The organism is Corynebacterium sp. CCUG 71335 (assembly GCF_024454075.1).
In the GTDB taxonomy this organism is placed as follows: Bacteria; Actinomycetota; Actinomycetes; order Mycobacteriales; family Mycobacteriaceae; genus Corynebacterium; species Corynebacterium genitalium.
This window is the reverse complement of record NZ_JAGPYY010000017.1, coordinates 1-50,279: the sequence shown is the minus strand read 5'-3', so window position 1 is coordinate 50,279 and position 50,279 is coordinate 1. Positions and strand designations below refer to the sequence as shown.

The following is a 50,279-nucleotide window of genomic DNA, read 5'->3' as shown; positions in this document are numbered from 1 at the left end:
GAACTCGTCACTGAACTTCCTAGGCATGATCCAATCCTCCTCTAGAAACGATCGGAACTAAACCCAGGACACTTCAGTGGTGGTGGATGTTCGGCCTTGTCATACAGGAGAAGGAAGGCTGTACCGGCGGAACAGGGAGCTGTTACGACTACGGGTACTACTGGTTGTTTTTCACTTCTATCGCTGCGTCGATTGTTCTGTATCTGATCAACAACGACCGCGATGCCCACGAGTCTGCGAACGCCCAGTGGCGCCAGGCACAACGACACGAAACGATGGCGCGGTTCAACATCTACTTGCGGTAAGGGGCGGCCCGCTTAGCATTCGAGCCCGAGCGAATCTGTTCCGCCGTAGCGATGGATTGTCGTGCCGCTGCGGTGGGAACTTTGCCCCGCTTTCGTCACATTGAACTAACAGTGTTCGTGCGGGAAACCGGGAAAAGGGGCGGTAGCTCATGCAGAAGAGACCAACGTACGGCGGCGGTACCGATCACCACCCGGAGTACCGTGTTACCCCGAACGGGTTGGAACCCCCCGGAAAGCTGCGGCCGTGGACGCGGATGTACATGGGCAACATGGTTCGCACGCCGCTGTTTGGACTGGCCATGACGTTCATGATCGCCTTCATGCTGCCATACATCGACAACTACGGTTGGCTGGGAAGCTCCTATGCAAGCTCGAAAGACATGGGATCCCCTCCTGCGAATGTCTTCGAGGCTGTGTCTGTAGTACTCGGATTCGTCGCCATGATGGTGGTGGCAATCGTGTCTATGTACCTGGCGCTCTACGCGCTCATCGTCCTGGCAGCAGTCCTGTGCTTCGCATCCGTTGCCTTGTGGTGTTGTGGGGCAGTGTTTCGTGCAGTTGAAACGGTTGCCGGCTCCGCCTCTGTCGGTACCCATGAGTTCCACGTTGCTTACTACCTTCTCCCACTTATCACGCTGGCGATGGCTGTGATGCTGAGAGGCGTGTGGAAGGGACACGAATGGGCGACTCGTGCGAACGGCAACGAGTTCTACGAGCTCGTACGGCGGCTATGGATCCGAAACTACAATGGAATGCTTTCCGTCCCGCCGCCGTACGAACGTGTCTCGCGCCGGGACGTCGGGTGGAAGAGGTGGCTGATGCTGGGGTGTACTGGTGCATTCGTGGTCTTCATGTTTACACCTGCGTTGGACCAGATGAGCGGCTGGAAGTTTCTGAGCATCTTGATCACCACCGGGCAGTTCCTTGGTTTTGACACAGAGTGGGTGTTCCTCGTGCTCGCCACGCTCGGAGTCGTCGTGCTTGGCGCGTGGATTGTCATGAGCAACCGCGCCGGAAACGCGGTGTACTGGGCCTGGTTACTTGCCTGCCTGGGCCAATGGTTCTGGGTTCTGGGGACTTTCGTGCGGGCAGCTGACGGCTGCGCTTCCGGGGCCGAGAACTGTTACAGCTCCGGCTATTACGCTTTGTTCCTTACCTCCGTAGCTGCATCGATCGTGCTGTACCTGATTAACAACGATCGTGATGCCCACGAGTCTGCTCACGCCGAATGGCGCCAGGCGCTGCGCGAACAAGGTGGTGGAGATGGCAACGCCTAACGGAAAGAGTGCTCCTCCCGGCGGCTACCTGTGCTGCGTCTTCACAGGCAGTCGGAACTCGTCGGGTGAGGCGTGGCGCCAGGCTTCGGACCATTGGTCGGGGGCGTCGTCAAGCAATTGCCCGGGCTCGAGCCAATCGAACAGTGCCTCGTATGAAAGCGTGACACCTGGCTCGACGACTTTGCGCAGCATCGCTGGGGTGAGGTCGTCCGGGTGGGATGCGCCGCACGCCGCCATCATGGTGGTGGCTTGGCGCACGGTAGCCTGCTGGAAACGCTGCACGCGTTGGGCTTTGAGGTCGACGTCGATGGCGCGCTGGCGCCAGTTGCTCTGGGTGGCCACGCCGGAGGGGCACTTGCCGGTCTGGCACTTCTGGGCTTGGATGCAGCCGACGGCCATCATCATTGCGCGGGCGGAGTTGGTGTAGTCAGCGCCCTGGATGAGGCGCTTCACAATGTCATTCGACGCCGCCACCTTGCCGGATGCCCCGAGCTTGACCTTGTCGCGCAGGTTCGTGCCGACGAGCGCATTGTGCATCATCTGCAAGCCCTCGGTCAGCGGGAGCCCCATGTGGTCCTCAAACTCGAGCGGGGCGGCGGCGGTACCGCCTTCCGCGCCATCGATAGTGATGAAGTCTGGCGCGGTCCCCACCTGCTCAATTGCTTTGCAGATTGACAGCACGTCGATCATGGAGCCGACGCACATCTTGAAGCCGATCGGCTTGCCGCCGGAGACCTCCCGGATGTGGGCGATGAACTCGATCAGCTCGACCGGGGTAGAAAAGACACGGTGGCGGCTGGGGGAGAGGCAGTCCTCGCCGACGGGGATGTCGCGCACGCGGGCGATCTCCTCGGTCACTTTCGGGCCGGGCAGCATGCCGCCGAGGCCGGGTTTGGCACCCTGCGACAGCTTCAGCTCGATCATCTTCACCTGGTCGATCTGCGCGATGTCCTTGAACTTCGCCTCGTCGAAGCCGCCGTCTTCGGTGCGGCAGCCGAAGTAGCCGGTGCCCAGCTGCCACACGATGTCACCGTTGTTCTCCAGGTGGTATTCGCTCAGGCCACCTTCGCCGGTGTTATGGGCGAATCCGCCGAGCTCAGCACCCTTGTTCAGCGCGCGGATGGCATTGGCGGACAGTGCGCCGAAGGACATGCCAGAGATGTTCATCAGCGCCATGTCGTATGGTTGCGAGCACTCCGCACCACCGATGTTCACCCGCGGCGGGTCCTCCGGCACCTCCGCCGGGACCACCGAGTGCACAAGGTACTCATAACCCGCCTGCGACACTTCCCTCTCGGTGCCGAAGGACCGTTCCCCATCGGTGCCGTCGGCGCGCTGGTTGATCACTTCACGGGTTTGCGCGTCGAACGGTTTGCCGTCGGCTTCGCCCTCGATGAAGTACTGATGGATCTCCGGGCGGATCTCCTTTGCCAGGTAGCGCGCGTGCCCCAGCACAGGGTAATTGCGCAGAATGTTGTTTTTCGGCTGGATCAAATCGTTCGCAGCAAGGCCCGCGGCCGCGGCCGCCACAGCGCCAGCCACTGTTTTGCCCGGGTTGCTGCCTACAAGTTTGCTTATCGACGAAAATCGCTTACCCACTAGCCATCACCTTCAATGATCACGGGATTGTTCCGCTCACCAACGTACCTATTCGCCGCTGCGCTGTCTGAGGAGCAATTCCCTCGCCTAGGAAAGAGGTCTGCGGAAAAGTTGACAGACCCGATCCGCGCTTTGAAAGTTCGTGCAGGTCAGAGGGCTGAGGGTGGGTAAACAAGAATCCAGTTTGTCAACTTTTCCGCACGTGCTTCTGCCACGCGGTCGCATACGAGATGATTTCGGGCGACAACGGCCGGAGAAGCCGTGCAGCAGGTTCGCTCTCGGCGGGGTAGGAGGCATACGCTGTCTCGACCTTCGGCCATTCAGTCTTCGCGGCGGCGAGGAGATTTTCAAGCATCCGCTTTGCGGCGCCCTGGCCCCGATACTCGGGAAGCACGTAGATGAGCCCGAGCTCCATGAGTCGGTCGTCGTCGACATCGTAGTGGACGGCTTCTGCCATCCCGATCACTTTGCCATCAGGGGCGTGGGCGACCGCGGTGAGTTGGGTCCCGCCCCGGTCCATCAAGCGGGCGCTCGCGTCACGGAGACGCTGCTCAGTCCAATTGATCGAGTCGAGGATGAGGTCACCGCGCGGATAATCCCGCGAAGAACCGGACAACAATGCCCGCAGCGATGGTAGGTCATCAGGGTTGAAGCCCATGTTGCGGACAACGGAGATGCCCGGGCCTGCTGCCTCCGCCGCAACCGCGCCCAGCGAGAACGTCGCCTGCGCCTCGTGGTACGCAGCTGAATATCCGTGACTGGTGAGACTCAGTTCGGGTTCAACTAGAGGCTCGCCCGAGTGCGTGACCCACACTTGCCGGATGGGGCGGTCGAAGGAGGCGGAAAGGGCGTCGATAAGCGAAAGGGCGGCGACCCACGGCTCACGCGGAACGGGCTCTCCGGACCCGGGGACGGGCGCGACGGCGGCGTCGAGAGTGACGGTCGCTTCGATCACGCGTGTGTCCTCGAGTAGGGGCAGGGAGATGAAGACCCACGCGGCGATGTCGGCGAGATCGTCGACATGCACCTCCGGATATCCGAGCGGGCCGAGCGGACGCGGTGCCTGCAGGTCAGTTAGCGCGAACAAAAAAGCCTCGGACTCCGCGGAGCCCTCGAGGCGCTTCGCCATGTGGGCAGCGCTCACGCCGGAGTAGGGGCTGCCGGTGATGTCCTGGATGGCGAGGGTCGCTGAGAACACATACGCGCCCACGACGTCGCCGGAGTCGCGGCCGCCGTGGGCGTAGATGAGGGGAGTGAGCAAGCTAGTCGTTCAACGCCTTCGCGGCGACATCAGCGAACTCCTGCCACTGCTCCGCCTGCGCGCGCAGCTCCGCGGCCTGCTTTGCATTGCCCTTGGCTTCGGCGGCGTCGGCCTTGGCGCGGAAATCGTCCGCCTTGACCTGGAACTGGTTGGCCTTGTCCTGCTGGACCGGGTTGGACTTGCGCCACTGGGCTTCCTCGGCGTCGGACACGCGCTGCTCGATGTCGCCGATCTTGTTCTCGTACTCGCGCATCTTATTGCGCGGGACGTAACCGATCGCGTCCCATTTCTCCTGCAGCTCACGGAGTTTAGACTTGGCGGCGCCGAGGCCCTTCTCCGGGTCAATCAGTGAGTCGTACTCAGCGATGAGTGCATCCTTGGCCTGCGCGTTGGCTTCGTACTCGCGGTCGCGCTCGTCATTGACAGCGTTGCGGGCAGCGAAGAAGTGGTCCTGAGCGGCGCGGAAGCGGTTCCACAGCTTGTCGTCGACGTCGCGCGGGGCGCGGCCGGCGGCTTTCCATTCCGTCATTAAGTCGCGGTAGGCGCGGGCGGTGTCGTTCCAGTCGGTGGAGTCCTTGAGCTTCTCGGCGCGCGCGATGAGCTCCTCCTTCTTCGCCTTCGCGGCGGCGCGGCCGCGGTCAAGTTCGGCGAAGTGGGCCCCGCGGCGGCGGTTGAAGGAATCGCGGGCCTTGGAGTAGCGCTTCCACAGCCCGTCATCGGTTTTGCGGTCGATGCCGCGGACGGTCTTCCATTCCTCGAGGATGTCGCGGATACGGTCGCCGGCTGCCTTCCACTCAGTGGAGTTCTCGGCCAAGTCTTCGGCCTCCGCGGCGAGGGCTTCCTTGCGCTGAATAGCCTCGGCGCGGCGAGCCTCTTTGGCTTCTTTCGCCTTCTCGCCGGCGGTGTCGGCCTCCTCCAGGAGGGTTTTCAAACGTGTTTCAATCGCGTCCAAGTCACCGACGACAGCCTGCTCATCGAGGGAGCCGATGAGCTGCTGCGCCTGGGTGCGCACCGAGTTCGCGTCTTCCGGGCGGGTGCGCAGGCGGTTTTCCAGCACGCCGACCTCCGTGGACAGATCAGCGAAGCGCTGGGCAAAGTGCTTTAGGCCCTCCTCGGGGCTGCCAGCCTGCCAAGAACCGACGGCGCGTTCAGCACCGCCGCGGATGACGTAGACAGTGCCGTCTTCATCCACGCGACCGAACTCAGCGGCCTTCGCGGTGTCAGCGGCAGAAGCGGGCACAGGGCTCGGCGTGGACGGGGCACCAGCGGGAGCAGCGGGACGTGCACCAGGGCGCGGGCCGGGCTTCGGTGCCCGAGAAGGCATTGCGCCGGGGGAGGGAACCGGCGAGGGCCGGTTGTTCTCAGGGGTGGGGGGCTGCGTCATAGTGGGCCGTCCTTTCATCCTGTGCCGCGCGTCGCGGCTGCCGTTATGCCCCAAAACAATACCGCGACGGGGAGCGCAATGTAACGGTTCGGCTCACACGGACTCTTCTATAGGGTGAGGTTCATGCGCGGTTTCAATCTGCTTGTCGTTCCGGGGTCCCCAGCGGTAGTCGCTGAGCTGTCTCCGCAGGATGCGGCGGGGCGCGCGATCGTAGCCAAAGCTCGCGAGCTGACCGAGGGAGATACCCGCCCGGTCGAGATCGTCGGTTCGCGCGATCCGCGGTGGCGCACCGAGCACACTGGCAGCTTCCGCGCATGGGGTGCTGATGTGCACGTCGGAGGCGGCAACTACCTGCCGGAACTCATCGCACGCTACATCCTGCCGGGCCGCACCATTGGGGATTCCCGCGAGCACATCCAGCCGCTCAACCCCGACGCGCTCACCGTGGTGGTCGTCGATGGCTCCGCCGGACTCACTCCCCGCGCACCCCTTGCGCTTATCGACGGCGCCACCGACACCCACGACGCCATGACCGCCTTCCTTGACGGCACCGGTGAACTCCCCGCCGATCTGCCCGGGGTGATAGAGCAGGGGTTGTGGGAGGAGCTGGGGGCGTTGAAAGCGTCGAGAAGCGTGCTTCTAAGCGATGACACACTCGGCGTCGGGCGCTTCCTTGCGGCGTGGGAGGTTCACGCATGATCAGGCCTATCGCTGTCGTCGGCCCCACCGCGTCCGGGAAATCTGATCTCGGGCTGGCTCTCGCGCATGAGCTCGGTGGGGAAGTGGTCAACGTTGATTCCATGCAGCTCTACCGTGGCATGGACATCGGCACGGCGAAGCTGCCACTGGCTGAACGTGAAGGGATCCCGCACCACTTGCTGGACATCTGGGATGTCACGCAGACCGCCTCCGTTGCCGAGTATCAGGCACGCGCGATTGAGGTTGTCGACGCCATCGCTGCGCGGGGCAGGGTCCCCATCCTCGTCGGCGGTTCGATGATGTACGTCCAATCGCTGATCGACGACTGGCAGTTCCCGCCGACCGATCCCGCCGTCCGCAATAAATACGAGCAACGGCTGGAAGACGTTGGTGTGCACGCGCTCCACGCAGAATTGGCTGAAGTTGATCCAGAGGCCGCGGCCATCATTGAGGACAACGATCCGCGCCGAACGGTGCGTGCGCTGGAGGTCATTGAACTGACGGGCAAACCGTTCCAAGCCTCGCAGCCGCCAAAGGATGCGGCGCCACGGTGGGCCACGCGGATTCTGGGGTTGCGGACGGACGCGGAGTGGCTCAACCCGCGCATCGATAAGCGCACCGAGTTGATGTTCGCTGCCGGGTTCGTCGACGAGGTGCGAGGGTTGATCGCCGAGGGACTGGTCGCGGAGTCCACCGCCGGCCGCGCGATTGGCTACTCGCAGGTTCTCGGCTACCTTGCCGGCGCGATCACCCTCGAGGAAGCTCAGGAGCGGACCGTCACGGGGACCCGCCGCTACGTGCGCCGGCAGCGCTCCTGGTTCAACCGAGACAAGCGCATCACCTGGCTCGACGCGTCCGCGGCGGATGACGGCCGCGAGGCGATCCTCACCGCCGCGCTAGACTCGCTGGCGTGAACGAGAACACCCCGCAGACGACCCAGGCACCGGAGAACCTGTCCACCCTGCCGTTCATCAAGGCGCACGGAACAGAGAACGACTTCGTGGTGCTTATCGACGTCGACGACCAACTAGAACAACTCGGCATCCTCGATGATGACCTTGTCGCCTCGCTGTGCGACCGGCGTGCCGGCGTAGGAGGCGACGGATTCCTGCGCATAGTGAGCTCGGACGCTCACGATGCGCAGGGTGCGAACGGCAACCGCTGGTTCATGGATTACCGTAACGCCGACGGCTCCATCGCGGAAATGTGCGGAAACGGCATCCGCGTGTTCGCCCACGTCCTCGTCGCCCAGGGCTTGGAGCAGGCTCGCCAGTTCGACGTGGACACCCGCGCCGGGGTCAAGCACATCACCATCCACTCCCTAACGGGGGAGGACCCGAACGGCTCGACGCACGCAGTCGTGGAAGTGGGCATGGGCCCCGTCGGCGTGACCGGGGTATCCACAGGCCGCATGGGGGACTTCGAATTCGCTGGACTAGGCGTGGATGTGGGCAACCCGCACCTCGCTGCCGTCATCCCAGGTTTGACACCTGTGCAGCTGGCGGAGCTGGCCTTTGAGCAGCCGGCCTTCGACCACGAGTTCTTCCCCGAGGGCGTGAACGTGGAGATCGTCACCGACCCTGAAACCGCCGGCGGTGAAATGCGCGTCGGGATGCGTGTGTGGGAGCGCGGCGTCGGCGAGACCCGGTCGTGCGGCACGGGCACGGTCGCTGCGGCACGGGCAGCGCTTGCCGATGCCGGCGTGGAGAACGGCACCATTACCGTTGACGTTCCGGGCGGCACACTCACCATCGCGATCAATGACGGCGAGGCGACGATGACGGGGCCGTCTGTCATTGTCGCGCGCGGCGAGGTCTCGCTGAAATCGCTGCGCAAGGACTTCACGTAATTAGCGCATTGCGCGCTGGAAGAACGCGACAGCGTCCGTCTTCTCCTGCGTGATGTCGGTTAAGTCGGCTTCGAGCAGAGCGATGTCCTCCAGCGTGGGCGCGCCTGGCGGACTGTCGACGTCGGTGCGCACCGGCAGGTAGTTCAGCTCCGCGGCCGTGGTCTGCCCTTGGCGGGAGACAAGATAAGACACGAGCCGCTGGGCAGCCTCGCGTGACGGCGATGCCGCAAAGACCGCCGCGGGCTGGGTGATGTACGGGGCGCCGTCGGCGGGATAAACGGCCTTGATGGGGGAGCCCTCGTCGGCCAAGTCGCGCACACGGTAATCAGTGACGATGCCGATAGGGTGGCCGCCAGCAGCGACCTCTTCTGCGACAGGGCCAGCGGACTGCGCAATCATCGGGCGGTTTTCGCCCAGCTTGTTCACCCAGTCTTCGCCGAGCTCGGGAGTCTGCAGCCACACCGCTGCATTGAACGCGGTGGCGCCGGACACTGCTGGGTCGCCGAGCACGATCTCGCCCTTGTACTTCGGGTCGGTCAGGTCGCCCCAGGATGTGGGAGCCTCGTTCTCCGGGATCCGGTTGGAGTTGTAGGCGATGATGGTGGGCATCATGCGGGTTCCTACGTAATAACCGTCGTCGTCGATCGCCTCCGGCAGGATCGCGGTGAGGTCGATATTGGTCAACTCCGCCAGGTCGCCCTCCTGCTTGTACACCTCGAAGGTGGGGGCGTCGGCGCACCACAGCACGTCGCCCTCGATCCCGCCGGTGGCTTTCTCGGAGGCGACGCGGGCGACAAGCTCGCCGGTTCCTGCGCGGTACATCTTCACCTTGATGTCGGGGTTGAGTTCCTCGAACTCGCGGATGGCGATGTCCGCCTTCGCTTCCGGCTCGGAGGTGTACAGGGTGATGGTGGTGACGCCGTTGCGCATGTTTGGCGAGCGTTCGCCCTCCGCGGGCGGTTCGGCGCAGGAGGACAGGAACGCCAGTGACGTTGCGAGAACGGCTGACACGAGCGAGGTGCGGCTGCGGGCGAGGTTTGCAGAAAAGGTCACGGTGCGGTCCTCTCGTCGGCGGCGGTCCTGTCATCCACCGGGTAGGCGAGTACACGTTCTGTGCGCACACCGACGGTCTCGCCAATGCGCGGGCGTCGGCCGCGGACCTTGGCACGGAAGGTTGTGCCGTCGACATCGAGGGTGACGGAGTGCCCGTCGAGCTCGAACAGAGCGGATTCGATCGTGCCGCGCGCGGCATACGGGTCGGAGGAGTCGACGACGCGCACGGCAGCTGGCAGGACCGCGATGTCGATGACCTCGCCGAGATCCTCCATTCGGCCGCCGACGGTTACCAGATTGGATTTATGGAAGCTCATAGCCGGGTCCTGGCTGACGTATTCGAATCCGTTGCGGCGGGCGCGCAGCACGGTCGCGTCGGAGAAGAACTGTGCGACCCAGGCCGTGGCGGGTGCGGAGTAGAGCTCATCGGGGGTGGCGACCTGTTGAAGTTGCGCATCGGCAAGCACTGCGATGCGATCGGCCATGGCCAGGGCTTCGCCGCGGTCGTGCGTGACATGCAGCGTGGTCAGTCCGTGGGTGCGAGTCAGAGCCACAAGTTCACGCCGCAGCACGTCGCGTAAGGGTTCGTCGAGGGCGGAGAGGGCTTCGTCGAGAAGCAAAACGCGCGGATCGCCCACAATGGCGCGCGCGAGCGAGACGCGCTGACGCTGGCCGCCGGACAGGGCGTCCGGTTTGCGTTCCTGGAGGCCGTCGAGTCCCACCAGTTCAAGTGCGTCGGTGACGCGGCTTGCGCGCTCACGCTTATCGACGCCCGCCCGCACCAGCGGGTACTCCACATTCTGGGCGACAGTCATATGGGGCCACACCGCGTGCTGCTGGAAGACCATGCCCATGTGGCGGTCCTCCGGCGGAATGCCGGTCATGTCCTTGCCGCCCACGTAGATGGAACCGGAGCTCGGCTCGACGAACCCTGCGAGGGCCCGCAACAGCGTCGTCTTGCCCGAGCCGGACGGGCCGACGAGCGCGAGGAATTCGCCGGCTTCGATGTCGAGGGTCACATCGCGCAGGCCCTGCGTGCCACCCGGGAACGTGACGCTGACGGTGTCGAAACGGATGTCTTCCACGGTCTACCTCCTAGCGGATGCCGAGCCACGGGAAATGCCCGCGCTGGCGAGGACGAGAACGATAAGCCCACCGAGCGTGAACATGAACGCCAGCGCGGAGGCTTGGTTATAATTTCCGGCTTGCTGCAGGTTGAACAGTTGCACACCGAGCGTGGTGGTGCCGGGAGCGATGAGCAGGACCGAGACCGTCAACTCGCGGATCGCGGTAACGGCGACAAGGACGGCACCCGAGACCGCGGCGGGGATCGCCATGGCACCCGAGGTGTTGAAGATGGCGCGCAGCGGCCCCGCCCCGGAGATACGCGCGGCCTCTTCCATGGCGAGTGGAGTGCTTTTCAACGGCGCGCGGACTGCCTGCAGCACCGTGGCGGTGTAGGCGCACAGGTAGGCGGCGAGAATGATCCACGGGGTGTTGTAGGTGCCGGTGTAGCGGCTGATGATAAGCCAGCCGACACCGATGATGAGCCCCGGAAGGGCGGTGGGTAACAGCGTCACCAGGGTCAACAGGGTGTTGTCGCGGCTAATGGTACGGGTGACGAGGATGCCGATGAGCTAGCCGAGTACGCCGCACAGCACCGCCGCGGTGAGCGACATCCACAGGGAGTTAGTGAACCCGTCGATGACGCGCGGGTTCTGTAGGGTGCGTTCGAAGTTGCGCCATGTCAGCGTCTCCCACGTTAGCGGCACACCCGGAGCGGGCAGGAGAGCGCGGTAGATCAACCCGCCGACGGGTAGCAGGGTCACGGCGAGGCCAGTGGCCCAGGTGGCCGCAGTCACCGGCCACGTGGCGGCGCCGAGATCGAAACGCAGCGGCGCCCCCGCGTTCGTGCCGGAGCTGGCGGCGCGCTCGGCGACGATGTAGTCCGCGATGACTGCCAAAATGCCCATCACCAGCAGCACGACGCCGATGGTGGAGACCACCTGTAACGGGTTAGGCACCGTTCCGGATTCGACGAAGCGGTACACCATCGTGGCCAACGTTTCGAAGCGGGCAGGTGATCCGACCAGGGCCGGAATGCCGAAGTCCCCCAGGTTGGACACGAACGTCAAGGTGAACGCGCTGAGCAAGGCTGGGCGGACCAGCGGCAAGGTGATGGTGCGCAGGGTGGTCCAGGTATCAGAACCTGACAGGCGCGCAGCGAGCTCTAGATCGCGCGGGATTTTGCGCAGCGCAGCGGCCATGATGACGTAGACGATCGGGTAGGCGTGCAGCGTGAGCAGAAAAATGACGCCGTCAGCACCGTAGATGTTCCAGATCGGTCGATCGAAGATGGCGTTGAAGCCCTGGTTGCGGCCGAAGAGCTGCAGCCACGCGATCGCGCCGACAAACGGCGGCACAAGCAGCGGGGACAGCAGCAGCAACCGCGCCACGTGGGCACCGGCGATGGTGGTGCGCTCCACGATGACGGCGGCAAGCGTTCCCACGACCACCGCGAACAAAGACGACAACAGCGTCGAGTAGAAGGAGTTCCAGGCCGCCCGGCCAAGACCTGATTCAATCAGGACGGGGATCTGGTTTCCGCCCAGAGCAAGGCCCACCACGAGGTACAGCGGCGCGATGAAGAATCCGGCGGCAATGAGCCACATTCCGGCCCGGAATAGCTTGGGCATTGCTCAAAGATACAACATGCCCGCCTGCCACAGCAGCGCTGTGCAGGAGTTCTATGCAGGCCCGTAGTCGCGCGCGGCTCGGCGGGCATCCGTCCACGACTCAGCAAGGTCCGCTGCCCGCTGGTCAGCGATGGAGAGCATGCGTTCGAGGGAGGTGCGGTCGAGATCGTCGCTCAGCAAATGCGTGTCAACGCGCGCGAGGAAACGCTTCGCAGAGCTGCGCCGCAAGTGGAAATCTTGCACCTCCGCGAGCCGCGAATGCGGGTTGGCCAGCTCGGGGTAGTGCAGGGTGCGGTCGGCGAGAGCGTCTGTGGAGGGGCCTTGGAGCAGGTCGTCGTACTCGCCCAGGACCTGCTCGATGTCGTCGCGCGCGACCCGCAGCGATGCCCGGAGGGATTCAATCTCCGGGTCGGTGGTGCTGTTGCAGAAACCGATGAACGCGACGGCCGCGACGACACCACCGAGGATCAGCCCTATCCAGCCGAAGCGTGCTCCGAGCAGGATCGCCACAACCAGCGCGAGGGTGAGCCATATAGCTGCCTCGACGCTGCGTCGCGGTTTGTGGTTCTGCGCCATCACAATGTCACTGGCCGGGTTCTTTTTTAGGGGGACTAGTGCCCGCCGCAGCCTCCAGAGCCGCATGCGCAAGCGCCGCCACCGCAGCCGCCACCGGTGGCCATCATAACGGAGCCGGATAGGACACCGGTGCCAGCGATGACGGTGTTGCGCTCGGGCAGCGTGTCCGCGTTGGGGAGGACCACATCGAAGGGGAACGCGCCGTCGACAGAGACGTGGATGAACTGCTCACCGGTGAGCATGTTGGTGCGGTACTCGGATTCCAGCACGCGGGCAGAGAACTGGGCACCTGCATCCGGGCTGGCCGGGGCTCCCGTGGAGACGATCTCCGCACCCTTCGAGGTGATGGTTCCCATCACCCCGCCGGTCTCGGACAGGTAGTGATCAACACTGTCGTACCGTGCCACGTCCATCCCGAGGATGGTGAAGCCCATTTCCTGCCAGGTGAGGGTGGATTCGTCGACAAGCAGCGGGCCCTGGGCGATGTTGGCCGTGACGGAGGTGAGCACCGTGCCGGTGGGATCGATGATCTCGCAGAACCCGACGACATCCGTGACCATGGTGACGTTCGCGTACGTGCGGGTGGTGGAGTCGAAGCCGGCGAATGTTGCGAACGGCTCGACTGCCAGGATGTTCAGCTGCGCTCCGGAGATGTCGGCGAACTGGATGAGCTGGCCCCCGCGGACCTCGCCGGTAACGGCAAGCTGATTCGAGGCGATCGCCGCCTCCACCGCGTCCTGCCATCGCGCATAGTTCATGCCGATGCTGGAAAGATCCGTGCTGATCGCTTGAGTCATGTCTCCAGATCCTACAACTGCCGTCAAAGAATCCCGCATACGGAGGGAACAAGCTGGATGGCTGGGTTGTTGAGGTAGAAAACTACTGTGCAACAATAAGGACTCAATGACCACTTCTTCGCACGCAAGTTCTCAACCCAGCCATGACGAGCTGCTCGCCCAGGCTTTCCGCCACAATGCGCCGCAACCGACCGATCGGGGCCGCGACGAGGCCCATGAGCCGTCTGTCGGCACGCTGGACTTGGCCGAACGCAATGCTTTTCGGCGTGTCACCCGCGAGACCGAAATCCGCTCCGAAGAGCACAAGGATGTCTACGAGGTTGAGTACCGAAAGCTCCAGCTGGAGCAGGTCATCCTCGTCGGCGTGTGGACGGAAGGGACGACGGCCGAAGTCGAGGCAAGCATGACCGAGCTCGCGGCTCTGGCTGAAACCGCCGGCGCTGAAGTGGTAGAGATGATCTACCAAAAGCGCGACAAGCCGGACCCGGGCACCTACGTCGGTTCCGGAAAGGTGAGCGAACTACGTGACATTGTGCACGCCACCGGCGCCGACACCGTCGTGTGCGATGGTGGTCTCTCGCCGGGCCAGTTGGTGGCGCTTGAGGAAGCCCTGAAGATCAAAGTCATCGACCGCACCATGCTCATTCTGGATATCTTCGCCCAGCACGCGAAGTCCAAAGAGGGTAAAGCGCAAGTGTCCTTGGCGCAGATGGAATACCTCTACACCCGTACCCGTGGTTGGGGTGGCAACCTGTCGCGTCAGGCTGGCGGCCGGGCAGGCTCCAACGGTGGTGTGGGTCTGCGTGGTCCTGGTGAGACGCGTATTGAGGCCGACCGTCGCCGTCTGCGCACTGACATGGCTAAGCTACGCCGCGACCTTTCCGGGATGAAGACCGCCCGCGACATCAAGCGCGCTCAGCGCCAGCGCTCGACGCTGCCGAAGATCGCCATCGCCGGGTATACGAACGCCGGCAAGTCCTCGCTAATCAACGCGATGACCGACGCTGGGGTGCTCGTCGAAGACGCACTGTTTGCCACCCTGGATCCCTCCACGCGACGCGCCGAGCTTGCTGACGGCCGCACCGTCGTCCTGACCGACACTGTCGGCTTCGTCCGCCACCTGCCCACGCAGCTTGTCGAGGCGTTCAAGTCCACCCTGGAAGAGGTGGTCGGCGCTGACCTCATGCTCCACGTTGTCGATGGCTCCGACCCGTTCCCGTTGAAGCAGATCAAGGCCGTCAACGATGTCCTGGCGGAGATCACCCGGGACACGGGCGAGGAGATTCCGCCGGAGATCATCGTGGTGAACAAGATCGACGAAGCGGACCCCGTCGTGCTAGCCGAGCTACGCCACGCGTTCGCGGATTCGAAGCACAATGTCGTCTTCGTCTCCGCCGTGACCGGCGAGGGGATTGACGAGCTTGAGGGCCGGATCGAGATGTTCTTGAACACTCTCGATGCCCACGTGAAGCTGCTCGTCCCGTTCACCCGCGGCGATGTTGTCTCACGCGTCCATGAGGAGGGCACTGTGCGCAGCGAGGAGTACAACGAAGAGGGCACGCTTATCGACGTCCGCCTGCCCCGCGTCCTCGCCGAGCAGTACGCAGAATTCGTCGTAGCGTAGAACCGAGTTAGTGGTCTGGGTCGGTTCGGACTACGTCGATGCCGTGTTCAGACAGCTTCTGCACCACCTCATCCGAAGCGTCCGCGTCAGTGATGAGCACGTCGATGCTGTCGAGCGGGGCGTAACTGACTACCGCTTCCTGGCCGAACCGTGCGGAGTTGCAAAGAACCACGACCTTCTCAGCGTTGATCACCATTGCCGACTTCACTGCGGCTTGTTGGGCATCATCCGTAGACAGGCCGTGGTTGACGGTGAGAGCGTCGGCATCGATCACGGCGACCTTTGCCCGCATCAACGCGAGCGTACGCAAGGTCGTGTCACCAGCGGTGGACTGTGCCGCGTAGTTCACGGAGCCGCCCAGGAGCTGAACATGTGTACCGGCTGTGCTGGATAACTCCAGGGCGACAGGAATGGAGTGCGTGACAAAGGACAACGCCGCTGCGTTGCCGGTGCCGCTTGATGTCACCGCCTCTGCGAACGATTGGGCCACATGCACGGCCATTGCACCGGAATCAACGAACACGACGCCATCGTCTGGCAGGTGCGCCAAAGCTGCTCGAGCGATAGAGGAGCTCGCCCGAGAGGCCGATTGCGAGCGCGGGTCAGCAGACTCCACATGCCCGTGGGAGGCGGTGAGCTGGCATCGCTCTTCGGCGTTCATGGGTCTTCCTTACCTGCTCAAAGGGGACATGGTCTAGAGCTTACGGAACACGGAGACAACGAGCCCCATGATTTCAGCATCATCCCCCTTGATCGGGGCGAAGGCTTCGTTGTGGGGGAGAAGCCACACACCGGAGGAATCCCTGTGGAACTCCTTCACCGTTGCTTCCCCCTCAATAAGCGCCGCGACGAACTGACCTTCCTCCGCTACCGGCTGGGTACGCACGGCAACCCAATCGCCGTCGAGGATGCCCGCGTCGCGCATGGACTCACCCACGACTTGGAGCAGGTAGAGATCACCGTCGCCGACGAGTTCTTCCGGCAGAGGGAAGTAGCCGTCGACGTTCTCTTCAGCGAGAATCGGGTTGCCCGCAGCAATCTGCCCGACGACGGGGATGTAGCGCGGCGGTGCCGCATCGTCCGGTTTCGGATCAGCCTTGCGCTTCTTCCGGCCATTCTCCGGCAGGTGACGCAGATCAACGGCGCGGGGCTTGTTCGGGTCGCGGCGAAGAAAGCCCTTCTTCTCCAATTCCTTGAGCTGGTAGGCCACAGACGACGTTGACTGAAGGCCGGCGGCATCGCCGATCTCCCGAATGCTCGGCGGGTAGCCGCGGAGCACCACCGCATCCTGAATGACTTCGAGAATGCGGCGCTGCCTCTCTGTCAGGGTCTTAATGTCCGGTTTCTTGTCTGCGCTCTGGGGCATGTTCCTGTTCTCCTCTGATCGGTTGACCTCGGTGCCTTGTTCCTATCGGTGTGGCGAGAAACCCGAAGCTGAAATTCCTCACCAATGTTCGACGACACGCGGCACCGTTCGGTTCCCTTATGTCCACTTTTACCATGCGTAGGCAAATTTGTTCGATATTTCTTGACCACGTCTAGACAAACTCTACGGCCCTTGCTATAAATCGAACATAGGAACTATCGAACATTCTAGCGATCATTGCAATCGAACATGTCCGGTGCGGTTCGTAGAATCAAATCCGAACCAAGAAAGGAAGAATGATGACTATCTCTCTCGCCCGCCCTAACAGTGCTAATACTACCGATAACCTCCGTTCTGCTGAGGTTGAGCCAGCGGATGTTTGGGACCTTGACCGTGCACCGGTGATTCGTGCCTCGCACCGTCATGTTCGAACGCTCGATGGGCATAATCGAATGAATGAATCACCCCTGCGAGCGCGCGCAGAGGATCCGGACAGCCCGAACACGGCTCTCGAAACTCGCCGCGAGAAGCGCGCGGCCACGCTTATGGGCGCACTGCTCGGCCTCGGTCTCGTTGCGGGTTCTATCTTCGGCGGCGCGTTCTCTTTCGAGGACGACGGTTTCAGCCCGGAGCAGGTGAACGAGTCTGCGAATCTCCAGAACGCCGTTGCAACAGTGAACAACCGCTAAAGATTTTTCTGGGGGGGAGTAGAGTTTGAGGGGTGCACTGCCCCTTTTGCCAGAACGATAGCTCTCGGGTTTCTGACTCGCGCCTAGTCGACGCAGGATCGGCCATTCGGCGCCGACGTGAATGCACCGTGTGCGGTGGTCGTTTCACTACGGTCGAGAAAGCTGTCCTGACCGTGGTCAAGCGCAACGGAGTCAGCGAACCCTTCGACCGTGACAAGCTCATTGTCGGCGTACGCCGCGCGTGCCAGGGACGCGATGTCTCCGATGACGCTTTGAAGCGCCTCGCCCAAGAGGTGGAAGAGATTGTCCGCGCGCAGGGAAGCTCGCAGATTCCGTCGAACGAAATCGGCCTTGCCATCCTCGAGCCGCTGCGCGCACTCGACGAGGTCGCCTACCTGCGCTTCGCGTCCGTGTACAAGTCCTTCGAAAGCGCCGACGACTTCGAATCCGAGATCAGGCTCATGCGCCGCAAAGACCGCGGCATGGAAGGCATTTAGAGCTTATCCACCATCTTCTCGATCCGCCTCGGGCTTACCGGTTTCGCCGTACCGAGCCGTTGAGCGAATAAGCTCACACGCAGCTCTTGGATCCGCCACAGAATGTCCTTGACTGCCCGGGATTTACGGGCCGCCTGCGGTAGCCGGGCCAGTTTGGCATCGAGGTACTTCTTCACGTCGTCGACTACCGATTGGCGGTCTGCATCGCGGTCGGGGTCGCGGTTCATCTCCTCGAGCCGAATCTGGATCGCCGACATGTACCGCGGAAGGTGTTGAAGATTCTCCATCCCGTGCACTGTGATGGCGTTCTTCGGTAGAAGGAAGTTCATCTGCTGGCGGATGTCATCGATAGCTGGGCCGTCCCAGTTCTGAAGTTCCGCCGCAGTGTTGATGTATTCGACCACACCACCGGCGACGCCGACGACCGTGCGCCGAACCATGCCGGCCACCTCGGGCTTGACCTTGTTCAGTAGCGCATCGAATTCTGCAGGTGTACGCACGGGTCCACCGTGGGCGAACATGAGATCGCGGATCGCGGCGACGCGCGCATCTTCGACCAGCCCAGCGGCACCACCGTGCGGATACTTATCGACGGCCACACGCTGCCGCAACGGCAGGCCTTTCACCATCTGGGAGACCGAGACGTCGATTTGGCGCATGAGCATTGCCAACGTCGCCGTCACCATGGATTGATCAGCAGCGGCCTTTGTCGGGAACACCTTCACACGTACGCCGTCATTGGTCGCCTCCAAGGCGGGGAAAGCATCGACGTTGTTGCCTTCGATCTTTGTTGTCACAGTTTCCGGCACATCACCAAGGGTGTCTTCCGTCCACTTCGTAACTGAGTCGGATTCAGCCTTCTTGGTCGCCTTTGCTACAGACGAGGTGATTTGGCCGGCGCGGCGCTTCTTCAGCGCGGCCAGCGACGTGTCGTGGTCGGTGATCTTCCCTTTACGGTCGATGGAGGCAAAGGTGATCTTCAGGTGAGGCGGCAACGCTTCGGGCCGGAAATCGGATGCGTTAATGCCGTGCCCTCCGAGGGAGCGCAACACCTCGGCGAGCTGCTCGTTCAACGGAGATTCGTAAGGAACGAGCTTGTCTAGGGCGCGCGCGGCAAACTCTGGTGCAGGAACGACTGTCTTGCGCAACGCCTTTGGTAGGGAGCGGATGAGCTCTGTGACTAGTTCTTCGCGCAAACCGGGCACGAGCCAGTCGAATTCGCGCTCCTCCAGACCCGCTAACAGGGGAACAGGGACAAGGACGGTGACGCCGTCAAAGGGGTCGCCCGGTTCGAACTTGTATTGCAGGTCGTAGTCAATGCTTCCCTGGCGGATCTTGTCGGGGAAGGAGTCTTCGCTGGTGTCAGCGTCGGAATCGTCGATAAGTGCGCTCGGGTCGAAGTCGAGGAATGCGGCGTCCTCATGCTTTTTCTTCTTCCACCATGCGTCGAAGTGGCGGCCGGTCCCAATGTTGTCCGGCAGGCGTTCGTCGTAAAAGTCGAACAACGCCTCCTCGTCGACAACGAGACCGCGGCGGCGCACCTTCTCCTCGACTTTGGCGGCCTCTTCGAGGAGCTTGGCGTTGTGTTTGAGAAAGGCGTGGTGGGCGTTCCATTCGCCGTCGATAAGCGCGTGCCTGATGAACATGGTGCGCGCAGCATCCATGTCCACGCGGTGGTACGGCACCAGGCGATCAGCGACAACCGTGACTCCGTAGAGCATGGACTTTTGATGCACCATGGGCGCGGCGCGCTTGATGGACCAGATCGGCTCGGAATAGTTGTGCTTGAGCAGGCCGCCGGCGACTTTCTCCACCCAGGCGGGATCGATAGCGGCGACGTCACGCGCCCACAGACGAGACGTTTCGACGAGTTCGGCAGCCATCACGAACTCCGGCGGCTTCTTCGCCAGCACCGAACCGGGGAAGATCATGAAGCGTGTGCCGCGTGCTCCCTTGAACTCCTTCGAAGTGCCGTCGCGGGCACCGATATTGGACAACAGGCCGGTGAGCAAGGCCTGGTGGATGGACTTGGGGTCGCGGTCCCGCGAGTCATCGTGATCGTCCGTTGCGGTGGCGGTGCGGGCCCAGCCGAGCTGCCTCTCCGCCTCACGGAGCTGGCGCACAAGGTCGAACCACTCGCGGATGCGCATGTAGTGGAGGTACTCCTTCTTCATGCGCTTGCGGAAGGCGTTGCCGGACAGTTCATTCCGGGAGTCTTTGAGGTAATCCCACAAATTCAGCGCAGCGAGAAAGTCGGAGGTCTTGTCCTTGAAACGCGCGTGGGCCTGGTCGGCTTGCGCCTGGAACTCCAACGGACGTTCGCGGACATCCTGGATGGTCATGCTGGCGACAATGACAGTGACATCGTCCAGTACACCGAGGCGGTGTGCCTCCACCAGCATGCGGGCCATCCGCGGGTCGACAGGAATGCGCGCGATGTCGCGGCCGATGCCTGTGAGCACCGGCATGTCTTGGTCTTCCTTATCGGTGATGGCGCCGAGCTCGTGCAAGAGCATGAGGCCGTCGCGCACAGCCTTCTTGTCCGGTGGCTGGACGAACGGGAACTCCGCGATGTCGCCCAAGCGCAGGTTCGTCATCTGGAGGATGACGCTGGCCAGGTTGGTGCGCAGAATCTCGGGGTCGGTGAATTCGGGGCGGGCGTGGAAATTGTCCTCTGAATAAAGGCGGATCGCGATACCGTCCGCGATGCGGCCGGAGCGGCCCGAGCGCTGGTTGGCGCTGGCTTGCGAGATCTCTTCGATGGGGAGGCGCTGCACCTTGGTGCGCGTGGAATAGCGGGAGATGCGCGCCAGGCCGGTGTCCACCACGTAGTGGATGCCGGGGACAGTCAGTGACGTCTCCGCGATGTTGGTGGCTAGCACGATGCGGCGCCCGGAGTGCGGGGAGAATACCCGGTGCTGTTCGGCGTTGGAGAGTCGGCCGAACAGGGGAGTGACCTCGACACCGCGCCAGCGCTGCTTTTCAATGAGCTCCATTGCGTCACGGATGTCACGCTCGGAGGCGAAGAAGCACAGGATGTCGCCGTCACCTTCCGCCATGAGCTCCTTCAAGGCTTCAATCAGCCCGTCGAGCATGTCTGTGTCGACGACCTTCGTGCCGCCGTCTTTCGTGGGCACCTCCGTCTCAAGCGGACGGTAGCGGATCTCCACTGGGTAGGTGCGCCCCGAGACTTCAATGATGGGCGCCGGGTTACCGTCACTGTCGGCGAAGTGCTCCGCGAACGACTCTGGGTCGATCGTGGCGGAGGTAATGATGATTTTCAGGTCCGGCCGGTACGGCAAAAGCCGCTTGAGGTAGCCCAACAAGAAATCGATGTTGAGGGAGCGCTCGTGGGCCTCATCGATGATGATCGTGTCGTAGGCGTTCAGGTAGCGGTCCCGCTGCATCTCGGCGAGCAGGATGCCGTCCGTCATGAGCTTGACCGCGGTCGTGGCAGACACACGGTCATCGAAGCGGATGGCGTAGCCGACGGAGCGCCCAATGTCCTGGCCGAGCTCGTCGGCGATGCGCTCAGCGACAGTGCGCGCAGCGATTCGCCGCGGTTGGGTGTGGCCGATCAGCCCACGCCGGCCACGGCCCAGTTCAAGCAGCATCTTCGGGATCTGGGTAGTTTTACCAGATCCCGTTTCACCTGCAATGACGACGACTTGGTTGTCCCTGATGAGGTTCTTGATGTCCTCGCGTCGGGCGGAGACAGGAAGCTGCTCCGGGTAGGTGATCTGCGGGACCAGAGCGTCAATCGCGGCGACCTTCGCAACTTCTTCTTCTAAGTCGGTGTGGATCGCGGCTAAAGCGTTCGGAGCCTTCGCCTTCTTCAGGCGCCTGTCAAAGCGGCGGACTTGGGCAATCGGCAGCTCGTCGAGACGCGCTTTGAGGGCGTCGCGGGTGATGGGCGGGGAAGACTCGGGGGTGCTCATAATCAACGGCTGATCTTACCCGCGCAGCAGGTAAAGGTAGAAGCTACTGAGAGTGAACAACCTGAGCGAACGGGACTAGACAGTGAGACCCAGCGGTTCGCCTTCGGCGACAGTGTTCTCGTAGGCCTTTGTAATCGCAGCGCCCAGCGCGGTGAACTCTGCGGCGCGGGTGGAGGAGGAACGGTAGACCAACCCCACGTTACGTTCTGCCGCCACGGCGGTATCGAACTCAGCCACTGTCACGCCGGGGCGGGAGCATTCGGCGGAGACTGCTGACACCGGCAGCAGTGTGGAACCGAAGCCGGCTGCGACGAGCTGAATGATCGTGGTTAGTGACGATGCCCGGGTGACGGACTCGGTGACCTCGGTCAGGCTGATCTTGGCCAGTCGGCAGAGGTCCATGATTTGGTCACGGAGACAGTGGCCGTCGTCAAGCAGCAGCAGATCAAGGTCGTCGAGCACGCTGAGCTCGAGGTCGTGCTTGCCCGCCAACGGGTGGTCGTCTTTGACCGCTACCGCGAAGTTCTCGGTGTACAAAGGGATTTCGCTCAATCCGGCCACGTTGGAGGGGAACGCGATAAGAGCGACGTCGAGGCGCCCGTCGCGCAGCTGGTCCAGCAGCGTAGGGGTCGTTTCCTCCACGATCTTCGGGTTCAGTGCCGGGAAGCGTTCGTGAATAATGCGCAGCAGCTCCGGCAGAATGTACGGCGCGATGGTGGGAATGATGCCGATTGCTAGCGACCCCGTCAGCATGCCCTGTGCACCGCGTGCCCGATGCACAAACGCATCGGCAGCCTCCAAGGTGGCTTTGGCGTAGGGGAGCAGCTCTTCGCCGCTGGGGGTGACAATGACTTTACGTGTGGAGCGCTCAATCAACTGGATCTCCAATCCCGACTCCAGCGCGACGAGCGCCTGGGACAGTGAGGGCTGGGAGATATTCAGCTTGGCCGCGGCAGAGCCAAAGTGGCGGTTCTCCGCGATCGTGACAAACGTGCGCAGCTGCGCAAGCGTCGGACGATACTCCTTATTGTTCATACCTATTAGGCTACAACCGGCAATAGGTAGAAATGGCCTATTTGGGATTCTTGTTTTCCAGCCCTAAGGATGAAGGTCTCCGTAGACGGTTTATACCTGCTTCATCTCCAGCGAACTCAAACGCACTTCACCGGCGGCGTCTGATGCGTCGAGGTCCACCGTGCCATGCAGCTGGAAGGCATTGTCGCCTTCTGGGTCTTTGAGAATCTGCACGACTTCCCACATTCGGGTGTCGTCGCCGGAGACGCTGAAGTAGGACGGGCCGCGGGCGTCGTTGTCCAACTCCACGTCCTCGTAGTCGTCGAAGTAATCGTCCATGAGTGCCGGCCAGTCAGGCTGGTCCGCAAAGTCCATATAATCGAGCATCTCCTCGAGCTGTTTCTCCTTCTCGTAGGCGAAGAGCTCAACCAAGCGGAAGAAATAATTGCGCACCATGATGGTGAACGCGCGGCGGTTCGCCGTCAGCGCTGTCGGGTCCTCCACGCCGAAGGCCAGCTCTCGTTCCAGGTCGGATTGAGAGATCGGGGTGGTCTCGTCGGTCATGTGGGCCCATTCGTCGATCAGCGAGGAGTCGACCTGGCGGATAAGCTCACCGAGCCACACGATGATGTCGTCCAGCCGCTGTGTCATGTACGCCTCTGGAATGGAGTGTGACAGCGTGCGCCACGCGTCGGTGAGGTAGCGCAGCACCACGCCTTCGCTGCGGGCGAGACCGTAAGTCGCGATGACATCGGAGAAGGTCATCGCATGCTCAATCATGTCGCGCACGACCGACTTGGGGCGCAGCTCGAACTCTTTGGCCCACGGGTTTCCCTGAACGAAGGTCTCGTAGGCGTCTTCCAGCTCCTCGCGCAGTGGCTGCGGGTAGGTGACGTCTTCGATGAGCACCATGCGTTCTGTGTAGTCCACACCGTCAGCCTTGAGCGCCGCGATCTCTTCACCGCGAGCCGCCGACTGCTGGGCTTGGAGCAACTGGCGCGGATCATCCAGGATCGCCTCGAACGCGGAGATGACATCCAGGTCGTACGTCTCGCTCTCCGGGTCAAGCAGGGTGAGAAAAGCCAGAGCGAAGGGGGACAGCGGCTGGTTGAGCGCGAAATCGCGGTCAAGCTCCGCCGTCAACGTGTACGGCCGGAACGCGGGCGAGTCCGGGGTTCGTTCCACCACACCGGCGTTGATCAGGCCGCGGAACAGGTCGAGGGCGGTGAGAATATCGCGGTTCTGCTTCGCCCGGGTGTCGTGGTTGGTGCGCAGCAGATGCTTCATGTGCTCATACCCGTCACCTGGGCGGGCGACCACGTTGAGCAACATCGAGTTGGACACCGTGAACTGGCTCTGCAGCTCTTCCGGCTCTGCCTCGGTCAGCCGCAGATACGTTTTTTCTGACCACGACACTTCACCGTCGCGCGCGGACTTTTTGCGGATCTTCTTCAGCTTCTTCGGATCGTCGCCGGCCTTGCGCCGCAGCTTGACGTTCTCGATCTCGTGCTCGGGCGCTTCGACGATCATCGTTCCTTCTGTGTCGTAGCCAGCGCGTCCCGCACGTCCTGCAATCTGGTGGAATTCGCGGGATTTCACGATGCGCTGCCGGGTTCCGTCATACTTCGCCAGCCCCGTCATGAGCACCGTGCGGATCGGGACGTTGATGCCCACCCCGAGCGTGTCCGTGCCGCAGATGACCTTCAGCAGACCAGTCTGCGACAGTCGCTCGACCAGACGCCGGTACTTCGGCAGCATCCCAGCGTGGTGGATGCCGATGCCGCGGCGCAGCAGCTTTGACAGCGTCTTGCCGAAGGTCGTCGTGAAGCGGAAGTCTCCGATCGCTTCAGCGATCGCGTCCTTCTCGTCGCGCGTGAGCATGTCGCTTATCGACGTCAGAGCCTGCGCCCGTTCTGTCGCCTCCCGCTGCGAGAAATGCACCACGTAGATCGGCGCTTTCCCGTCTTCGAGCAACTCCTCAATCGTCTCGTGAACGGGGGTGAACACGTAGTGGAAATCCAGCGGGACCGGGCGCTGCGAACCACCAACGAAGGTCGTCTCACGGCCGGTGCGGCGAGTGAGGTCCTCCTCCAGCCAGGCCGTGTCGCCGAGGGTGGCGGACATGAGCAGAAATTGTGCTTTCGGAAGCTCCAACAGCGGCACCTGCCACGCCCAGCCGCGCTCTGGGTCCGAGTAGTAGTGGAACTCGTCCATAACCACCTGGCGGATGTCGGAGTTCTTTCCCTCGCGCAAGGCGATGTTGGCGACGATTTCCGCAGTGGCCGCAATGATGGGTGCATTGCCGTTCACGGTGGCATCGCCTGTCATCATGCCGACGTTCTCCGGGCCGAAGATCTCGCACAGCGCGAAGAACTTCTCACTCACCAGCGCTTTGATCGGAGCGGTGTAGAAGCTACGCTGGCCGCGGGCCATGGCGATGAAATGGGCGGCGTTGGCCACCATGGATTTTCCTGACCCGGTGGGGGTAGCCAGAATGACATTGTCTCCGGCCAGAATGGCCACAGAGGCCTCCTCCTGCGCCGGATAAAGGGAGATGCCACGGTCGGTGGTCCAGCGGATGAAGGTGTCCCAGACGGCGTCGTCGAAAAGCGACTGCGGGACGTCACTCAGATCCGCAAGGCTGTCACCGAGCGTGGCGTCACTCATCGTCGTCGGTGAGATCGATCTGGTCGTTGTCCTGCCACATGCTGGACTCACCCGACTGGCCGGTCTGGTCTGACTGGCCAGAGCCAATGCCCTTGTTCAGGCCGCGATCCCTGTCGTCGATAGCGGCGAGGAAGTTCTCAAACGCCTCACCGATCTCGTCGCCGGACGGCATCTGAGCTTCACCCGGCATCATCTTCTGCGGGTTCTTGTCGCGGTAGGAAGCCATCTCAGAGTCGTAGTGCTGCTCGAGCTGGGAGACCACTTGCGCGATTTCCTCCGACTCGTTCGTCTGCTCCGCCAGCTGCTGCTGGACGCGCGCGATGTCCTGCTCGATGGAGCGCAGCGGGAACTGCAGCTTGGACGTGTCAGACACCGACTGCAGGAGCTGGTAGACAGCCTGTGGATACGGGGAGGCTGCGACGTAGTGCGGCACATGCGCGGTGTAGCCGGCGACCCGGCGACCGCGGTTGTGCAGCTCACGCTCGATCATCACAGCGGCAGCACCCGGCATGGAGACCATCCCGTCGTAGGTGAACATCGGGCCGACCAAATCGCGGTCATTGCCGTGCGCCGAGACCACCAGGGGACGCGTGTGCGGCGCACCCATCGGAGCGGCGTACAGGCAGATTGTCTTGTCCACGTTGAACCGGTCTGCGAGATCTGCAACCGCCTTGGAGAATGCCTCCCACCGCAGGTCCGGCTCCGGACCCGACAACAGCAGGAAGGATTCTCCCTTAGCATCGCGCATGACGCGGATGTCCAAGTCGATCTCTTCGATGTCGGTGATTTCGTGCTCGCTCATCGTGATCATGGGGCGACGGGAGCGGTAATCGATGAGCTCGTCGTTATTGAATGTCGCCACCGTGCGGGAATCCAGTGCCGCCTTGAGGTGCCCGGCGGCACCTTCGACTGCGTGCCCCGCGTCAGCGTAACCCTGCATGGCCACAATGAGAGTCGGGCCAGAGGAGGTGCCGTCGACAGCTGGAGCGGGGTACTCCAATTCGTACATTTTCCTCTCGTTCGAGGTCATGTCGCATCCTCCTTTACCTATGCGCACTTTCGTGTGAGCTTGTTAGCGTTCGACAATAATCACAACAATGTCGGTTCAGTTAAATTCCCACTCTAGATCCGATTGCCTCTCGGGTGTGGACTGCGTCGGCGATTGTCAGTGAATTGCAGAAACTGTCAGGCCGCAGCCAGCCTCACACGGTTGCGCACTGCAGTGCGCGACGGGCAGGGAACCGTATTGGGGGTTTGGGAAGACTAACAAGGGCATGACGCATTCTTCAGATCACCACCATCAAGCGACAGTAGACAACCCTTCAACCATCATTGCGACGGTGCCCGGCACCCTGGGCTACTACCCGCACGAATCAGTCGTCGTCATCGGGCTCATCGCCAGCGAGGACACCGACAGTGTGTATCTCGGCCCCGTTCTGCGCGCAGACCTTGGCCGCGTGCGCGAACTGACTGCCTATCTGGGCAGCGCGCCCGTGGACACGTGCATTGCGTTCCTGGGCATTTTGGTCACGCGCGTGCCGGGGTCCGGTGTGGCGCTTAACGCCGTCGAAGAATTGGAGAAGTTGGAGCGCACCAACGGCGAGCCGCTTATCGACGTGTTGTGGCACGTCTCCGAAATCGCCCACGGCACCCCGTACTCTATGGTTTTCGGGCCCGAGCCTGCCGAGTTGGGCATGTTCTGGTCCGAGCTGGCCTGGGAGCATGGGGTCGTGGGCTCTGTCATGGCATCGCCTGCGATGGAAGCAATGCGTGCCAACGGCACACTGCCCGCCTTAGATCGCAACGACACTTTTTCCTACTTCGAGCCTGTCGTCCTGTCCGGCGCGGAAGAGCACCGCATCACCTCGCTGACCCAGCAGGCGCTTGCGCGTTCTGCTCAACTCCAGGTGGAACTTGCCCGGGGCAGCAGCTCCCGCCCAGCGAGTGTTGTGCATCAGGCGTGCACGGCTTTGATCAATGCCCCAGCGCAGCCCATCATCGGGGCCGACGAGCCGCTCAGCGTCGCCGAAGCTGTTCCGGATCAGAACAGTCTTCTTGCACTCGCTACCGTTCTCGCGCGCCCCACGCTGCGCGATTGCGTCATCGGGGAGGCGGTCCGCCACCCACAGGAATCCGCCAGTGCGCTCCTCGCCGTCGCGCGGTCCTTCCGGGGCGTCATCCGAGCAAATGCATTGAGCATCTGGGCGCTCGTGGCCATCTCCCGCGGTGTGTCGTCGTGGGCATCAGCGGCACTGCATTGCGCTCAAGAGGAAATGCCCGAGCACTCCATGTCCGCGATTTGCCTGGAAGTGTTGGCGCTGGGGGAGCAGAAGAAGCTGGTCACTACCATCCTCGAAGGGTGCGAGCTCGCCTGCGAGAAGCTGCTCGGCCCAGCGGATCCGCCAATGAGGAAAAGCGCTTAACCCCTTGCCTGGGTGAATTCCCACGCGTCGGTGACAATGCGGTCCAGTTGTGTGCGGGTGGGGTTCCAACCGAGTTCGTCTTTCGCGCGCTGCGAGGAGGCGATCAGGGTGGCTGGGTCGCCTGCGCGACGCGGAGCTACTTCGGCGGGGATGTCGTGCCCGGTCACGCTGCGGCAAGTCTCAATGACCTCTTTCACGGAGTAGCCGTCGCCAGAACCGAGGTTGAAGATCTTGTGGGTGCCCGGTGTGTTCGCCTCCAAGGCGAGCATGTGCGCGTCCGCCAAATCGCGGATGTGGATGTAGTCGCGCACGCACGTGCCGTCCGCAGTAGGCCAATCGTCACCGAAAATGAGAATCTTCTCGCGCTTTCCTTGAGCCACCTGCAGCACCAACGGAATCAAGTGAGTCTCCGTGGCGTGGCGTTCACCGTAGCCCGCGTAGGCTCCAGCGACATTGAAGTAGCGCAGGCTGGTCGCACCGAGCCCGAACGCCGCAGCGTAGGAACTCATTGCGTAGTCGATGGCTAGCTTCGACGCGCCGTACGGGTTTGTCGGTGCCGTGGGCATGTCCTCGGTGATCGGCACGTGCTCCGGTTCGCCGTAGGTCGCGGCGGTGGAGGAGAATACCAGCGAGTTCACATTGTGGTCGCGCATCGCGTTGAGCAGCGCCAGAGAGGTGACAAAATTGTCGCGCCAGTACTCATCCGGCTTTTCCACAGATTCACCCACCAGGGACCGTGCCGCGAAGTGGAGCACACCATCGACGGGGCCGCCGCTGCGGTCGCCCAGCACATCGTCGATCACATCGGTGATGGTGCCTTCCACCAAGGTGGCCTCCGGGACGACTGCGTCGCGGTTACCCGTGGAGAAATCGTCGATAATGGTCACATCATGGCCAGCTTCTACAAGCACCTTCGAACAGACGCTGCCGACGTATCCAGCGCCGCCGGTGACTACGAGACGAGCCATTGATTAACCTTCCAGCGGCTTCACGCGCAGCGCGTGAGCCAAGTCGGGGGCGAGATCCACGTGGCCATCGTTACTGGTGATCACCGTGATGATGCCGTTGCTCTTTTTCTCCAGAGTGACCACTGACCCGCGATCGACACCATAGCGGCAGATCGAAGAGTACTGCTCCGAGTCGAGCTGCAGAATCTCATTGATCTGCACGACTTCAGCCGTGACCGGTTCACTGAGATCCAGTTCGGTGGCACGGGTGCCCAGAGTCTCTCCGACAGCGTCGGAGTATCCCAATTCGTCCAACGCCGGAATCGGGTTTCCGAAGGGGGAGCGGGTTGGATCGTCGAGCACGTGGATGAGGCGGCGTTCCACCTCTTCACTCATCACGTGCTCCCAACGGCAGGCTTCAGCATGGACTTGGCTGATATCCAAGTCGAGCACGTCCGTCAGCAGACGCTCCGCCAAGCGGTGCTTGCGCATGACCGAGGTGGCCAACTCGCGGCCGCGCTTGGTCAGGCTGAGAGAACGATCGTGCTCGACGACAATGAGGCCGTCGCGCTCCATACGGGCGACGGTTTGGGACACGGTCGGGCCGGACTGGTCGAGGCGTTCCGCAATGCGCGCACGCAGCGGAGTAATGCCTTCTTCCTCCAGCTCATACACCGTGCGCAGGTACATCTCGGTGGTGTCGACGAGGTCTCTCAAAACTGCATTCCTTACCTACTTGACCAACTCAGTCGGCCCAGCCTGCGTGGCCCGATACATGCCCAAAACTCGGGACCATGGTAGCGCACTCACGCGCCCATGGCCGGGACTCGAACTACTGGGCGTAATCGCGGAGGCGATCTGCGCGCTCGCCGACGCGCAGCTTGCTCATTACTTCGCGCTCAATCTGGCGCACACGCTCACGCGAAAGGCCGAACTTGCGGCCGATTTGGTCGAGGGTGCGCGGCACACCGTCATCCAGGCCGTAGCGCAAACGAATAACGTCCTGCTCACGTTGCTCAAGACCGTTAATGATGTCGTGAATGTCGTCGTGGCGCAGCACGGAAACAACAGCATCTTCAGCGTCCGCGGCCTCAGCATCTTCAATGAAGTCGCCCAACGGTGCTTCCTCGTCAGCGCCGACCGGCATGTCCAAGCTCACCGGGTCGCGGGACTGGCGCAACAGCATCTCGATCTTGGACTCATCAATGCCAGACTCTTCCGCCAACTCCTCGTTGGAAGGCTCGCGGCCAAGAGACTGGTACATCTCGCGACGGATGCGGGAGAGCTTGTTCACCTGCTCCACAAGGTGGACTGGGAGACGGATGGTGCGCGACTGGTCAGCCATGCCGCGGGTGATCGCTTGGCGGATCCACCAGGTGGCGTAGGTGGAGAACTTGAAGCCCTTGGAGTAGTCGAACTTCTCCATCGCGCGAATCAGGCCCAGGTTGCCCTCCTGGATGAGATCCAGCAGCGGCATGCCGCGTCCGGTGTAGCGCTTGGCTAGAGAGACAACCAAACGCAGGTTCGCCTCCAGCAGGTGAGCGCGGGCTTTGCGGCCCTGCTTAGCCAAGATCTTCAGGTCGCGCGACTTCGCGCGGGTCAACTCGGTGTCAGGATCGTCGAGCAGGTGCTGCGCGTACAGACCGACCTCGATCTGCTGGGCCAGTTCAACCTCTTCCTCAGCGTTGAGGAGTGCGGTCTTGCCGATGCCGTTCAGATACACACGGACAAGGTCAGCAGACGGATTATCGTTCGTCTGGTTCCGGCGGCTTCCGCGGTCGACCTCTTCTTTTTCATCGACATGATCCACATCGGGTTGAGTCATGAGATGGTGCTCCTTCAAATCTCGCGAATCTAACCTACTAACGCCGGACAAAGCGACATTGTTCCCGCTGTGAAACGTCAGCGCGGACTGAAGAGTTTGTGCAGTTCAGAGGCGTTGCTTTACGGGAGCGGATGCACGGTTGCCGTGCATGGAACTCTAGCAGTTTCTGCCTAACATTCAACCAATAGCGTAAAGGGGCCGGAGTTGACCGAGCTGACCTCCATCATCGCTCCGAAGCGGCCTTCTTCGACGTGAATTCCACGCTCGCGCAGCGCCTGAGCGATCGCTGCGATGATTGGTTCTGCTTCATCCCCGGGGGCTGCATCGGACCACGATGGGCGGCGGCCTTTCTTGGTCCTGCCCATGAGGGTGAACTGGCTGACCAGAAGCACCGGCGCTCCGGCTTCTTCGACCGACACTTCGCCGTCGAGCAGGCGCAGTTCGGCAATCTTGCGTGCCATGGTTTCCCAAGCATCGTCGGCATCCTCCCGGCCGACACCCACGAGCGCCAGGACTCCGCCTGTGTCGGGACAGTCGATCGCGCCGACCACCTCTCCGTCAACCGTCACAGATGCTCGGGTCACTCGAGTCAATACTGCTTTCACGGCAGAACCACCTCCTGGGGGAGCACTAGGCCGTGGCGGATCAGGTCCACCACCACACTGGCGGCTTGCTTGGTCAGGGTCTCTTCGTCGGTGTCATCAAGCCCTTGCGACGCGGCGAAGATAGAGACGATGTCGCGCAGCGGAAGCCCGTTTGGGTTGAGGCCGGAGACGATGGCCGCGACAGCGTCGTCGATCTCGTGGGTGAAACGCGGGCCGTCGGTACGCGTGAGGCGCTTCACCTGCGTTTCAAAGCCCATGCCTGTTTCGGAGTCAGCCACAGCGACATCTTCGAGCGCGACACCGGGCCGCACGGTGAAGCGGGAGTCCAGGATGTCATCGGTGGTTGCGGTGCGCAGCCAGTCCATGCGTATGAAGTACTCTTCGACCTCCGGGCCAAGAGGATCGGTGAACGGTTGGTCGAGCGTTTCAAATGTGGCTTCGGTCGGGGCATCTCCGATGTCGCGAAGGAAAATCCAGCCAAAGCCCACGGCACGCACTCCGGCTTGACGGAAGTGGTCCAGCCAACGGCGCGTGCGCTCCACACCTTCCTTCGAGCGTGGATCGATCGACTCGTCCTTGAGCCACGTGGACACATACAGTGCCGGGTCAACGGCATCCCGCTGGCATACCCAGGCAGAAACTCCATTGGGAGGCAGCCACGCTGCAACGCGGTGCTCCCACGGCTGGTCATCCGTGTGGACCCAGGTCCCGAGAATGTACGCGGTCCCGTCCGCGGCGAGATGCTCAGGAGCTTGCTTGACGACGAGCTCCGTCGCCCCGTCCAGATCCAACCCCGAATCACGGTAAACGTGGCCGACCTCCGGCGGACCAACCACGAACGGGGGATTGGCGATGATACGGTCGAAGCGTTGCCCTGCCACCGGGTCGAACCACAGTCCTTCCCGCAGCTCAACGTTTGTGATTCCGGCGCCAGCCATGGTGGCAGCGGCGAGGTCGAGCGCTCTTGGATGAACGTCGGTCGCGGTGACGTGTTGTGCCGTGCCCGCCTGCGCCAGCGCCTGCACGCCTGAACCGGTGCCCAGATCCAGGACAGTCCCTACCGGTGTCAGCGGTGTCGCGGAGAGCAGCGATAGGCTCGCCGCGCCCACACCGAGCACGTGGTCTGGCCCAGGGACGTGCTCTGTGACCGATGCGTCCATGTCGGAGAAAATGAATCGGTCTGCGCCAGCGATGATGTGCGGACGGACATCCAGGGCGACTTCGATGTCGCCGGAGGGGGTGCGGGTGGCCACAGAAGCGTCGATAAGCGAAAGCACGAGCCGCGCCGGGAGGAACCTAGCCAGCTCTTCGGCGCTCATGGGCTGGCGCAGGAGGAAGAAGCGAATGAGCCCGGAGAGGACAGAATCGTCGCACGCTGTTAGCACCGCGCCGGGCTCACCGCGGTGGAGGGCTTCCGTCGCATCCGGGCCCAGGTGGGCAGCGATGGTGTCGGCGGTGAAGCCAGCCCGCTCCAACTCGCGGGTCAACTCTCGTGCGATGTCAGCCGGATTCATCCTCTTCCTCCTGCTCATTTACTCTTCGTGGTCGATTGTGCCCGGCCCCGCCGCGTCTGGGCGAGGCGCAGACTGCAGCTGGGCTTGCTGCTGGTAGGCCAGCGCGGCCTGCCGGGCGGCGGCCGGCTTGTACACGTTGGCGGTGCGTTTGTCCCGGACCTCATTGCTGTCGTTGGCAATGACAACGGAGATCCACGGCAACGGGATGGAGATGCAGAAGAAGATCAACGCCAGCCACCAGTTCTCCCACCACAGCACAGCGGCAATAGATAACAGCACGAACGGGATGCGCATGCCCTGCAAAATCAAGTACTTGATCTCGCGCTCTTTGCGGTTCTGGGCGGGGGAGCGCTGGGCGGAGGTGATCAGTTCAGCCCGCTTGCGGGAGAACTTCCTGCTCGGCCGTGAATCGCGCGCATCTTCGGCCTGGTCCACGGTCTCGTGGTCACCGAAACTGCTCGCTGTGCTCATGATCTTCTAGGGTAGAGCACATTGCATTCCGGTAGGCACCTTGAGGCATGATGGGGAGCGTGACGCACATGAGCCAGACCACCACGAAGACGATCGAACGCCCCGACGTCCGGGAAGACACGTCGCAGGACAACGACACCCCGAAGTTCTTCCACTACGTCAAAAAAGACCAGATCGTGCACTCCGCTGTCAGCGGTGACATGGTGGTTGCCCTGTGCGGCGAGACGTTCCCTGTGCGCAAGCAAGCGAAGCCCGGCTCACCCGTGTGCCCGGATTGCGAGAGGATCTACAAGGGGCTGCGTCGGCGGTGACGTCAGTTCCAGGCACAACGAAAGGGCCTTCGCTCCGCCAATGGCAGCAGGAGGCCCTCGATCTTTTCCTCCAGCGCAAGCCGAAGGACTTCATGGCCGTGGCTACCCCCGGTGCAGGAAAGACCACCTTCGCGCTGACCCTAGCGTCAACGCTGCACGCAGATAAGACCGTCGAGCGCATCATTGTCGTCGTGCCCACGGAGCACCTGAAGATCCAGTGGGCGCAGGCGGCAGCGCGCTTCGGGCTGTCGCTGGATCACGCCTTCACCAACTCGTCTGCGGTCAATCCCGCCTATGACGGTGTGGTGGTCACCTACGCGCAAGTGGGCATGCACCCGTTCAAGCACCACGCCGTGGCATCAGCACGCAGGACCATGGTCATCCTTGATGAGATCCACCACGCCGGCGACGCGAAGAGCTGGGGTGACGGCGTCCGCGAGGCGTACAACGACGTCGAACACCGTCTCGCGCTGACCGGTACGCCGTTCCGCTCCGACGATTCCGCGATCCCCTTTGTCACCTACGACGATGACGGTGAGGGGCATCTGGTCTCCCGCGCGGATTACACCTACGGCTACGCTGAGGCGCTTCGCGACGGCGTTGTCCGCCCCGTGGTCTTCCTCGCGTATTCCGGTGAGGCCCAGTGGCGCGATTCAGCAGGGGAGGAGTACTCGGCGCGCTTGGGCGAGCCCCTCGACGCCGCGCAGACGACCCGCGCCTGGAAGACCGCATTGGATCCGAAGGGCGACTGGATCGCGGCTGTTCTGCAAGCAGCCCACACCCGCCTAACCAAGATCCGCGCCAACATGCCGGATGCCGGCGGACTGGTCATCGCTACCGACACCACGACCGCACGCGCCTACGCCAAGATCCTGCGCACGATCTCAAACACGCCTGTCACCGTGGTGCTTTCTGACGAGCCCGGTTCCTCCAAGCGCATCGAAGAATTCTCTGCCTCCCAGGACGAATGGATGGTGGCGGTGCGCATGGTCTCTGAGGGCGTGGACGTGCCGCGTCTCGCGGTCGGCGTGTACGCCACCTCTGCCTCCACGCCACTGTTCTTTGCCCAGGCAATCGGCCGTTTTGTCCGCTCGCGAATGCCAGGGGAGTCAGCATCGATCTTCTTGCCGTCTGTTCCCGTGCTGCTGCGCCTGGCCGAGGAGATGGAGGTCTCCCGTGACCATGTGCTCGGCAAAGCCCACCGTGAATCCGGCTGGTCCGATGAACTGCTCGAGCAGGCGAACCGGAAGGAAACCGAGCCTGATGAAGCAGCGGCGTATCAGTCCATCGGTGCGTCCGCAGAGCTCGATTCGCTCATCTTCGACGGTTCGACCTACGGAACGCCGACCCTCACCGGCTCCGATGAAGAGCAAGACTTTCTGGGCTTGCCGGGACTCCTCGACGCCGACCAAGTGAAGCTGCTGCTGAGCAAACGCCAGTCTGACCAGCTCGATGCACGGGAAGCCGAGGCGAAGGCCGAAAAGGCCAAAGTCGAACAGGAGAAGGTGCGGAGGGACAAGATGGGTGCGTCGATAAGCGATGCGCCCTCCGCGGGGACCGGCACTGGCGTGGCTTCCGAAGACATCCCGGCACTGCGCCAGGAGCTCAACGCCCGCGTGGCAATTGTTGCGTCGCGTACAGGTCGGCCCCATGGGGCAATCCACACGGAGGTTCGCAACGCCTGCGGCGGCCCGCCGACGGCGCTGTGCTCTGCGGAGCAACTTCGGGCGCGTATCGACTATCTGCGTGACTGGTAAACGCTGCTAGGCTGGCGGGCATTATGGTGCATCCCAATCCTTACGGCCCGCAGTATCCCCGCAGCCCCAGGGACCCGATGAATGAACCATACGGCGGCTACAGCCACGAGCAACGGGGACAGCTAGACGGCTACGGTCAACCATTTGAAGTTGGTCCTGTCGACCAGTGGGGGCGCTACAACCCGCACGGGCCGAACGCGTACGGGACCGGGTTCGTGCCCCACGCCTACGCGCCGGTACCTGCAGAGAAGAACCAAACAGCCGTCGCCGCTTTGGTGGTCGGCCTTTGTTCGTTCGCGATGGTGTTCATCGCTGGGCCGTTCGCCCTGCTGCTCGGCATTTGCGGCATCATTTGCGGCATTATGGGGATCACCAACAGCCGTCGCTTCCCCGGCTCCAACGGTATGGGAATGGCTATCACCGGCCTGATAGCGAGCATCATCAGCACCCTCATGGCCATTGCTTTTCTCGCATTCATGGCACTTGCCATTTATGAGCTGGAGCAGGAGGTGGACTCTGGCACTGGCAGTAATAAAGGGCCGGAAAGCAGCAGCGAGAGTGTGCTCGAGCGCACAGCGGACCGCGACCGGGCGTATAAAGAAAACACCTAGCCAGACACTCCCGGTTGAGCCGGGCTGTCTGGCTAGGTGGTGGCGAGGGGGCTCGCTGCTTTAGTCCAAGTAGTCGCGCAGCACCTGCGAACGCGACGGGTGGCGCAGCTTCGACATCGTCTTCGATTCGATTTGCCGAATGCGCTCGCGCGTGACGCCGTAGACTTGTCCGATCTCGTCGAGGGTGCGCGGCATGCCGTCGGTCAATCCGAAGCGCAGGCGCACAACGCCCGCCTCACGCTCGGACAGCGTGTGCAGCACGTCCTGGAGCTGGTCCTGTAGAAGCGTGAAGGACACAGCGTCGACGGCCACCACAGCCTCAGAGTCTTCGATGAAGTCGCCGAGTTGGCTGTCGCCCTCATCACCGATGGTCTGGTCCAGGGAGATCGGCTCGCGCGCGTACTGCTGGATCTCAAGGACCTTCTCCTCAGTGATGTCCATTTCCTTCGCCAGCTCCTGCGGAGTCGGCTCGCGACCGAGGTCCTGCAGCAGCTCACGCTGGATGCGGCCGAGCTTGTTGATCACCTCGACCATGTGCACCGGGATACGGATGGTGCGGGCCTGGTCTGCCATCGCGCGGGTGATCGCCTGACGGATCCACCATGTGGCGTAAGTGGAGAACTTGTACCCCTTGGAGTAGTCGAACTTCTCCACGGCACGAATCAGGCCCAAGTTGCCTTCCTGAATCAAGTCCAAGAAAGCCATGCCACGGCCGGTGTAGCGCTTTGCCAGGGACACCACGAGACGCAGGTTCGCCTCAAGCAAGTGGTTCTTCGCCTTGCGGCCGTCGCGGGCGACGGCGCGCAGATCACGCTTCACAGCCGGGGTGAGTTTCGCGTCCTTGTCGCCTTCGTCGGCGGCACGCTGCATCTCATCCAGGCGGTGCTGGGCGTAGAGACCGGCCTCGATGCGCTTGGCCAGAGAGACTTCCTGCTCAGCGTCAAGCAGCGCGACTTTACCGATCTGCTTGAGGTAAGCACGCACCGAGTCCGCAGAGGCGGTGAGCTGAGCGTCTTTGCGTGCTTGGCGCAGAGCAGCAGACTCTTCGATGTCCCACACTGACGGGGGAGCAGCATCATCTTCGTCGTCATCGTCGCTTGCCGGAGCCGAGGCTGCGGCCTCACCCTCTTCACCGAGTTCCGGCACGAACTCGTCAGAGTCCTCCTCGCCATCCTCCTCGTCGGTGGCAGTGGCAGCATCGACGACAGCTTCGCTGTCGAGCTCCTCGTCTTCTTCGAGCTCCGGATCGAAGTCGTCGCCGTCCATGTCCTCGTCGGCCAGATCCTCATCCAGGTCGCCGTCGAGCATGTCGTCGTCGCCGAGACCGTCCACGTCGTCGACATCGTCTACGTCATCGGTGTCGTCGGCGTCAGCGGACTCGTCCTCGTTCTCAGCTGCGTCGGCCGCAGTGGCTGCCTGTGCGGACTTGCGCACGGTCTTCTTCGCGGCCGTCTTCTTCACCGTCTTCTTGGCGGCTTTCTTCGTGGTCTTCTTCGCAGCCTTCTTGGTGGTCTTCTTAGCCGCAGTCTTCTTGGCGGCCTTCTTAGCCGTCTTCTTCACGGCCTTTTTCCGCGCAGGCTGAGACGCCTGACCCGCGTCTTCCTCGACAGCGGCATCAGGGCTGTTATTGGTGGATGGGGTGCTAGCTGCCACGTACGACCTTTCGTGCACTCATCGCTTGACTACGTTGGTGTCCCACCACGATACGCAAACCTGCATAATCAAGTCGGTAGCGGGGTGAGCCGGTTGATTTCCGATGACGTTAACCGCGGAAAGCGGAAGGCTATTCCTCCCACCATGACGTAGACCGCTCCTACGCGGCCTTTGCGGTAACCCTACAGCATAGGCACGGCTCCCCGGTTCCCGCCACCCCCTCCAGCGAATTATTTTCGCGAATGCGGGGGTTTTAGGGCGCGACGTGCTTCCACACAGCCATCGCGGCACCGACGATTCCCGCGCGATTGCGCAGTTTGGCCGGGATAACGGGCGTGTCCACGGTAAGCAGCGGCACCCACTTATCTGCCTTGCGCGAGATGCCGCCACCGACGACGAAGGCAATGGGATTGAACAGCCGCGCGTACTCAGTCAGGACTTTGTCGACGCGCTTCGCCCACTGTGAGTAACTCAGTTCTTCGCGGTCGCGGACAGCCGAAGACGCCTGGTGCTCTGCCTCCTTCTTGCCCACAAACATGTGGCCAAGTTCCGTATTGGGGAACAGATCGCCGTCCATGAGCAGCGCCGAGCCGATTCCGGTGCCGAAGGTCAAGAACATCACAGCCCCGGTGCGACAGATCTCGTCACCGAACGCGACTTCGGCCAGGCCGGCTGCGTCAGCGTCATTCAGCACCGCGATGTCGCGGCCAGGCACATGCTCGCTGAACAGCTCATGAACGTCGGTGCCGATCCACGCGTCATCGATGTTCGCGGCGGTCATTGCTACCTGCTCCTTGACCACGGAGGGTAGGCAGATGCCCACGGGTCCGTCCCATTCGAGCTGGCGGACAATCTCAGCAACGGTTTCTGCCACAGCCTCTGGGGTCGCGGGTTGGGGAGTGGCGATCTTGATGCGGTCGGTGGCGAACTCGCCGGTGTCCATGTCGACGATCGCGCCTTTAACGCCAGAGCCTCCGATGTCGATGCCGCAGCAGTAGTTGCCCGAGGTGTGATCCATACCCGCCGATTCTACGCACTTCCGCACCCCGCGCGGACGCTGGCTACTTTGAGGCACGATGGCAAGCATGAGTACCGCAGATTTGCTTGTCGACGAGCTTCTCGACGTCGCCCTTTCCACCTGCTTGCTGGCCGCAGGTCACGTCCGCGATAGGCGGGCCGAACTGATCGGTGAAGGCGCATTGACCGCGGCGGAGACAAAATCCTCGGCAGTGGACCCGGTCACTGTCGTAGATAAAGAGTCGGAGCAGTTGATCATGTCCACTCTTCTCGAGCGTCGACCAGACGACGGCATTCTGGGGGAAGAAGGCGCCGACGTTCCGTCTCGTTCCGGAGTGCGGTGGATCGTCGACCCGATTGATGGCACGGTGAACTTTCTCTATGGGGTCCCGCAGTATGCGGTGTCGATCGCAGCCGCGCGCGGGGAGGAACTGCTTGCTGGAGCGGTAGTCAATGTTGCTACTGGCCGCGCCTATCAGGCAGGTAGAGGTCGCGGGGCCTTCACGCGTGGGGGAGGGGAAGAGGAATGGCGGCGGTTGGGTGTGTCGTCGATAAGCGATGTGCCTCTCGCGCTTGTGGCCACCGGTTTCTCCTACACGCCACAGTGGCGCGCCCAGCAAGCGGACATTCTGCGCGCGGTATTGCCGCGTGTGCGCGACATCCGCCGCGCCGGCAGTGCTGCTTTAGACTTGTGCATGCTTGCAGACGGCGTAGTGGATGCCTACTACGAGCACGCCACCCACCCGTGGGACTACGCCGCCGGAGCCGTGATTGCCACCGAGGCTGGCGCACAGGTTGAGCATCCTGGCCTGGGTGCCAGCGGCCATGACGGGGCGGTGACAATGGCATCCGCTCCGGGGATTTGGAATAACTTCCGCGCCCTCCTTGCGGAAGCGGGGGCAGATCAGCCCCTGAAACCATTCTCTGACCAGGTCTGATTTAGAAAGGGGAAGTCGAGGTGCGACACGCCGAAACGTCTGTGCGCGGGGCAAACATGACATAAAGAAATTCTTGTTTTAATATCACGCTGACAGTAAGCATTTTGAAAGCATTCTCAGGCTCAGAAGGAGACCTCGTGGCCACCGATTACGACGCCCCTCGCCGCCGCCTCGATGATGAGATCGAGACGGATTCCCTTGAAGGTCTCAAGGCCGAAGAGGTCGCCGGCAGCAGCATGGACGACGATGGGGAAGTTGTTGACGCATTCGATCCGCCGACCGTCGACCTGTCCGGCGAAGAACTCAATGTCTCTGTCGTGCCGAAACAGGAGAACGAGTTCACCTGCGCATCCTGCTTCTTAGTGCAGAAGCACAACCGCCTGGGCCACGTTGAGCCAGACGGTTCGAAGATTTGCCTCGACTGCGAGTAACCGACGTCCCGCGTTGGCCTACTGGCCAGTGCGGTGGAGGGGCTCGGCGGCCGTGTCAGCCTGCTCCGGAACGTAGGCCCGAAGCAGTTCCTCCGGATTCTTAGAGGACACGAGCCAGTAAGGGGTGGGGTCCTCCGGGTCGTCGAGAACGAACAAGGCCATTTCTTTCACCCATGCGCGGTGGACGAGATACGCCGCGGGATCGAGCTGCCGGCCAAGCGCGTTCTGCTTCGCCGAACGGGGGACAGCCAGAGAGCGCGACACCACTGACGACGGCAAGTTCGCGTCACCCACGACGAGCCAGCGCGTTCCGTCACCGTCGCGCTCCACGCGCACCACAGTCGACGACAAGTGAATAAGGAACCATGCGGTCAGGGCGCCGATGACAATGAACGTCGCGACGAACCACCACATCCCGCGGTTGACACCCATTTGAGCACCCAACAGCGCCGCGAATGCAGTCCCCGCGATCCACCACCACAACGGCACCCACTGGCGTTCGGAGTACAGCACTTCTGGCGCCGCGGAAGGGGTAGTAGGCGGTGTTGACGGGGTGTTCGCGCTTTCAGTCACACCGTCCATGGTAGGCAAGTGCCCCATGATTCCTTAAATGGTTTGGCGAATGGCGGAGATACGTGCCCCGTCAACCTCACGTAGTGTGGGGACGTGACCAAAGAGACGAAATCGATCGGACCGATCCCCCTCAAGCGGCTCGATCCGGACCTACCCATTCCGCAACGCGCCCACCGCGGCGATGCCGGTGTGGACCTGTATTCCGCCCACGATGTCGCGATCGGCCCCGGTGAGCGCGCGTTGGTGAGTACCGGTGTCGCTATCGCGTTGCCGCTTGGCACTGTGGGTCTGATCCACCCGCGTTCGGGCCTGGCGGCCAAGCACGGCCTGACCATCGTGAACACTCCCGGCACGATCGATGCGGATTACCGGGGGGAACTCAAGGTGTGCCTGCTCAACACGGACAAAGACACTCCCTTTGAGGTCACCCGCGGGATGCGCATCGCCCAACTGGTGGTGCAACGAGTGGAACTGCCGGACTTCATCGAAGTCGACGACCTCGATGAGACTGTCCGCGGTTCGGGCGGATACGGCTCCACCGGCGTGAATTAGCAGCAACTTAGCACTTAAGGAACGAGCGAAAGAGACAATCATGGCACTGTGGCCCTTCGGCAAGAAAAAGAACAGCGACTCCGCTGAATATGGCAATTACCGCAGGCGGGAATGGGAAGACCCGTTTGTTTCTCGTCCCGCGGAGGCCCCCGCCACCCCCACGCGGCCCCGTGCATCTAGCGGGGACTTTCACGACGTGCAATACATGAACCCGGTGAAAGACAAGGGCAGCACAATCGTCCAGACCACGCCTGATCCCGAGCAGGTCAAAGAGGCCGAAGAGGCTGCCGTTGTCCAGCGTGAGCACGACGCCGTGAACGGGAAGACCGGCCCCTTTGATGGTGACAACGTTGACATCAACGACTTCGACTTCAGCGACTTCTCCGCAGGGTTGCTCAACCTCGGCTCGATCCAGTTAGCGCTTCCGAAGAACTCCCAGGTCCAGGTGGAGATGGGTGAGCAGGGCCCGCGCATGCTCCACGTCATCACCGAATTCGGCCGTGTCACCCCGGTGGCGTTCGCCGCACCGAACTCCGGCGGCATGTGGGAAGAGTCCTCCGATGAGATCGCAGAGGGCATGCGCGCTGAAGGCATGCCGGTCGAATATGAAGAGGGCCCATGGGGCCGCGAAGTGGTCGGCACTGGCGACAACGGCATCATCCGCATCATCGGTGTGCAAGGCCCGCGCTGGCTGTACCGCGTCACCCTCGCAGCGCCGCACGGTAAGGAAGACCGGTTGGCGGATCTCGGCCGCGAAATCATCGCTCGCTCCTTCATCTATCGCGGCAACACGCCCGTGCTGGCAGGCAACTCCCTGCCGGTCGAGTTGCCCGCACAGCTCGCTCTGCAAATCCAGCAAGCTATGCAGCAGCAACAGCTGCGGCAGCAGAACCAGCAGAACCAACAGAACCAACAGGGGCAGGGAGAGCAGACCGGCCAGCCTGACCAGCCCGAACAGCAGTAATATGGAGCTTACTTCTGGCGATCGCGTCAGGCTTGAACCCACCGCGATGGCGCACGGGGGCGAGGCAATTGCGCACGCCTCGGACGGTCGCGTGGTGTTCGTGGCAGGAGCACTTCCCGGTGATGTGGTGGAAGCCGAGCTGACCACTGTGAAGAAGCGGTGGGCTCGTGCCGCGCTCACCCAGGTAGTGGAACCGTCGCCTGACCGGACTGAGGTCGCCTGCCCAGCAGCGGCAGCTGGCGCAGGGTGCTGCGACTACTCCCACATCGATCCCGCCGCGCAAACGCGGTTCAAGCGCGAGATCTTGGTCGGGCAGTTGGAAAAGCACGCCCGGCCCAGTGGTGTACTCGAGGGCTTTGACGCAGCGATCGACCTCGAAGAAGAATCGCTCGAACCGACCCTTGGGTGGCGCACCCGTGTCCGTCTTGGTGTCGATGAACAGGGGCGTGCTGGAATGCGCCGCGCACGCAGCCGCGAGATCGTTGCGGGGCAGCCGTGCTCCCAGGTGGTCCCGGAGGCCCTCGATGGAATCGTCGGCGGTGATGCCAGATTCACCCCCGGTGCTGAGCTCGTGGTGGTCGTTGACGGGGCAGGGCAGCGTCACGTCGTCGAAACGCGGCGGGCGCAACGCGGTAAACGTGTGGAGCACATTGATACGCGCATCGAGGGTGGCGATGCCGCGACCGAGATCGTTCCGGTCGCCGGGGAGGAATTCCATTTCAGCTTTCCCCCGACAGCGTTTTGGCAGGCACATCTCGCTGCTCCTGCGGCCTATTCGGCCTATATCCTTGATTGGGCTGCGGACGACTACGGTGAGCGCACAGGGTGGGATTTGTATGGCGGGGTGGGGTTGTTTGTGCCGTCGATAAGCGCTGCCATGGAGGGGGACCAGGCACCGCGCATCGTCAGCGTCGACTACTCTCCCGCCGCGACGCGCACGCCGCAGCCCGCACTGAGCGCGTTCAACGTGGACATGCGCAACCAGAAAGTGGAAGCGGCGCTGGATGAGCTGCCGGACCCAGGGCTCGTGGTGCTCGATCCTCCGCGCACAGGGGCCGGGGAAAACGTCGTCGCCGGCATCGCTGCGCGCCGCCCGCAGCGCGTCATCCACGTCGGGTGCGATCCGGCGACATTCACGCGCGATCTGGCCACATGGGGCGCGGCAGGATACGTCGTCGAACGCATGGCGCTTATCGACGCTTTTCCCGCCACCCACCACTTCGAAGTCCTCACCAGCCTCGTTCCGGCCTGAAAAGCCGATGCCGGGTTAGAGCGGGGAAAGTGTAGAATTGTCCTTCAACCATTCGAGACGCTTTCTCCAACCGTCCGACAACCTCGACCAAGGAGCTACGACGAGCAGTGAGCAGGCTTGAGCACCTCACATCCCCGGCCGAACTGAAGGGCATGTCGGCGGACGAGCTCGAACGTCTCGCGCGGGAAATCCGCGAGTTTCTCATCCAGAAGGTCTCCGCCACCGGCGGCCACCTCGGACCGAACTTGGGGGTCGTCGAGCTGACGGTCGCCCTGCACGCCGTCTTTGACTCGCCGAGCGACCCTATCATCTTCGACACGTCCCACCAGTCCTACGTGCACAAGATCCTCACGGGGCGTTCCGGGCAGTTCGACACACTGCGCAAAAAGGATGGATTGTCCGGGTACACCAGCCGCAGCGAGTCCGATCATGACTGGACCGAGTCCTCCCACGCTTCCGCGGCGTTGTCCTACGCGGACGGGTTGTCAAAGGCGAAGGTGCTTCAGGGCCACGCCGACAGCAATGTTGTCGCAGTGGTGGGTGATGGTGCTCTGACCGGCGGAATGTGCTGGGAAGCGCTGAATAACATCGCTGAAGGGGAGCGCAACGTCACCATCGTGGTGAACGACAACGGCCGGTCCTACTCACCGACCATCGGCGGGTTCGCCCGCAACCTGGACAATCTCCGTTCCCAGATCGCCTCCATCCGGATTCAGCCTGGTTACGACGAAGTGATGGAGCAGGGAAAGCGCACCTTGAAGTCCATGGGCTGGGTCGGCGAGCGCGCATTCGGCGCTATGAAGATGGTGAAGGATGGCATCAAGCACCAGGTGGTGCCGACGCAGATGTTCCAAGATTTGGGTCTGAAATACGTCGGCCCGATCGAAGGACACGACATTCCGTCGCTGCTGAGCGCATTTACCTATGCGCACCAGTACGACGGACCGCTGATCATTCACGTTGCAACTGAGAAGGGCCACGGTTTCGCCCCGGCGGTCAACGATATTGCCGACCAGATGCACTCCACCGGTGTCATTGACCCCGTCACTGGCGAGGCGCTGGGGGAAGCGCGTCCGGGGTGGACATCGGTGTTCTCCGAGGAGCTGCTCCGCGCCGGGCACGAGCGCGAAGACATCGTGGCACTCACCGCAGCGATGGCGGGCCCAACGGGGTTGACACCGTTCGCGGAGAAGTTCCCCTCGCGGTTCTTCGATGTGGGCATCGCTGAGCAACACGCTGTGACGTCGGCGGCGGGCATGGCTCTCGGCGGGTTGCACCCGGTGGTGGCGGTCTACTCGACGTTCCTCAACCGCGCTTTTGACCAGTTGCTCATGGACGTAGCCCTGATCAATCAGCCGGTGACGTTCGTGCTCGACCGAGCAGGCGTGACCGGCAGCGACGGCGCGAGCCACAACGGTGTCTGGGACATGGCCTTGACCTCCATTGTTCCGGGTATTCGTGTCGCCGCCCCGCGCGATGCTGACCGTTTGCGCGAAGAGTTCCAAGAAGCCATCGCTGTGGAGACCGGCCCGACCGTCGTCCGCTTCCCGAAGGGCGACGTGGGGGACCCGGTCACGGAACTTCGCCGCACGGACGGTGGGAGCGACATTCTCGTCGAGCCCGCTGGAGACGCCGACGAGGACATCCCCGAGGTGCTTCTCGTCGCAATCGGTGAGTTCAGCAAGAACGCAGTTCAGGTTGCACGCGAGCTGAATGACGACGGTGCCCGCATCACCGTCGTTGACCCCCGGTGGATCATTCCGATCAACCCTGAGCTGATCGACATGGCAGCCGAAGCGGACCTGGTGGTCGTGTACGAAGACGGTGTTGTTCGCGGAGGCATCGGCTCGGCACTGTCTGAGGCGCTGTCCGCTGCCGAAGTGGACACCCCGCTGCGACGCCTGGCTTTCCCGGATATCTTCCCGCCGCACGCGTCGCGCTCCGAGTTGCTTGCCGAGGTTGGACTCGACGCCGATTCCGCCCGCGAATCCATCCGCGAGTGGATTGAAGGGCTGGCCTAAACTTCTTCGCTTGGCCTGTTCGCGGCGAACAGATCCGCTGTGTTTGCGGCTTGCCATGGACGTGCCCCCTGCTCGGCCAGAAGGCCGGCGACAGCGTGTGTGTCCCATGAGACCGTGCCCTGGGAAAGTGCCCAGGCGGTTTCCCGGAGAACTGCCGGGGTTAGCAGCACTTCGGCAGGCAGGTCCATGTCATCAGCGGCCTCTGCGATGGCGGAACGCATCGTTTGCAGGTAGTCCCACGACTCCGGGTGGTGGCGCTGCCAGGCAGACTTCCCGGGTGTGCCCTCATTGTTGCGCGGTTTGTCCGGCCACGTGGCGGGATCAGATTGATATACCCCGCGCAGGACCCGGAACCACTTGTGGCTCGCGCCTGTGCGGCGGGCAGGGAAGCCCTTCATGGCCGCGAGATCGGCGGGGGAGCGCGGTTGTTCTTTCGCTATCGCGATGATGAGTTTGGACGGCAGGATGTGGGAGGGGGAGATGTCGCGTCGTAAAGCATCGGCGTTGCGCTGCTCCCACACTGCACGAGCGATGGCACGGGAGCGGGCAGAGGGAAGGTTGTTCACGCCTTTGAGCCCTTCCCATGTCAGCGTGGGGGCAGTCCACTCCGCGAACGTGTCCACGATGTGCGCGAATTCTTGCTCCGCATAGTCCAGCTTGCCCAGCCCGCCCAGCAACTCCGCCTGAGCCTCTGCCAGATCGGGCAGGTAAATCACGTCGAGGGCGGCGTAGTCCAGCCACTCCCGCGGAAGGGTCGGAAGCGACCAATCTTCGCGGCCATGGCCCTTCTCCAGCTCGACTCCGCAGAACTCGGCGACCATGGCGGCGAGGTTCGGTTTCTCGAAGCCGGCGATGCGGCCAGCGAGAGCAGTGTCGAAGAGTGTTCCGGGATGCAGACCGAGCTCAGCGAGACTCGGCAGGTCCTCAGGGGCGGCGTGAATGATCCAGTCTTCGCCGTTCACAGCAGGCGCGAGGGCGGACGTCAGTTCTTCGCGTAGGCCCTCTGGTTGGAAGAGGAACGTTCCTGCGCCGCGGCGGTGAATCTGGATGAGAAAGGCGCGGTCGTCGTAGCGGTACGCAGACGCTCGCTCCGTATCCACGGCGAAAGGTCCGCGCCCTGCGGCGAGCTGTTTCGCAGCGCGCGCGAACCCGTCGGGGGTGTCAACGAGTTCGTAGTGCATCCCCCACAGCTTAGACGGTCACCCTCGGTCGAGCCCCGCCACGCCCTCCGGCGGGAGACCGGCGACATGGGCGAGCACCTTAGAGAAAGCCTCAACATGGTGGGAGAGATCGGTGGTGTCAGCCGTCCACGAGGCGCGCATCTCGATCTGGTAGGCGCGCGGAGGGCCCCCGATGTCGCCGAAGCGCACCGATGACGTGGACGTCACCGTGCCGCCCAGATCCGTATACCCGGCGTGTGTCTCAGTCAGGGATTCACCGAGCCACTGCCATGCGACGTCGGGAAGCAGCGGATCGGACGCAACGGCATCGTCCATATCCGCCTGGATGTAGGCGACAAGGCGCATGGAGCCTTCCCATTGCTCCTCCCCGGACGGCGAGTACAGCAGGATGAGACGGCCGAAGGCATCACCTTGGGCGTCGGTCGGGATCGGACCGTCATCGTCGTTGCCCTGAACTTCCAGGCCCACTGCGTGGCTGAACGGGGCCGGGCGCTGCGGGGGACGGATGGTGCCCAGGCTGATCTCGGGGCGCAGCTGGGCGCGGTGCATCGATTCGACAGCTTCCGTGAATTCCGCTGGGATCTGGGTGGTTTCGGCGCTCTCGGATGATGTTGCGGCGGAGAGCTTAGGGTGGTCCGAATGTGTCACGGGTTCCAAGCTATCCAGCCTGTCGCTGATTCCGTGGAGGCGCGCCGCTGCGAGGGGGTAGGGTGAAAGATAATACTTTGGTTTGATTGTTTCAGGAGGTCTTCGCTATGGCGGAACTAGATATTGAAAAGCTCAACAACACCCAGCGATACGCTCAGTGGGCGACCTTCCGGGTGATTCCGGGTGCACTCGGCGCGGACCGCGGCGAGATCATCGCGGAAGCGCAGCGTTTCTTCTCTGGCCTTGAGGACGAAGGCAAAGTTGTCGTCCGCGGGATCTACGACATTTCCGGCATCCGGGCTGAGGCTGATGTGATGATCTGGTGGCACGCCGAGAACTTCGATGAGATCCAGGAGGCCTACAACGCCTTCCGCCGCACCACGGTGCTGGGCCAGGCCCTCGAGGTGTTCTGGATCGGTGTCGGTCTGCACCGCCCGGCCGAGTTCAACCGCGGCCACCTGCCGGCATTCATCATGGGCGAGGAGCCGCAGGATTGGATCACTGTCTACCCGTTCACCCGCTCCTACGACTGGTACATCATGGATCCGGCTAAACGCCGCGATCTGCTCATCGAGCACGGCCAGGCCGCCGCGGACTACAAAGATGTGCGCGCCAACACGATGTCGGCGTTCTCGCTCGGCGACTATGAGTGGATGCTGGCGTTTGAGGCACCCTCGCTGGAACGCATCTCGGACTTGATGCACAAGATGCGCTACACCGAAGCGCGCCTGCACGTGCGTGAAGAGCTGCCGTTCTTCTCCGGCCGCCGCGTCAGCGACGTCGCGGAGATCATTGAAGCGCTGCCTTAACGCTTGTCCGCGGCGCCTTCCTCCAGCGTCAACGAAATCGAGTTGATGCAGTACCGCAGATCGGTGGGGGTGGGGTAGCCCTCACCGGCGAAGACATGGCCCAGGTGCGAGTTGCAGGTGGCGCAGAGCACCTCTGTGCGCACCATGCCATGCGAGCGGTCTTCGCGCTCAATCACTGCGTCGCCGGCCAGTGGGGTGAAGAAGGACGGCCAGCCGCAGTGGGAGGAGAACTTCTCGGTGGAGCGGAACAGCTCCGCTCCACAGGCGCGGCAACGGTACACACCCTCAGTGGTGGTGTCGGTGTACTCACCGACCCCGGGAGGTTCAGTTCCGGCCTCGCGCAGAACGTAGTACTCCTCAGGGCTGAGCTTCTCGCGCCACTGCTCCTCGGTCCAGTCGCGGTAGTTCGTCGGCTTGTCCATGGTCATGTTTCGGCTCCCTCCGAATCAGTGCTTCTGACACTACCCAGGCCGCGACGGCGACGATGAAGATCATCCATCCTGCGGTGGGCAAGAACGTGTTCGCCCAACGGCCTGCCAAGTAGGTGCCATCGGTCACCCACGTCAGCGGTGAGAGGCACAGGAATATTCCCACCCATGCCGCGGGAGTGTGGAAGACGCTGTGGCGGCCCAGAACAGTGAATACAGCGGGGAAGACCATCATGGAGTAGTACGCCTGGCCCAGCGATGACAGCAGGCACACCCCCGTAATCAGTACGGCGGCGGAAGTGGCCGCCCACATGAACTCGTCGGAGTAGCGGTAGCGGGCAACTCCCAGCACGGCCACAGCGACGGCGGCGGCGATGAGCACGAACAGCAGCCCGTGCAGCCACCCCGGCATGTCAAAGTACACGGAGGCACCGGCCAGCGAAGAGTTCGCGTAATCGCGCGTGATGCCCAGGTAGGGAACGACGATGTCGACGTAATCGCGTGCTCCTGGCGTCAGCGGCCACGCCACAAGGTTGAATAGAACCGGCACCGCCACGGCGGACGCGGCTGCTCGCCATTCGAGACGCATCAGCGGCAGCACAATCAAGGGGGCGAACATCGGCTTGACCAGGATGCACAGGCCTAGGACGATGCCGGCTGCCCACGAGCTTCCCCTGCTCCCGTGCAGTAGCAGCGCCAGGAAGGCAGTCAAACCGAACAAGAGAACGCCGTTGATGTTGGTGAACATCAGGGTGTTGGTGACGGCTTCCGTCGCAAAGCATGCGGCAATGGCCCCAGGGAACACAGGGTGGGCCAGACCGCGGCCGGTCAGACGCGTGAGCCAAGCGAGTGCCCCAATGATGCACGCGGCGTTGAACAGGATGAACAGTGGCCGCACAACAGACATGTCCGGGAACACACCCAGCGGCGACAACAGCAACGTTGCGCCAGGGTTGTAGAGGTAGTGCGGGTCCACGTGGTGGTAGGTCTCGCTGTAGACCGGCACGCGCTCAACGAAGCGGCGTGCAGCGGACCAGACCGTGGTGAAATCATCCGTCGCGGTGCCCGGCAGCGCCAGCACGACAATGCGATGAATGACCAGAAGGATTGCCAGCGGCCACAGTGCCCCGTTTGCCACCTGCTGCCAGCGCAGCGCACGCTCAGGGGGCTGGGCGGTCCACAGCTGGGTCAACTGGCTCAGGCGGGTAGTCACCCCCTCAACCTACACGCGGCGATAGCGCGCGAAGAGGAACGACCCGTCCGTTTGCACCTGCTCCAACTCGAGATTCACGGTGAAATCGCCCTGCAAACCGGCGGGTTCGCCGTTGGCACGCGGGTCGATGGTGAGATGGAGGATGTCTATAAGCGAATGCGCGAACATGTCCGCATACAGCGACGGACCGCCTTCACAAATGATTCGCCCGTACCCCAGCTCCCGCAGCTTATCGACGATTTCGCCCGCACCCCCTTGCCCCGTAGACACCAAAGAGCAACCCGCGTTTGTAAGCGCCTGGCGGCGCTCGGCGAGCGCGGCGTCTGTCAGCGACGCCTCTGGCGTGAGAATGAGCGGGGGAGCCCCGCCGAACAGTTTCGCAGACGTGTCGAAGTCGAGTGAGCGCGACACCACCGCTATCGGAGTGTCCGCCGGGCCGTAATCCTCCGCTTTGACCGTGCCGGAGCCGACCAGGATGACATCCGCCCACTCACGTAGGGCGGCCAGGACCTGTGAGTCCGTGTCGTTGCCCAGCTCCCCGGAGGTGCCACCAGCCGTGAACGAGCCGAAAACCGTGGTGACCGCGACAGCGCGGATTTCTTCGCGGGCGCCTGTCGGGCCGATGATCGTGTCGAGCATGGGGCCGATCGTAGTGGGGTGCGTGCTTGGGGCAGCTGATCGTCTATGGCGATGTCTTGACGCGCTTTTGTTGTTACATCCATAAATAATGGCTTATTTTCGTGCCGTTTGAGGGTTAAGTAGCAGAAGGGGATGCGGACGGAATCTTGGAGGATTCCATCATGAACCGCTCATACACCAAGGAGCAGCGACGCAGAGCTCTGCA

At 62.7% G+C, this 50,279-nt stretch carries 45 protein-coding genes and 1 pseudogene; 18 read left to right on the top strand and 28 right to left on the bottom strand.

Translation table 11 applies throughout. From position 1 onward, the window contains the following. Positions 1–454: 454 nt before the first annotated feature. The gene (locus KBX19_RS10880) at positions 455–1,582 is read left to right on the top strand and encodes a hypothetical protein (RefSeq protein ID WP_255998979.1); all 1,128 of its coding nucleotides are present in this window, start codon (positions 455–457) and stop codon (positions 1,580–1,582) included. A 24-nt stretch (positions 1,583–1,606) separates the two neighbouring features. Here the strand turns inward: KBX19_RS10880 and KBX19_RS10875 are convergent, their stop codons facing one another. The 3 genes from KBX19_RS10875 to KBX19_RS10865 all read right to left on the bottom strand — a co-directional run bounded on the left by KBX19_RS10875 (position 1,607) and on the right by KBX19_RS10865 (position 5,766). Continuing rightward, positions 1,607–3,181 carry an FMN-binding glutamate synthase family protein gene (locus KBX19_RS10875; protein WP_255998978.1) on the bottom strand — a complete coding sequence of 525 codons (1,575 nt, stop codon included), beginning with the start codon at positions 3,179–3,181 and terminating at the stop codon, positions 1,607–1,609. Positions 3,182–3,368: 187 nt separating this feature from the next. Then, positions 3,369–4,442 carry a GNAT family N-acetyltransferase gene (locus KBX19_RS10870; RefSeq protein WP_005289805.1) on the bottom strand — a complete coding sequence of 358 codons (1,074 nt, stop codon included), beginning with the start codon at positions 4,440–4,442 and terminating at the stop codon, positions 3,369–3,371. 1 nt (position 4,443) lies between these two features. Beyond that, the gene (locus KBX19_RS10865) at positions 4,444–5,766 is read right to left on the bottom strand and encodes a DUF349 domain-containing protein (protein ID WP_255998981.1); all 1,323 of its coding nucleotides are present in this window, start codon (positions 5,764–5,766) and stop codon (positions 4,444–4,446) included. Positions 5,767–5,949: 183 nt separating this feature from the next. On the opposite strand from KBX19_RS10865, the gene KBX19_RS10860 reads away from it, so the two are divergent. The 3 genes from KBX19_RS10860 to dapF are packed head-to-tail and all read left to right on the top strand — an operon-like array spanning position 5,950 to position 8,374. Then, positions 5,950–6,525: a hypothetical protein gene (locus KBX19_RS10860; protein ID WP_255998973.1), complete on the top strand. Its 576-nt coding sequence runs from the start codon at positions 5,950–5,952 to the stop codon at positions 6,523–6,525. Beyond that, positions 6,522–7,439 carry a tRNA (adenosine(37)-N6)-dimethylallyltransferase MiaA gene (gene miaA / locus KBX19_RS10855; RefSeq protein WP_255998970.1) on the top strand — a complete coding sequence of 306 codons (918 nt, stop codon included), beginning with the start codon at positions 6,522–6,524 and terminating at the stop codon, positions 7,437–7,439. The genes KBX19_RS10860 and miaA overlap by 4 nt, the downstream gene beginning before the upstream one ends. Next, positions 7,436–8,374 carry a diaminopimelate epimerase gene (gene dapF, locus KBX19_RS10850; RefSeq protein ID WP_255998967.1) on the top strand — a complete coding sequence of 313 codons (939 nt, stop codon included), beginning with the start codon at positions 7,436–7,438 and terminating at the stop codon, positions 8,372–8,374. The genes miaA and dapF overlap by 4 nt, the downstream gene beginning before the upstream one ends. Here dapF and KBX19_RS10845 read toward each other — a convergent pair whose 3' ends face one another. The 5 genes and pseudogenes from KBX19_RS10845 to KBX19_RS10825 form a co-directional block, all read right to left on the bottom strand. Continuing rightward, the gene (locus KBX19_RS10845) at positions 8,375–9,427 is read right to left on the bottom strand and encodes an ABC transporter substrate-binding protein (RefSeq protein ID WP_255998965.1); all 1,053 of its coding nucleotides are present in this window, start codon (positions 9,425–9,427) and stop codon (positions 8,375–8,377) included. It abuts the gene before it with no gap. Beyond that, the gene (locus KBX19_RS10840) at positions 9,424–10,512 is read right to left on the bottom strand and encodes an ABC transporter ATP-binding protein (protein ID WP_255998963.1); all 1,089 of its coding nucleotides are present in this window, start codon (positions 10,510–10,512) and stop codon (positions 9,424–9,426) included. The genes KBX19_RS10845 and KBX19_RS10840 overlap by 4 nt, the downstream gene beginning before the upstream one ends. 3 nt (positions 10,513–10,515) lie before the next feature. After that, positions 10,516–12,123, bottom strand: a pseudogene (locus KBX19_RS10835) (ABC transporter permease). Positions 12,124–12,174: 51 nt separating this feature from the next. Further along, on the bottom strand, positions 12,175–12,699 hold the full coding sequence (locus KBX19_RS10830) for a DUF2892 domain-containing protein (RefSeq protein ID WP_255998961.1): 525 nt from the start codon (positions 12,697–12,699) through the stop codon (positions 12,175–12,177). Between the two features lie 35 nt (positions 12,700–12,734). Continuing rightward, complete coding sequence (locus KBX19_RS10825) at positions 12,735–13,484, bottom strand: hypothetical protein (protein WP_255998980.1); 750 nt, start codon at positions 13,482–13,484, stop codon at positions 12,735–12,737. A gap of 118 nt (positions 13,485–13,602) precedes the next feature. Between KBX19_RS10825 and hflX the strand changes: the two genes are divergently transcribed. Next, positions 13,603–15,120 (top strand): GTPase HflX, encoded by a 1,518-nt coding sequence (gene hflX / locus KBX19_RS10820; RefSeq protein ID WP_255998959.1) that lies wholly within the window; start codon positions 13,603–13,605, stop codon positions 15,118–15,120. Positions 15,121–15,127: 7 nt separating this feature from the next. Here hflX and KBX19_RS10815 read toward each other — a convergent pair whose 3' ends face one another. Further along, positions 15,128–15,781: a DeoR/GlpR family DNA-binding transcription regulator gene (locus KBX19_RS10815; protein ID WP_005289826.1), complete on the bottom strand. Its 654-nt coding sequence runs from the start codon at positions 15,779–15,781 to the stop codon at positions 15,128–15,130. Positions 15,782–15,814: 33 nt separating this feature from the next. Further along, positions 15,815–16,486: a transcriptional repressor LexA gene (lexA, locus tag KBX19_RS10810; protein WP_005289827.1), complete on the bottom strand. Its 672-nt coding sequence runs from the start codon at positions 16,484–16,486 to the stop codon at positions 15,815–15,817. A 452-nt stretch (positions 16,487–16,938) separates the two neighbouring features. Between lexA and KBX19_RS10805 the strand changes: the two genes are divergently transcribed. Together KBX19_RS10805 and nrdR are read left to right on the top strand one after the other, a co-directional pair. After that, on the top strand, positions 16,939–17,175 hold the full coding sequence (locus KBX19_RS10805) for a hypothetical protein (RefSeq protein WP_255998957.1): 237 nt from the start codon (positions 16,939–16,941) through the stop codon (positions 17,173–17,175). Between the two features lie 32 nt (positions 17,176–17,207). Next, the gene (gene nrdR / locus KBX19_RS10800; RefSeq protein WP_255995041.1) at positions 17,208–17,672 is read left to right on the top strand and encodes a transcriptional regulator NrdR; all 465 of its coding nucleotides are present in this window, start codon (positions 17,208–17,210) and stop codon (positions 17,670–17,672) included. On the opposite strand, the gene hrpA is transcribed toward nrdR, so the two are convergent. The 4 genes from hrpA to KBX19_RS10780 form a co-directional block, all read right to left on the bottom strand. After that, on the bottom strand, positions 17,669–21,610 hold the full coding sequence (gene hrpA, locus KBX19_RS10795; RefSeq protein ID WP_255998956.1) for an ATP-dependent RNA helicase HrpA: 3,942 nt from the start codon (positions 21,608–21,610) through the stop codon (positions 17,669–17,671). The genes nrdR and hrpA overlap by 4 nt on opposite strands. A gap of 75 nt (positions 21,611–21,685) precedes the next feature. Beyond that, complete coding sequence (locus KBX19_RS10790) at positions 21,686–22,645, bottom strand: hydrogen peroxide-inducible genes activator (RefSeq protein ID WP_005289836.1); 960 nt, start codon at positions 22,643–22,645, stop codon at positions 21,686–21,688. 90 nt (positions 22,646–22,735) lie between these two features. Continuing rightward, a complete protein-coding gene (locus KBX19_RS10785; RefSeq protein ID WP_005289838.1) occupies positions 22,736–25,291 on the bottom strand; it encodes an RNA helicase in 2,556 nt (851 codons plus the stop codon). Then, the gene (locus KBX19_RS10780; RefSeq protein WP_005289840.1) at positions 25,284–26,321 is read right to left on the bottom strand and encodes a PAC2 family protein; all 1,038 of its coding nucleotides are present in this window, start codon (positions 26,319–26,321) and stop codon (positions 25,284–25,286) included. The genes KBX19_RS10785 and KBX19_RS10780 overlap by 8 nt, the downstream gene beginning before the upstream one ends. 244 nt (positions 26,322–26,565) lie before the next feature. On the opposite strand from KBX19_RS10780, the gene KBX19_RS10775 reads away from it, so the two are divergent. Continuing rightward, a complete protein-coding gene (locus KBX19_RS10775) occupies positions 26,566–27,714 on the top strand; it encodes a DUF4192 domain-containing protein (RefSeq protein WP_255998953.1) in 1,149 nt (382 codons plus the stop codon). Here KBX19_RS10775 and galE read toward each other — a convergent pair. The 6 genes from galE to KBX19_RS10745 all read right to left on the bottom strand — a co-directional run bounded on the left by galE (position 27,711) and on the right by KBX19_RS10745 (position 33,076). Continuing rightward, positions 27,711–28,682, bottom strand: coding sequence for a UDP-glucose 4-epimerase GalE (galE, locus tag KBX19_RS10770; RefSeq protein WP_005289843.1), 972 nt, complete (start codon positions 28,680–28,682; stop codon positions 27,711–27,713). The two genes, KBX19_RS10775 and galE, sit on opposite strands and share 4 nt — an antisense overlap. A 3-nt stretch (positions 28,683–28,685) precedes the next feature. Further along, positions 28,686–29,378 carry a metal-dependent transcriptional regulator gene (locus KBX19_RS10765; protein ID WP_005289848.1) on the bottom strand — a complete coding sequence of 231 codons (693 nt, stop codon included), beginning with the start codon at positions 29,376–29,378 and terminating at the stop codon, positions 28,686–28,688. A 115-nt stretch (positions 29,379–29,493) separates the two neighbouring features. Then, complete coding sequence (locus KBX19_RS10760; protein ID WP_005289850.1) at positions 29,494–30,486, bottom strand: sigma-70 family RNA polymerase sigma factor; 993 nt, start codon at positions 30,484–30,486, stop codon at positions 29,494–29,496. Between the two features lie 170 nt (positions 30,487–30,656). Beyond that, entirely contained in the window at positions 30,657–31,091 is a 435-nt protein-coding gene (gene dtd, locus KBX19_RS10755) for a D-aminoacyl-tRNA deacylase (RefSeq protein WP_255995050.1), read from the bottom strand. Next, the gene (locus tag KBX19_RS10750) at positions 31,088–32,605 is read right to left on the bottom strand and encodes a class I SAM-dependent methyltransferase (RefSeq protein ID WP_255998952.1); all 1,518 of its coding nucleotides are present in this window, start codon (positions 32,603–32,605) and stop codon (positions 31,088–31,090) included. The genes dtd and KBX19_RS10750 overlap by 4 nt, the downstream gene beginning before the upstream one ends. Before the next feature lie 18 nt (positions 32,606–32,623). Next, positions 32,624–33,076, bottom strand: a complete 453-nt coding sequence (locus tag KBX19_RS10745; protein WP_005289855.1) for a DUF3099 domain-containing protein — start codon at positions 33,074–33,076, stop codon at positions 32,624–32,626. A 50-nt stretch (positions 33,077–33,126) separates the two neighbouring features. Between KBX19_RS10745 and KBX19_RS10740 the strand changes: the two genes are divergently transcribed. The 3 genes from KBX19_RS10740 (at position 33,127) to KBX19_RS10730 (ending at position 35,755) form a co-directional block, all read left to right on the top strand. Then, positions 33,127–33,387, top strand: coding sequence for a DUF3039 domain-containing protein (locus tag KBX19_RS10740; protein ID WP_370687024.1), 261 nt, complete (start codon positions 33,127–33,129; stop codon positions 33,385–33,387). Beyond that, positions 33,384–35,144: a DEAD/DEAH box helicase gene (locus KBX19_RS10735; protein WP_255998949.1), complete on the top strand. Its 1,761-nt coding sequence runs from the start codon at positions 33,384–33,386 to the stop codon at positions 35,142–35,144. The genes KBX19_RS10740 and KBX19_RS10735 overlap by 4 nt, the downstream gene beginning before the upstream one ends. Before the next feature lie 77 nt (positions 35,145–35,221). Continuing rightward, complete coding sequence (locus tag KBX19_RS10730; RefSeq protein WP_255998948.1) at positions 35,222–35,755, top strand: DUF4190 domain-containing protein; 534 nt, start codon at positions 35,222–35,224, stop codon at positions 35,753–35,755. 60 nt (positions 35,756–35,815) lie between these two features. Here the strand turns inward: KBX19_RS10730 and KBX19_RS10725 are convergent, their stop codons facing one another. Both KBX19_RS10725 and ppgK read right to left on the bottom strand, forming a co-directional pair. Further along, the gene (locus KBX19_RS10725) at positions 35,816–37,408 is read right to left on the bottom strand and encodes an RNA polymerase sigma factor (RefSeq protein WP_040423657.1); all 1,593 of its coding nucleotides are present in this window, start codon (positions 37,406–37,408) and stop codon (positions 35,816–35,818) included. Between the two features lie 253 nt (positions 37,409–37,661). After that, entirely contained in the window at positions 37,662–38,426 is a 765-nt protein-coding gene (gene ppgK, locus KBX19_RS10720; RefSeq protein ID WP_040423659.1) for a polyphosphate--glucose phosphotransferase, read from the bottom strand. Between the two features lie 67 nt (positions 38,427–38,493). Here ppgK and KBX19_RS10715 point away from each other — a divergent pair, with 67 nt between their 5' ends. Together KBX19_RS10715 and KBX19_RS10710 are read left to right on the top strand one after the other, a co-directional pair. Further along, positions 38,494–39,363 (top strand): inositol monophosphatase family protein, encoded by an 870-nt coding sequence (locus KBX19_RS10715; RefSeq protein WP_005289866.1) that lies wholly within the window; start codon positions 38,494–38,496, stop codon positions 39,361–39,363. Positions 39,364–39,500: 137 nt separating this feature from the next. Continuing rightward, positions 39,501–39,794: a DUF4193 domain-containing protein gene (locus tag KBX19_RS10710; RefSeq protein ID WP_005289868.1), complete on the top strand. Its 294-nt coding sequence runs from the start codon at positions 39,501–39,503 to the stop codon at positions 39,792–39,794. A gap of 18 nt (positions 39,795–39,812) precedes the next feature. Here KBX19_RS10710 and KBX19_RS10705 read toward each other — a convergent pair whose 3' ends face one another. Next, positions 39,813–40,376 carry a DUF3093 domain-containing protein gene (locus KBX19_RS10705; protein WP_005289870.1) on the bottom strand — a complete coding sequence of 188 codons (564 nt, stop codon included), beginning with the start codon at positions 40,374–40,376 and terminating at the stop codon, positions 39,813–39,815. A gap of 84 nt (positions 40,377–40,460) precedes the next feature. On the opposite strand from KBX19_RS10705, the gene dut reads away from it, so the two are divergent. From dut to dxs, 4 genes are all read left to right on the top strand, one after another. Next, positions 40,461–40,919 (top strand): dUTP diphosphatase, encoded by a 459-nt coding sequence (dut, locus tag KBX19_RS10700; RefSeq protein ID WP_005289872.1) that lies wholly within the window; start codon positions 40,461–40,463, stop codon positions 40,917–40,919. 40 nt (positions 40,920–40,959) lie between these two features. After that, on the top strand, positions 40,960–41,883 hold the full coding sequence (locus KBX19_RS10695) for a DUF3710 domain-containing protein (RefSeq protein ID WP_005289874.1): 924 nt from the start codon (positions 40,960–40,962) through the stop codon (positions 41,881–41,883). Position 41,884: 1 nt separating this feature from the next. Then, complete coding sequence (locus KBX19_RS10690) at positions 41,885–43,135, top strand: class I SAM-dependent RNA methyltransferase (protein WP_005289876.1); 1,251 nt, start codon at positions 41,885–41,887, stop codon at positions 43,133–43,135. Between the two features lie 107 nt (positions 43,136–43,242). Beyond that, the gene (gene dxs / locus KBX19_RS10685; protein WP_005289877.1) at positions 43,243–45,156 is read left to right on the top strand and encodes a 1-deoxy-D-xylulose-5-phosphate synthase; all 1,914 of its coding nucleotides are present in this window, start codon (positions 43,243–43,245) and stop codon (positions 45,154–45,156) included. Here dxs and KBX19_RS10680 read toward each other — a convergent pair. Then, positions 45,153–46,337: an HRDC domain-containing protein gene (locus tag KBX19_RS10680; RefSeq protein WP_255998940.1), complete on the bottom strand. Its 1,185-nt coding sequence runs from the start codon at positions 46,335–46,337 to the stop codon at positions 45,153–45,155. The genes dxs and KBX19_RS10680 overlap by 4 nt on opposite strands. A gap of 18 nt (positions 46,338–46,355) precedes the next feature. Beyond that, entirely contained in the window at positions 46,356–46,985 is a 630-nt protein-coding gene (locus KBX19_RS10675) for a DUF3000 domain-containing protein (RefSeq protein WP_255998939.1), read from the bottom strand. 107 nt (positions 46,986–47,092) lie between these two features. On the opposite strand from KBX19_RS10675, the gene hemQ reads away from it, so the two are divergent. Next, complete coding sequence (gene hemQ / locus KBX19_RS10670; protein ID WP_255998936.1) at positions 47,093–47,794, top strand: hydrogen peroxide-dependent heme synthase; 702 nt, start codon at positions 47,093–47,095, stop codon at positions 47,792–47,794. Here hemQ and msrB read toward each other — a convergent pair. The 3 genes from msrB to KBX19_RS10655 are packed head-to-tail and all read right to left on the bottom strand — an operon-like array spanning position 47,791 to position 50,074. Further along, positions 47,791–48,216 (bottom strand): peptide-methionine (R)-S-oxide reductase MsrB, encoded by a 426-nt coding sequence (msrB, locus tag KBX19_RS10665; RefSeq protein WP_005289884.1) that lies wholly within the window; start codon positions 48,214–48,216, stop codon positions 47,791–47,793. The two genes, hemQ and msrB, sit on opposite strands and share 4 nt — an antisense overlap. Next, positions 48,152–49,435 carry a glycosyltransferase family 87 protein gene (locus tag KBX19_RS10660; protein ID WP_255998932.1) on the bottom strand — a complete coding sequence of 428 codons (1,284 nt, stop codon included), beginning with the start codon at positions 49,433–49,435 and terminating at the stop codon, positions 48,152–48,154. The genes msrB and KBX19_RS10660 overlap by 65 nt, the downstream gene beginning before the upstream one ends. Positions 49,436–49,444: 9 nt before the next feature. Continuing rightward, the gene (locus KBX19_RS10655) at positions 49,445–50,074 is read right to left on the bottom strand and encodes a dihydrofolate reductase family protein (protein WP_255998930.1); all 630 of its coding nucleotides are present in this window, start codon (positions 50,072–50,074) and stop codon (positions 49,445–49,447) included. Positions 50,075–50,279 lie beyond the last annotated feature (205 nt).

What these genes read in the sequence shown, in the direction of transcription:
- KBX19_RS10880 (WP_255998979.1), top strand. Translation starts at nt 455, where the DNA reads ATGCAGAAGAGACCAACGTACGGCGGCGGTACCGATCACCACCCGGAG.
- KBX19_RS10865 (WP_255998981.1), bottom strand. Translation starts at nt 5,766, where the DNA reads ATGCCTTCTCGGGCACCGAAGCCCGGCCCGCGCCCTGGTGCACGTCCC.
- KBX19_RS10860 (WP_255998973.1), top strand. Translation starts at nt 5,950, where the DNA reads ATGCGCGGTTTCAATCTGCTTGTCGTTCCGGGGTCCCCAGCGGTAGTC.
- miaA (WP_255998970.1), top strand. Translation starts at nt 6,522, where the DNA reads ATGATCAGGCCTATCGCTGTCGTCGGCCCCACCGCGTCCGGGAAATCT.
- KBX19_RS10830 (WP_255998961.1), bottom strand. Translation starts at nt 12,699, where the DNA reads ATGGCGCAGAACCACAAACCGCGACGCAGCGTCGAGGCAGCTATATGG.
- hflX (WP_255998959.1), top strand. Translation starts at nt 13,603, where the DNA reads ATGACCACTTCTTCGCACGCAAGTTCTCAACCCAGCCATGACGAGCTG.
- KBX19_RS10815 (WP_005289826.1), bottom strand. Translation starts at nt 15,781, where the DNA reads ATGAACGCCGAAGAGCGATGCCAGCTCACCGCCTCCCACGGGCATGTG.
- lexA (WP_005289827.1), bottom strand. Translation starts at nt 16,486, where the DNA reads ATGCCCCAGAGCGCAGACAAGAAACCGGACATTAAGACCCTGACAGAG.
- KBX19_RS10805 (WP_255998957.1), top strand. Translation starts at nt 16,939, where the DNA reads ATGAATGAATCACCCCTGCGAGCGCGCGCAGAGGATCCGGACAGCCCG.
- hrpA (WP_255998956.1), bottom strand. Translation starts at nt 21,610, where the DNA reads ATGAGCACCCCCGAGTCTTCCCCGCCCATCACCCGCGACGCCCTCAAA.
- KBX19_RS10790 (WP_005289836.1), bottom strand. Translation starts at nt 22,645, where the DNA reads ATGAACAATAAGGAGTATCGTCCGACGCTTGCGCAGCTGCGCACGTTT.
- KBX19_RS10785 (WP_005289838.1), bottom strand. Translation starts at nt 25,291, where the DNA reads ATGAGTGACGCCACGCTCGGTGACAGCCTTGCGGATCTGAGTGACGTC.
- KBX19_RS10780 (WP_005289840.1), bottom strand. Translation starts at nt 26,321, where the DNA reads ATGACCTCGAACGAGAGGAAAATGTACGAATTGGAGTACCCCGCTCCA.
- KBX19_RS10775 (WP_255998953.1), top strand. Translation starts at nt 26,566, where the DNA reads ATGACGCATTCTTCAGATCACCACCATCAAGCGACAGTAGACAACCCT.
- galE (WP_005289843.1), bottom strand. Translation starts at nt 28,682, where the DNA reads ATGGCTCGTCTCGTAGTCACCGGCGGCGCTGGATACGTCGGCAGCGTC.
- KBX19_RS10760 (WP_005289850.1), bottom strand. Translation starts at nt 30,486, where the DNA reads ATGACTCAACCCGATGTGGATCATGTCGATGAAAAAGAAGAGGTCGAC.
- KBX19_RS10750 (WP_255998952.1), bottom strand. Translation starts at nt 32,605, where the DNA reads ATGAATCCGGCTGACATCGCACGAGAGTTGACCCGCGAGTTGGAGCGG.
- KBX19_RS10745 (WP_005289855.1), bottom strand. Translation starts at nt 33,076, where the DNA reads ATGAGCACAGCGAGCAGTTTCGGTGACCACGAGACCGTGGACCAGGCC.
- KBX19_RS10740 (WP_370687024.1), top strand. Translation starts at nt 33,127, where the DNA reads ATGGGGAGCGTGACGCACATGAGCCAGACCACCACGAAGACGATCGAA.
- KBX19_RS10730 (WP_255998948.1), top strand. Translation starts at nt 35,222, where the DNA reads ATGAATGAACCATACGGCGGCTACAGCCACGAGCAACGGGGACAGCTA.
- ppgK (WP_040423659.1), bottom strand. Translation starts at nt 38,426, where the DNA reads ATGGATCACACCTCGGGCAACTACTGCTGCGGCATCGACATCGGAGGC.
- KBX19_RS10715 (WP_005289866.1), top strand. Translation starts at nt 38,494, where the DNA reads ATGAGTACCGCAGATTTGCTTGTCGACGAGCTTCTCGACGTCGCCCTT.
- KBX19_RS10705 (WP_005289870.1), bottom strand. Translation starts at nt 40,376, where the DNA reads ATGGACGGTGTGACTGAAAGCGCGAACACCCCGTCAACACCGCCTACT.
- KBX19_RS10695 (WP_005289874.1), top strand. Translation starts at nt 40,960, where the DNA reads ATGGCACTGTGGCCCTTCGGCAAGAAAAAGAACAGCGACTCCGCTGAA.
- KBX19_RS10690 (WP_005289876.1), top strand. Translation starts at nt 41,885, where the DNA reads ATGGAGCTTACTTCTGGCGATCGCGTCAGGCTTGAACCCACCGCGATG.
- KBX19_RS10680 (WP_255998940.1), bottom strand. Translation starts at nt 46,337, where the DNA reads ATGCACTACGAACTCGTTGACACCCCCGACGGGTTCGCGCGCGCTGCG.
- hemQ (WP_255998936.1), top strand. Translation starts at nt 47,093, where the DNA reads ATGGCGGAACTAGATATTGAAAAGCTCAACAACACCCAGCGATACGCT.
- msrB (WP_005289884.1), bottom strand. Translation starts at nt 48,216, where the DNA reads ATGGACAAGCCGACGAACTACCGCGACTGGACCGAGGAGCAGTGGCGC.
- KBX19_RS10655 (WP_255998930.1), bottom strand. Translation starts at nt 50,074, where the DNA reads ATGCTCGACACGATCATCGGCCCGACAGGCGCCCGCGAAGAAATCCGC.